General features: G+C 69.1%; 45 protein-coding genes and 1 pseudogene. 20 read left to right on the top strand and 26 right to left on the bottom strand.

Annotation, left to right across the window (positions count from 1 at the left end):
- Positions 1-189: 189 nt before the first annotated feature.
- Positions 190-1,365 (top strand): glycoside hydrolase domain-containing protein, encoded by a 1,176-nt coding sequence (locus AB0F44_RS27020; protein WP_357359988.1) that lies wholly within the window; start codon positions 190-192, stop codon positions 1,363-1,365.
- Between the two features lie 11 nt (positions 1,366-1,376).
- Here AB0F44_RS27020 and purQ read toward each other — a convergent pair whose 3' ends face one another.
- Together purQ and purS are read right to left on the bottom strand one after the other, a co-directional pair.
- Entirely contained in the window at positions 1,377-2,045 is a 669-nt protein-coding gene (purQ, locus tag AB0F44_RS27015; RefSeq protein ID WP_357359986.1) for a phosphoribosylformylglycinamidine synthase subunit PurQ, read from the bottom strand.
- Positions 2,042-2,305, bottom strand: coding sequence for a phosphoribosylformylglycinamidine synthase subunit PurS (gene purS, locus AB0F44_RS27010; RefSeq protein WP_357359984.1), 264 nt, complete (start codon positions 2,303-2,305; stop codon positions 2,042-2,044). The genes purQ and purS overlap by 4 nt, the downstream gene beginning before the upstream one ends.
- 80 nt (positions 2,306-2,385) lie before the next feature.
- Here purS and AB0F44_RS27005 point away from each other — a divergent pair, with 80 nt between their 5' ends.
- Positions 2,386-3,627: an MFS transporter gene (locus AB0F44_RS27005; RefSeq protein WP_357359982.1), complete on the top strand. Its 1,242-nt coding sequence runs from the start codon at positions 2,386-2,388 to the stop codon at positions 3,625-3,627.
- On the opposite strand, the gene AB0F44_RS27000 is transcribed toward AB0F44_RS27005, so the two are convergent.
- On the bottom strand, positions 3,607-4,161 hold the full coding sequence (locus tag AB0F44_RS27000) for a hypothetical protein (protein ID WP_357359980.1): 555 nt from the start codon (positions 4,159-4,161) through the stop codon (positions 3,607-3,609). The genes AB0F44_RS27005 and AB0F44_RS27000 overlap by 21 nt on opposite strands.
- A 105-nt stretch (positions 4,162-4,266) precedes the next feature.
- Here AB0F44_RS27000 and AB0F44_RS26995 point away from each other — a divergent pair, with 105 nt between their 5' ends.
- Positions 4,267-5,205, top strand: coding sequence for an NADP-dependent oxidoreductase (locus AB0F44_RS26995; protein ID WP_357359978.1), 939 nt, complete (start codon positions 4,267-4,269; stop codon positions 5,203-5,205).
- A gap of 40 nt (positions 5,206-5,245) precedes the next feature.
- On the opposite strand, the gene AB0F44_RS26990 is transcribed toward AB0F44_RS26995, so the two are convergent.
- The 3 genes from AB0F44_RS26990 to AB0F44_RS26980 form a co-directional block, all read right to left on the bottom strand.
- The gene (locus AB0F44_RS26990; RefSeq protein WP_357359976.1) at positions 5,246-6,220 is read right to left on the bottom strand and encodes a hypothetical protein; all 975 of its coding nucleotides are present in this window, start codon (positions 6,218-6,220) and stop codon (positions 5,246-5,248) included.
- A gap of 102 nt (positions 6,221-6,322) precedes the next feature.
- Positions 6,323-7,885 (bottom strand): long-chain fatty acid--CoA ligase, encoded by a 1,563-nt coding sequence (locus tag AB0F44_RS26985; protein WP_357359974.1) that lies wholly within the window; start codon positions 7,883-7,885, stop codon positions 6,323-6,325.
- 117 nt (positions 7,886-8,002) lie between these two features.
- Complete coding sequence (locus AB0F44_RS26980; RefSeq protein ID WP_357359972.1) at positions 8,003-8,911, bottom strand: phosphoribosylaminoimidazolesuccinocarboxamide synthase; 909 nt, start codon at positions 8,909-8,911, stop codon at positions 8,003-8,005.
- Positions 8,912-8,994: 83 nt separating this feature from the next.
- Here AB0F44_RS26980 and AB0F44_RS26975 point away from each other — a divergent pair, with 83 nt between their 5' ends.
- Complete coding sequence (locus AB0F44_RS26975; RefSeq protein WP_357359970.1) at positions 8,995-9,981, top strand: sulfotransferase; 987 nt, start codon at positions 8,995-8,997, stop codon at positions 9,979-9,981.
- Here the strand turns inward: AB0F44_RS26975 and AB0F44_RS26970 are convergent.
- Entirely contained in the window at positions 9,965-10,861 is an 897-nt protein-coding gene (locus tag AB0F44_RS26970) for a hypothetical protein (RefSeq protein ID WP_357359968.1), read from the bottom strand. The two genes, AB0F44_RS26975 and AB0F44_RS26970, sit on opposite strands and share 17 nt — an antisense overlap.
- 78 nt (positions 10,862-10,939) lie before the next feature.
- Between AB0F44_RS26970 and AB0F44_RS26965 the strand changes: the two genes are divergently transcribed.
- Together AB0F44_RS26965 and AB0F44_RS26960 are read left to right on the top strand one after the other, a co-directional pair.
- A complete protein-coding gene (locus AB0F44_RS26965) occupies positions 10,940-11,536 on the top strand; it encodes a hypothetical protein (RefSeq protein WP_357359966.1) in 597 nt (198 codons plus the stop codon).
- On the top strand, positions 11,536-12,135 hold the full coding sequence (locus AB0F44_RS26960; RefSeq protein ID WP_357359964.1) for a nucleoside deaminase: 600 nt from the start codon (positions 11,536-11,538) through the stop codon (positions 12,133-12,135). The genes AB0F44_RS26965 and AB0F44_RS26960 overlap by 1 nt, the downstream gene beginning before the upstream one ends.
- An 11-nt stretch (positions 12,136-12,146) precedes the next feature.
- Here AB0F44_RS26960 and AB0F44_RS26955 read toward each other — a convergent pair whose 3' ends face one another.
- Positions 12,147-13,358 (bottom strand): MFS transporter, encoded by a 1,212-nt coding sequence (locus AB0F44_RS26955; RefSeq protein ID WP_357359963.1) that lies wholly within the window; start codon positions 13,356-13,358, stop codon positions 12,147-12,149.
- Positions 13,359-13,443: 85 nt separating this feature from the next.
- Here AB0F44_RS26955 and AB0F44_RS26950 point away from each other — a divergent pair, with 85 nt between their 5' ends.
- A complete protein-coding gene (locus AB0F44_RS26950; protein WP_357359961.1) occupies positions 13,444-13,776 on the top strand; it encodes a transcriptional regulator in 333 nt (110 codons plus the stop codon).
- Here AB0F44_RS26950 and AB0F44_RS26945 read toward each other — a convergent pair.
- The gene (locus AB0F44_RS26945; RefSeq protein WP_357359960.1) at positions 13,773-14,351 is read right to left on the bottom strand and encodes an antibiotic biosynthesis monooxygenase; all 579 of its coding nucleotides are present in this window, start codon (positions 14,349-14,351) and stop codon (positions 13,773-13,775) included. The genes AB0F44_RS26950 and AB0F44_RS26945 overlap by 4 nt on opposite strands.
- 58 nt (positions 14,352-14,409) lie before the next feature.
- Here AB0F44_RS26945 and AB0F44_RS26940 point away from each other — a divergent pair, with 58 nt between their 5' ends.
- On the top strand, positions 14,410-14,727 hold the full coding sequence (locus tag AB0F44_RS26940; protein ID WP_160026672.1) for an antibiotic biosynthesis monooxygenase: 318 nt from the start codon (positions 14,410-14,412) through the stop codon (positions 14,725-14,727).
- Here AB0F44_RS26940 and AB0F44_RS26935 read toward each other — a convergent pair.
- The 3 genes from AB0F44_RS26935 to purB are packed head-to-tail and all read right to left on the bottom strand — an operon-like array spanning position 14,714 to position 17,493.
- Positions 14,714-15,613, bottom strand: coding sequence for an oxygenase MpaB family protein (locus AB0F44_RS26935; protein ID WP_357359958.1), 900 nt, complete (start codon positions 15,611-15,613; stop codon positions 14,714-14,716). The genes AB0F44_RS26940 and AB0F44_RS26935 overlap by 14 nt on opposite strands.
- 39 nt (positions 15,614-15,652) lie before the next feature.
- Positions 15,653-16,042: an NUDIX domain-containing protein gene (locus AB0F44_RS26930; RefSeq protein ID WP_357359995.1), complete on the bottom strand. Its 390-nt coding sequence runs from the start codon at positions 16,040-16,042 to the stop codon at positions 15,653-15,655.
- Between the two features lie 20 nt (positions 16,043-16,062).
- On the bottom strand, positions 16,063-17,493 hold the full coding sequence (gene purB / locus AB0F44_RS26925; RefSeq protein WP_357359993.1) for an adenylosuccinate lyase: 1,431 nt from the start codon (positions 17,491-17,493) through the stop codon (positions 16,063-16,065).
- Between the two features lie 39 nt (positions 17,494-17,532).
- Between purB and AB0F44_RS26920 the strand changes: the two genes are divergently transcribed.
- The 3 genes from AB0F44_RS26920 to AB0F44_RS26910 are packed head-to-tail and all read left to right on the top strand — an operon-like array spanning position 17,533 to position 20,374.
- Entirely contained in the window at positions 17,533-18,747 is a 1,215-nt protein-coding gene (locus tag AB0F44_RS26920) for a DUF4032 domain-containing protein (protein ID WP_357359956.1), read from the top strand.
- A 25-nt stretch (positions 18,748-18,772) separates the two neighbouring features.
- On the top strand, positions 18,773-20,059 hold the full coding sequence (purD, locus tag AB0F44_RS26915; RefSeq protein WP_357359954.1) for a phosphoribosylamine--glycine ligase: 1,287 nt from the start codon (positions 18,773-18,775) through the stop codon (positions 20,057-20,059).
- A 36-nt stretch (positions 20,060-20,095) separates the two neighbouring features.
- Positions 20,096-20,374, top strand: a complete 279-nt coding sequence (locus tag AB0F44_RS26910) for a hypothetical protein (RefSeq protein ID WP_357359952.1) — start codon at positions 20,096-20,098, stop codon at positions 20,372-20,374.
- Positions 20,375-20,417: 43 nt separating this feature from the next.
- Here AB0F44_RS26910 and AB0F44_RS26905 read toward each other — a convergent pair whose 3' ends face one another.
- The 4 genes from AB0F44_RS26905 to AB0F44_RS26890 form a co-directional block, all read right to left on the bottom strand.
- A complete protein-coding gene (locus AB0F44_RS26905; RefSeq protein ID WP_350661202.1) occupies positions 20,418-21,701 on the bottom strand; it encodes an adenylosuccinate synthase in 1,284 nt (427 codons plus the stop codon).
- 171 nt (positions 21,702-21,872) lie between these two features.
- Positions 21,873-22,853 (bottom strand): helix-turn-helix transcriptional regulator, encoded by a 981-nt coding sequence (locus tag AB0F44_RS26900; RefSeq protein ID WP_357359950.1) that lies wholly within the window; start codon positions 22,851-22,853, stop codon positions 21,873-21,875.
- A gap of 135 nt (positions 22,854-22,988) precedes the next feature.
- Positions 22,989-24,470 (bottom strand): lysine--tRNA ligase, encoded by a 1,482-nt coding sequence (gene lysS, locus AB0F44_RS26895; protein WP_357359992.1) that lies wholly within the window; start codon positions 24,468-24,470, stop codon positions 22,989-22,991.
- A gap of 240 nt (positions 24,471-24,710) precedes the next feature.
- Positions 24,711-25,124, bottom strand: coding sequence for a DUF3151 domain-containing protein (locus tag AB0F44_RS26890; protein ID WP_350844192.1), 414 nt, complete (start codon positions 25,122-25,124; stop codon positions 24,711-24,713).
- A gap of 86 nt (positions 25,125-25,210) precedes the next feature.
- Between AB0F44_RS26890 and AB0F44_RS26885 the strand changes: the two genes are divergently transcribed.
- Positions 25,211-26,689, top strand: a complete 1,479-nt coding sequence (locus tag AB0F44_RS26885; RefSeq protein ID WP_357359948.1) for a DHA2 family efflux MFS transporter permease subunit — start codon at positions 25,211-25,213, stop codon at positions 26,687-26,689.
- On the opposite strand, the gene AB0F44_RS26880 is transcribed toward AB0F44_RS26885, so the two are convergent.
- The 4 genes from AB0F44_RS26880 to fbaA form a co-directional block, all read right to left on the bottom strand.
- Positions 26,681-27,328 (bottom strand): cache domain-containing protein, encoded by a 648-nt coding sequence (locus AB0F44_RS26880; RefSeq protein WP_357359946.1) that lies wholly within the window; start codon positions 27,326-27,328, stop codon positions 26,681-26,683. The genes AB0F44_RS26885 and AB0F44_RS26880 overlap by 9 nt on opposite strands.
- A gap of 8 nt (positions 27,329-27,336) precedes the next feature.
- Positions 27,337-28,059 (bottom strand): GntR family transcriptional regulator, encoded by a 723-nt coding sequence (locus AB0F44_RS26875; RefSeq protein ID WP_350661264.1) that lies wholly within the window; start codon positions 28,057-28,059, stop codon positions 27,337-27,339.
- A gap of 559 nt (positions 28,060-28,618) precedes the next feature.
- Positions 28,619-30,340, bottom strand: coding sequence for a fibronectin type III domain-containing protein (locus AB0F44_RS26870; protein WP_357359944.1), 1,722 nt, complete (start codon positions 30,338-30,340; stop codon positions 28,619-28,621).
- Between the two features lie 264 nt (positions 30,341-30,604).
- Positions 30,605-31,696 carry a class II fructose-bisphosphate aldolase gene (gene fbaA / locus AB0F44_RS26865; RefSeq protein ID WP_357359943.1) on the bottom strand — a complete coding sequence of 364 codons (1,092 nt, stop codon included), beginning with the start codon at positions 31,694-31,696 and terminating at the stop codon, positions 30,605-30,607.
- A gap of 93 nt (positions 31,697-31,789) precedes the next feature.
- On the opposite strand from fbaA, the gene AB0F44_RS26860 reads away from it, so the two are divergent.
- From AB0F44_RS26860 to AB0F44_RS26845, 4 genes are all read left to right on the top strand, one after another.
- Entirely contained in the window at positions 31,790-32,950 is a 1,161-nt protein-coding gene (locus AB0F44_RS26860; protein WP_357359941.1) for a hypothetical protein, read from the top strand.
- Positions 32,947-33,438 (top strand): SigE family RNA polymerase sigma factor, encoded by a 492-nt coding sequence (locus AB0F44_RS26855; protein WP_357359939.1) that lies wholly within the window; start codon positions 32,947-32,949, stop codon positions 33,436-33,438. Before AB0F44_RS26860 ends, AB0F44_RS26855 begins: the two co-directional genes overlap by 4 nt.
- A 69-nt stretch (positions 33,439-33,507) precedes the next feature.
- On the top strand, positions 33,508-34,071 hold the full coding sequence (locus AB0F44_RS26850; RefSeq protein WP_357359937.1) for a dihydrofolate reductase family protein: 564 nt from the start codon (positions 33,508-33,510) through the stop codon (positions 34,069-34,071).
- 207 nt (positions 34,072-34,278) lie between these two features.
- On the top strand, positions 34,279-35,055 hold the full coding sequence (locus tag AB0F44_RS26845) for a septum formation family protein (protein WP_357359935.1): 777 nt from the start codon (positions 34,279-34,281) through the stop codon (positions 35,053-35,055).
- 67 nt (positions 35,056-35,122) lie between these two features.
- On the opposite strand, the gene AB0F44_RS26840 is transcribed toward AB0F44_RS26845, so the two are convergent.
- The gene (locus AB0F44_RS26840) at positions 35,123-35,761 is read right to left on the bottom strand and encodes a TrmH family RNA methyltransferase (RefSeq protein ID WP_357359989.1); all 639 of its coding nucleotides are present in this window, start codon (positions 35,759-35,761) and stop codon (positions 35,123-35,125) included.
- A gap of 155 nt (positions 35,762-35,916) precedes the next feature.
- Here AB0F44_RS26840 and AB0F44_RS26835 point away from each other — a divergent pair, with 155 nt between their 5' ends.
- Complete coding sequence (locus tag AB0F44_RS26835; RefSeq protein WP_357359933.1) at positions 35,917-36,648, top strand: VTT domain-containing protein; 732 nt, start codon at positions 35,917-35,919, stop codon at positions 36,646-36,648.
- On the opposite strand, the gene AB0F44_RS26830 is transcribed toward AB0F44_RS26835, so the two are convergent.
- Positions 36,645-37,811: an aminotransferase class I/II-fold pyridoxal phosphate-dependent enzyme gene (locus tag AB0F44_RS26830; protein ID WP_357359931.1), complete on the bottom strand. Its 1,167-nt coding sequence runs from the start codon at positions 37,809-37,811 to the stop codon at positions 36,645-36,647. The genes AB0F44_RS26835 and AB0F44_RS26830 overlap by 4 nt on opposite strands.
- A gap of 19 nt (positions 37,812-37,830) precedes the next feature.
- Here AB0F44_RS26830 and pyrE point away from each other — a divergent pair, with 19 nt between their 5' ends.
- Both pyrE and AB0F44_RS26820 read left to right on the top strand, forming a co-directional pair.
- Positions 37,831-38,367 (top strand): orotate phosphoribosyltransferase, encoded by a 537-nt coding sequence (pyrE, locus tag AB0F44_RS26825; protein ID WP_350715851.1) that lies wholly within the window; start codon positions 37,831-37,833, stop codon positions 38,365-38,367.
- Between the two features lie 44 nt (positions 38,368-38,411).
- Complete coding sequence (locus AB0F44_RS26820; protein ID WP_350661231.1) at positions 38,412-39,086, top strand: DedA family protein; 675 nt, start codon at positions 38,412-38,414, stop codon at positions 39,084-39,086.
- A gap of 21 nt (positions 39,087-39,107) precedes the next feature.
- Here AB0F44_RS26820 and AB0F44_RS26815 read toward each other — a convergent pair whose 3' ends face one another.
- From AB0F44_RS26815 to AB0F44_RS26800, 4 genes are all read right to left on the bottom strand, one after another.
- A complete protein-coding gene (locus tag AB0F44_RS26815; protein WP_357359929.1) occupies positions 39,108-42,137 on the bottom strand; it encodes a family 16 glycoside hydrolase in 3,030 nt (1,009 codons plus the stop codon).
- Positions 42,138-42,259: 122 nt separating this feature from the next.
- Positions 42,260-42,925 carry a hypothetical protein gene (locus AB0F44_RS26810; RefSeq protein WP_357359927.1) on the bottom strand — a complete coding sequence of 222 codons (666 nt, stop codon included), beginning with the start codon at positions 42,923-42,925 and terminating at the stop codon, positions 42,260-42,262.
- Between the two features lie 62 nt (positions 42,926-42,987).
- Positions 42,988-44,055, bottom strand: a complete 1,068-nt coding sequence (locus AB0F44_RS26805; RefSeq protein ID WP_357359925.1) for a hypothetical protein — start codon at positions 44,053-44,055, stop codon at positions 42,988-42,990.
- Positions 44,056-44,114: 59 nt separating this feature from the next.
- Complete coding sequence (locus AB0F44_RS26800; protein WP_357359923.1) at positions 44,115-44,660, bottom strand: AAA family ATPase; 546 nt, start codon at positions 44,658-44,660, stop codon at positions 44,115-44,117.
- Positions 44,661-45,214: 554 nt separating this feature from the next.
- On the opposite strand from AB0F44_RS26800, the pseudogene AB0F44_RS26795 reads away from it, so the two are divergent.
- Positions 45,215-45,325 (top strand): annotated as a pseudogene (locus AB0F44_RS26795) (histone-like nucleoid-structuring protein Lsr2); the annotation flags it as partial.
- Between the last annotated feature and the right edge of the window lie 94 nt (positions 45,326-45,419).

Below are 45,419 nucleotides of genomic sequence, written 5' to 3'. Positions count from 1 at the left end.
CCGATCGCCTAGTGGAATAGTTGACCGACCGTCTATGTTCCATCGCCATGAGCACACGAAAGGTCGCCGTCATCACCGGCGCTTCTCAAGGAATCTTCGGCCAGCCCCGCGACGGCTGCCAACCCGGTCACCCCGGGCAATTTCACCGGCTTCGGCTTCGACCAGTGCCAGGCACCGTCACAGACCGCGATGGACCAGTGGTGGAAGGCCTCGAACTTCACCGGCGTCGGCATCTACATCTCCGGCAGGTCACGTGCCTGCCGCACCCAGACGCACCTCTCGGCAACCTGGGTGCGCAACCAGCAGGCGCGTGGCTGGCGGCTGCTGCCGATCACGCTCGGCCCGCAGGCGTCGTGCAACCCGCGCTACCCGCGCTATGGCGACGACCCGCGGATCAATCCCGACCCGGCCGACGGTTATGCGGCGGCGAGGCGCCAGGCGATCAACGAGGCCAACACGGCGGTCACCGCGGCCAAGGGCTACGGGATCGCGGCCGGCAGCACGATGTTCTACGACCTCGAGGCCTTCGATCTCGCCAACCGAGCCTGCCGCGAGTCGGCGATGTGGTTCATCTCCGCGTGGAGCTACCGGATCAAGGTGCTCGGCTACCGCTCGGCGATGTACTCCAGCGCGGCGTCGGGGATCAAGGCGATCTACGACGTCTGGCGAGCCCAGCCGAGCGGGTTCACCTACCCCGCCGATCTGTGGATCGCCGACTGGGACGGCCGCGCGAACACCTCGACGACGTACATCCCGGACACGGTGTGGAGCGACCACGATCGCGTCAAGCAGTATCGCGGCGGCCACGACGAGACCCACGGTGGCGTCACGATCAACATCGACTCCGACTATCTCGACGTCGGCCGCGGCTCCTACGCCCCGGCGGTGATCCGGTGCGGTGGCGTACGCGTCGACTTCGACTACTACCCCGACCTCAAGCCGGCGACGACGACCTACACACCACCGGCGGCGTACGTGAAGGCGCTCAAGTGCATGCTCAGCACCCGCGGCACCTTCGACGGCGTGATGAGCGGGACGTACGGCTCCGGGCTACGGGCCGCGGTCCACGACTGGCAGCGCACGCACGGGTTGGCGGTGCGCGACCTGTGGACCAGGGGCGCCTGGAAGACCCTGTGGGCCGCCAACCGGCACCCGATCCTGAAGCGCGGCTCCGCCGGCGACCAGGTCCGCGACCTCCAGCGCGCCCTCAACTCCACCACCCGCACCGAGGAGCGGGTCAAGGTCACCGGGGTGCTCGACTGGACAACCCACGTCGGCCTGGTCGCCTATCAGCGGCGGCTCGGGCGTACGACCAACGGCATGGCGACGGCCATCACCTGGTACGACCTCGCCCACGCGCGCTGAGAGGCGAGAGGTCAGGCGAAGGCCTTCTCAGCCAGTGAGGTGAAGAAGCCGAGTCCGTCCGTGCCGGAGCCGGTAAGCGTCTCCACGGCGTGCTCGGGATGGGGCATCAGGCCGACGACGTTGCCGGCCTCGTTGGTGATGCCGGCGATGTCGTTGACCGATCCGTTGGGGTTCACGTCGAGGTAGCGCGCGACGACGCGGCCCTCGCCCTCGAGCCGCTTGATGGTGTCGGCGTCGGCGACATACTGCCCCTCGCCGTTCTTCAGCGGGACCACGATCTCCTGGTTCTGGGTGAACGCGGAGGTCCAGGCGGTCGAGGTGTTCTCGATGCGCAGTTTCTGGTCGCGGCAGATGAACTTGAGGTGGTCGTTGCGCAGCAGGCCGCCGGGCAGCAGGTGGGACTCGACGAGCATCTGGAAGCCGTTGCAGATGCCGAGCACCGGCAGGCCCTTCTGGGCGCCCTCGATGACCTCGGTCATGATCGGCGCGAAGCGGGAGATGGCACCGCAGCGCAGGTAGTCGCCGTAGGAGAAGCCGCCCGGCAGGATCACCGCGTCGACGCCCTGCAGGTCGTGGTCGCCGTGCCACAGCGCGACGGCCTCGTTGCCGCCGACACGGACGGCGCGCTGCGCGTCGACGTCGTCGAGCGTGCCCGGGAAGGTGATGACGCCGATCTTCACAGGGCCTTCTCCTGGGCTGGCTCTTCCACGCGCACGACGTAGTTCTCGATCACCGTGTTGGCCAGGAAGGTCTCGGCCAGCTTCTCGATCTGGGCGAGCGCGTCGTCGGTGACCTCGGGGATCTCCAGCTCGAACCGCTTGCCCTGACGGACCTCGGTGACCCCGGTGAACCCGAGCCGCGGCAGGGCGCCGAGTACGGCTTTCCCCTGCGGGTCGAGAATCTCGGGCTTGGGCATGACGTCGACGACAACGCGAGGCATGGCTGCAGTCTAGGTGGGCCATACGCCGCTCACCTAAACCGTTGGCACCCTGCCCGAGCCAGTCTTTACGATCGCTCCTCGTGCGCCATCTGCTGATCGACATCACCCCGCTGCGTACGTCTCCCGCTTTCCGGCGCTTCTTCATCGGGCGGGCGGTGTCGGGGCTCGGTGGACAGATCTCGGTGGTCGCGGTGATGTACCAGGTCTGGGAGGCGACCCACAGCCCGTTCTGGTCCGGCAGCGTCGCGCTCGCGCAGCTCGTCCCGATGCTCACGATCGGGCTCTGGGGCGGCGCCGTGGCGGACCGCGCGGACCGGCGCTCGATCCTGCTGATCACCAACCTCACCCAGCTCGTGCTGGCGCTGCTGCTGATGGCGCAGGCACTCTGGCTGGGCACCTCGCCGTCCTCGCTCGGACTCGTCCTCATGCTGGTAGCGCTCATGGCCGCCGCCGGCGCGGTCGCCGCCCCTGCCGGCATGGGCGTGATCCCTCGCCTGCTCACCACCGACCAGGTCGCCGCCGGGCTCGCCCTCAACCGGCTCAGCTTCCAGGGATCGATGCTCCTCGGCCCGGCGCTGGGCGGGCTGATCATCGGCTACGCCGGTCTCGAGATCGCGTACGCCGTCGATGCGGCCTCCTTCGCCGCCGGATTCCTCGGGGTCGTCGGCCTCCCGGCTCTCGCGCCTGCGACCCGGACGAGCGGCGGCGGAGTGCTCGAGGGCCTGCGCTTCGCGGCCACCCAGCCGGTCGTACGCGGCGTGCTCCTCGTCGACCTGGCGGCCACCGTCCTGGCCATGCCGGTCAGCCTGTTTCCGCTGGTCAACGAGACCCGGTTCGGCGGCGACCCACGCACCCTCGGGCTGTTCCTGACCGCGATCGCCGTCGGCGGCGTAGCGGCCTCTCTCTTCTCCGGTTCGTTCACCAGACGCAGCCGGCCCGGCGTGATCACGATCGGCGCCGCTGCCGTATGGGGCGCCAGCCTCGGCGCCGTCGGGCTGGTCACCTCACCCTGGCTGTGCCTCGCCCTGCTCGCCGTCGCCGGGGCGGCCGACTCGGTCAGCGTGGTCACCCGCGGCACCCTGATCCAGCTCGCCGTGCCCGACGACCTGCGCGGCCGGACCGCCGCGATCGAGATGATCGTCGGCGCCGGTGGGCCGGAGGTCGGCAACCTTCGCGGCGGCGCCGTCGCCCAGCTCACCTCAGGCTCGTTCGCCCTGGTCAGCGGCGGCATCACCTGCCTGCTCGCCCTGGCCGCCGTCGGCGCGACCTCCCGACCGATGCTCGCCTTCCGGACCGGCGAACTAACGCTTGAGCGCCCGTAACAGCTGAGTCACCGCTTGCTGTGCGAGCAGCCGCGATCCTCCCCCGGCGACCAGAGCCTGCACGATCTCGTAGTGAGTCGTCAGCTCGGTCGGGCGGGCGTCGGGCCGCAGAAGACCGGCACCCGAAGCCTGCAGGAAGGCCTTCTCGGCAACGGCGATCACGCGGGCACGCCATCGTGTGGCCACCTCGACCTGCTCGCCGGTGGAGACGCAACGGGCATCGGCCTGGGCATTGGCGAGGATCCGCAGGATGGTCCCCAATCGATCCAGCGGATCCTGGATCCGTTCGGCCTTGACGATCTCCGTCCACAGCAACGCGGCGCTGCGGTCGGCCACGGCCTGTTCCATCTGCCGCCGGTCGCCTAGGTGACGTTTCACCGTCGCCGCACCGAGCCCGACCCCTGTGGCGACACGAGGGATGGTCACTCGCTCGCCCAGCAGCGCGAGTCGGCGGGCCTCCTCGATGACGATGGCCCGGTTGCGGCGCGCGTCGACGCGCCTGATCTGACCTGGCTCGCGCCCGGACTGGCTCACTTCGCTCCTATCGGGAGTCGCCGCCGAAGGATCTCCCGTTCTCCGGATGCAACCACTCCCGCAGCGGGATCCTTCCCGGTGCCTATCGCCTCGAAAGGCAACACCATGCGTACCGTCCGATTTCATAGCTACGGCGGGCCTGACGTGCTCGTCGTCGACGATGTCCCCATCATCGACCCGGCCCCGGGACAGGTCCTTGTCCACGTAGCAGCGGCAGGGGTCGCTGGCGGAGAACCGGCCATCCGCGCCGGGCGTTATCGCCTCGTCATGCGCCGACCGCTTCCTTCGGGGACCGGGGTCGACTTCTCCGGTACGGTCGCGCAGATCGGTGCCGGCGTGGACCACGTCACGGTCGGTGAACACGTCTGGGGAGTCATGCCCCACGGCACCTTCGGGGCGGCCGCCGAGCAGCTGATCGTGCCGGTCGAGCGGTTGACGCGAGCGCCGTCGAGCATCGACCTCGTCGATGCCGCAGCACTGCCGGCGGCGGGCACGACCGCCCTTCGCGCGCTCGAGGGCGTGCAGCCAGGTGCGGCACTCCTGGTCCGCGGGGCCGCGGGAGGTGTCGGCAACGTCGTCCTGCAGCTTGCCAGCGCGCGGGGCGCCCACGTCACAACTCTTGCGAACGCGCGCGATGCCGACTGGCTCCGCACCTTGGGCGCGGACGAAACGGTGGACTACCGGACGACGAGAATTCGGGACCTGCCTCGGTTCGACAGGATCATCGACCTCGTCGGGACCGAGCTTCCGACGTTGCGGCGCCGGTTGCGGGCCGGCGGCACTCTCGTGGCTTTGGCCCTCGATGCGAGCAAACCACTACGGACGCTCGCGACGATCCTCGGCGGGAGGTACGGGTCCAGACGGATCGTGGCATTCAGCAACAACCCGTCAACCGACGATCTGAGACGCCTCACCCGGCAGGTGGACGCAGGCCACCTGCAACCGGTCGTGGCGGGCCGACGCCCACTCGAGGGCGCGGCTGACGCGCACCGCGACCTCGAGCGCGGCGGAGTGCGCGGGAGAATCCTCCTCATCCCGGCCTGACTCGAAGATCGCAGTCACCGAGTGACTGCGATCTTCGAGCTCATGGAGCAGAGTCCGCCGGGCACGCCGAGCAGGGCGCCACCTCGCCTGACCAGCCACCACGCCTGAGCAGCTCGCCGATGCGAGCAGCCGTCCGGCACGGGTCGCCGAGCACCTGGCCATAGGTCAGCCGAACGGTCCGAAGGTTGCGGGCGACGGTGGCGTCCAGGTCGCGAGCATGGTCGGCATCCCGGGCGGCAGCGCTGCCATGGAATGCGCGGCCGTCGAGCTCCACTACCAGGCCGTACGCCGCATAGATGACGTCCCGCTCGACGGTGGCCCCCGCGATCGAGTCGGCGACCTGTCGCTCGCCTGCGGGCAGGCCATGGGCGCGCTCGACGCGGCGGAGGTACTCGCGTTCGAGCACCGAGCACGCGCCGTCGTTGAGATCCTCGAGCAGTTCACCGAGGAGGCGCCGGTCGCGCATCCGAGGGCGACGGCGCAACGCTTCGACCAGTGCGGCGGCCCGCACGGCCTTGGCCTGGACGAGGTCGGCGAGCAGTGCGAACGCCTGGTTGACACCACCCGCCTCCGCGGCCGCGTCGATGGCTGCTTCCGCGAGGAGCTGCCGGGGCGGGTAGGCGGACCAGTCGACGTATCCGTCGAATCGTGCGCGACGGCGAACGATCACGCCGGCCGGCGCGCTGATCGTTCGGCTCATCGGGATCATCACCTCGATCGGCGCACGCTCCTGCGCCTTCGGCAGCGCCGACCTCCCGCTCAGTGCCGCCGGCCAGCACGCCAGCACCGCCGCCCACGCACGCTGACCCCAGGTAGGAATGCCGGTATGACCGACGTAGACCCCCGGATGGATCGCGGTGAGCTCACGGTTTCGTACGAGGCGCCGGATGTCGTGGTCCTGCGCATGCAGGTCACGCAGCTGTCGCCGCGAGATGACACCGCCCTGGATCTCGTCACGCAGTCGCACCATGCCGTCATGGTCGAACGGCTGCTTCGCGTCCCCCGAGTGCTCCACGAAACCGTTCTACCCCAGATCAGGCCCTCGTAAACTCGAAGATCGCAGCCACCGGGTGACTGCGATCTTCGAGCTACGGCTGCTGTCGGCGTACGGAATGTCCTACTTGAGCTCGCGCTTGAGGATCTTGCCGGTGGCGGTCATGGGGAGGGCGTCGACGATCTCGACGATGCGCGGGTACTTGTAGGCCGCCATCTGCTCCTTGCTCCAGGCGACGATCTCCTCGGAGGTCGCGGAGGCGCCGGGCTTGAGCACGAGGACCGCCTTGATCTCCTCACCGTGGGAGTCGTGCGGGACGCCGATCACGGCGGCCAGGGAGACGGCCGGGTGGGTGAGCAGGACCTCTTCGATCTCGCGCGGGTAGACGTTGAAGCCGCCGCGGATGATGAGCTCCTTGGCGCGGTCGACGATGTAGTACCAGCCGTCCTCGTCGCGCTTGGCGAGGTCGCCCGACCGGAACCAGCCCTCCGAGGTGAGCACCTCGGAGGTGGCCTCGGGGCGGTTGTAGTAGCCCTTGAAGATGTTGTGGCCCTTGATCGCGATCTCGCCGATCGCGTCGGGGGTCCACTCGATGTCGTCCCACGACGCCGGGTCGATCAGGCGCATCTCGACACCGGGGATCGGGACGCCGATCGAGCCCGGACGCACCGGCTGGCCGTAGAGCGAGAACGACGCCACCGGGGAGGTCTCGGAGAGGCCGTAGCCCTCGAGGATGGTGACCCCGAAGCGCTTCTCGAACTCCTTGTGGATCTCGACCGGGAGGGCCGAGCCACCGGCGGCGGCGACACGCAGGTTCTTGGCGAGGGTGTCCACGTCGGTGTCCTCGGCGAGGGCACCGAGCAGGCCCCAGTACATCGTCGGCACACCGGCGAAGAACGTGACGCTCTCCTTGAGCATCGTCGCCAGCGCGGCCGCGGCGTCGAAGCGCGGCAGCAGCACGACGGTGCCACCGAAGGCGATCGCGCCGTTCTGCACCACGGTCTGGCCGAAGGCGTGGAAGAGGGGCAGCACGGCGAGGTAGGTGTCGGGCCGCTCGGCCGAGGCACCGAAGAGGTCCGCGCCGGCCAGCGCGTTGTCGCGCATGTTGCGGTGACGCAGCTCGGCGCCCTTGGGCTGCCCGGTGGTGCCGGAGGTGTAGAGGATGACCGCGGTGTCGTCCTCGTCGGTGGCCACGGTGTCGAAGGTCGGCGGCTGGGTCCCGATGCCCTGGCCGAGCGTGGTCACGCCCTCGATCGGCGACACGGCGGTCGGGTCGGCGGTGATCAGGAAGAGGTTCTCGACCCCGGCCTCCTGCGCACCGGCGTGCGCCTCGGCGCCGATGGCGAGCTCCGGCGTGCCCTCGAAGGCGAAGAGCGCCTTCGCGTCGGAGTCCTTGAGGTGGTAGGCCACCTCGCGCCCCTTGAGCAGCACGTTGAGCGGCACGACGGTGGCGCCGGCCTTGAGGATGCCGAAGTAGACCATCGTGAAGTAGGGCAGGTTCGGGCTCATCAGGGCGACCCGGTCGCCCGCACCGATGCCCTTGCTCGCCAGCAGGTTCGCGACCTGGTTGGCGGCACCGTTGATCTGGGCGTAGTTCAGACGGATGTCTCCCAGCACGATCGCTGTGCGCTCGGGATAGTTCGCCGCGGAGTCTTCGAGCAGCGAAGCGAGGTTGTACGTGGACACATGGCCTCCAGTGGTGTGCGTGTTACGCGTCACAACCTACCCGTGCGTAGCTTCCCGCGGAACACGGTCTCGGTTTTTACTGCGACACGTGTCCCTGAAACTTTGCCCGGAGTTCGATCAGAAGCGGTGGCCGGTGAGCTTCTCGTACGCCTCGACGTACTTCGCCCGCGTGCGCGCGACGATCTCCTCGGGCAGCTCCGGTGGCGGACCACCGGCGGCGCGGTCCCAGCCGGAGTCGGGCGAGAGCAGCCAGCGCCGGATCACGTCCTTGTCGAAGCTGGGGATCGCGGCGCCGGGGTGCCACTGGCTCGCGTCCCAGTAGCGGGAGGAATCCGGGGTGAGCACCTCGTCGGCGAGAACGATGGTGCGGATGCCCAGGTCGTCCTGGCGTACGCCGAACTCGAACTTCGTGTCGGCCAGGATGAGGCCGCAGCCGCGGGCGATCTCGTCGGCGCGCTGGTAGACCGCCAGGGTGAGCCGGCGGACCGCGGCGGCGTCGTCCTCGCCGATCAGCTTGGAGATGTATTCGTAGTTGACGTTCTCGTCGTGGTCGCCGAGCTCTGCCTTCGTGGCCGGGGTGAAGATCGGCGGGGTGAGCCGGGAGCCGTCGACCAGGCCGGCCGGGAGCCGGATGCCGCAGACCTCGCCGGTGGCGTCGTACTCACGCAGGCCCGAGCCGGTCAAGTAGCCGCGCGCGACACACTCGACGGGCAGCATGTGGAGCTTCTGCGCGACCACCGCCCGACCGGCCACCGACTCCGGGACGTCGGTCGAGAGCACATGGGTCGGCACCAGGTCCTCGAACTGCTCGAACCACCACAGCGACAGCCGGGTGAGGATCTCGCCCTTGTCCGGGATGACCGTGTCGAAGACGTGGTCGAAAGCCGAGATGCGGTCGCTGGCGACCATCAGGAGCTGGCCGGCGTACGGACCTTCCTCCAGCTCGTAGAGGTCGCGCACCTTGCCGGAGTGGAGGTGCTTCGCGCCCGGGATCGCCGGCGCCGGCGGGATGTTGAGTTCAGCCACGGGATCAGCCTAAGAGATAGTGCCCCCGAACCGTTTCTCGCTTAAGTAGACTGTTTCGAGCGATTTAAGCGGAAGGGCCGCCCATGGAGCGACGACCACAGCCAGACTTCTTGATCATCGGGGCACCGAAGGCCGGGACCACGGCACTGCACTCGGCACTGGCGAGGCACCCGCAGGTGTTCGCCACGACACCGAAGGAGCCGAAGTACTGGCTCTGCGACGACGCTCCGCCGCCGCACTGGCGCGGCCCCGGCGACAAGCACTCCCAGCAGGAGTGGGTCTGGCGGCGTACGGACTACGACCGGCTCTTCGCCGCCGCCCCCGAGCACGCGATCAGGGGCGAGAGCACGCCGTTCTACCTCTACTCCACCAGCGCCCAGCGGCGGATCGCCCAGGAGCTGCCGGACGTGAAGCTGATCGCCCTCGTGCGCGACCCGATCGACCGCGCCTACTCCAACTGGATGCACCTGTGGTGCGACGGCCTGGAGCCCGTCGCTGACTTCCCCACGGCGTTCCGGCTCCAGGACCGGCGCGCCCACGACGGCTGGGCGCCGTTCTGGCGCTACCGCGAGCTCGGGCTCTACGGCCAGCAGCTCGACCACCTCTACGGATTGGTCGGCGAGGACCGCGTGCTGGTGGTGCGCTACCGCGACATCGTCGACGAGCCCGCCATGACGGTCGATCGCGCCTGCCGCTTCCTCGGCATCGAGCAGGGCCATGTCGGCCACATCCCGAAAGACAACAGCAGGACGTACGTCGAACCCGGCTGGCGCCCGAAGGTGGTCGGGCCTGTGGTCAGGGGCGGTGCCTGGCTCGCCCAGTTCGTGCCGCCGGAGGTCTGGCGCAAGAGCTATCCGCCGTTGCTGCGCCAGCTCGCGGGACCGGGCGACCACCACCGGCCGCGGCTGACCCCGGAGCAGCGCGAGCAGCTCCTGCCCGCCTTCGCCGAGGACATCGAGCTGCTCACCAAGGTGAGCGGCCAGGACTTCTCCGACTGGCTCTCCACCTCGAGCCGGGGATCGTTCCAGGAGCGCGCGAGACTCGCGGAGAACCTCAGCGAACCAGCGTGACCAGGTCGTGGGCGCCGTCCTCACGGGCGGCCTCCACGTAGTAGCGGATCCGGCCGTCGGGCAGCGGCACCGCGCTGGCGTAGCGGAAGGCGCCGTCGGAGTGAGGGCTGGTGACCGGTGCCGCGTCAGGGTCGGCGACCAGACGGGTGCCGTCCCAGCGGGCGACGCCGGTGGTCTCGTACCAGTTGGACTCGGCGTCGGCGCGGCCGTCGTAGAGGACGACGAGCGGGTCGTGGGAGACGACCGTGGTGACCCGGGCCCCGCGGGCGTCCCAGCGGCCCGGCCGTCCGGCGAGGACCTCACCGTCGTCGTGCCACTCCAGGCCGTCGGTGGAGGTGAGGTAGCGGGTCGTCATCCGGTCCTCGTGGCCCGGCTCGGTGAGCGGGTGGCAGCACAGCCACATCTGCCAGGTCTGGGTCACCGGGTCGATCGCGATCACCGGGTCCTTGACCGCGACGGCGTCACTGCCGGGGTGGACGACCTGGCGGTGGCCGTCCGGGAGCCCCTCGACGGTGTCGGCGGTGAGGCTGTCGACCCACCAGTGCTTGGAGTCCCAGGTGGCGCAGGAGAGGTAGAGCCGCCAGCCGCCCTCGGGCAGTGGCACCAGCACCGGCCGCTCCAGCGACTCGCAGCCGAACTGGTCGCGATGGACCTCGGTCACCGTCTCGAACCGCACCCCGTCGGTCGACCGGGCGACGCTGACCGTCACCCCGCGCCCGTCCGAGAGCGGCCGCCGGTTGCGCCAGGTCAGCCAGAAGACCCCGTCGACCAGGACCGCGCTCGAGGCGCCGGCCCAGTTGCCCGGGCCCTCGCCGGGCGCCGGGATCACGAGCTCGGCACCGTCGTAGGACGGGAGGGACGGAAGCAAACCGGTGGTCATGGAGGCATCTTAGTCAAGTCACTCACTCGACTAAATATCCGCCGCGCGGCGACGCGCGTTGTGGCATGGTTTCGAGCCATGGCCGAGACAGCTGATCAGATCTATGCCCGCGTCCAGGCCGGCGGTGACCTGCCCGCACCGAGCGTGACCGAGTGGGACGTCTTCCCGTGGGTCGTACGCGACGGCGAGATCGCCCCCAAGCCGCTCGCTCCCCCGGCTCCCGAGGAGCCCCGCAGCGGCGAGGGCGGGGTGGACTGCAACCTGTGCGGCACCGACCTGCCGGGCGTGATCTGGCAGGACGAGAGCTGGCGGGTGAAGCACCTGGAGCAGTCCGGGCTGCCGCTGGTGCTGATCCTCGAGCCGCTCGAGCACTACGACCTGCCCGACCTCGACGAGCATCAGGCGGCCGAGTTCGGGATCCTCACCGTGCGGCTCGCCAGGATCGTGGAGAGCCTGCCCAACATCGCCCGCTGCCACGCGATGCGGATCGGCGACGGTGCCGAGCACCTGCACATGTGGTTCCTGGCCCGCCCGAAGGACCTGCTCTCCGTACGCGGCAGCTTCTCGCCCGACTGGGACGACATCCTCCCGCCCGGCCCCGAGGAGATCTGGCGCGCCGACCTCGCCGAGGTCGCCCGCAAGCTCGCCACCCACGGCGGCGAGGCGCTGGTCTGATGGATCTGACCGACGAGGCAGACGTACGCCGTCTGCTGGACGTGATCGAGCAGGAGATCGTCCCGCTGACCCGTGCCGGCGTGGCCGCGGGCAACAAGATCTTCGGCGCCGCGATCGTGCGCCGCGCGGACCTGTCGACGGTGGTCGCCGAGACCAACAACGAGACCGAGAACCCGCTGTGGCACGGGGAGATCCATGCCATCAAGCGCTTCTTCGAGCTGCCGACCGAGGACCGGCCGGCGCCCGCCGATTGCCTGCTGCTGGCGACCCACGAGCCGTGCTCGCTGTGCCTGTCAGGGATCGCCTGGTCAGGGTTCCCCGAGTTCGCCTATCTCTTCAGCCACCAGGACTCGGCCGACTCCTTCGCGATCCCCTACGACCTGGCGATCCTGAAGGGCGTCTACGCCGTCCCGGACCCCGACCGCGACGAGGTCGCCCCGGGGCGCGACCTCTACAACCGCGCCAACGCCTACTTCGTGAGCACCGGGCTCGCCCCGCTCGCCGACCCCGAGCAGCTCGCCCGGATCACCCGAACCTACGACGAGCTCTCGGCGACGTACCAGGAGAGGAAGGGTGGCGGCGCGATCGCCCACCCCTGACCAGGGCCTGTTCAGTCGCCGCTGCGCCAGCGCAGCAGGCCGGCCATGGCGGAGAGCACCGCGACGGCGGCGCCGTAGACGTACGTCGTGGTCGTGAGGCCGATCTGCGGCGTCAGCAGCCCGGCGATGACGGCCGGGATGCCGAAGGCCAGATAGGACACGATGAAGATCACCGCGAAGACCTCCGCCCGCTCGTGGGCCGGGAGGAGCGGCATGATCGAGCGCAGGATGCCGAAGAAGGCGGTCCCGAAGCCGGAGCCGACGACGACCACCGCGACGAGGTACGCCGCCGCCGAGCCGGTCGGGAGGGCGAGCAGGCTCAGCACCGTGCCGCCGGCCAGCGCGGCCGTGCCGTAGAGCGTCGTCGCCCGGGCCGAGCGGTTCCGGAAGACGTACGCAGCCACCGCACCGGATCCGGCGAGGGCACCGATCGCCAGCCCCTGGAGGACGTGGCTGGTGGCGCCCAGCTCGGTGCGTACGATCGCGGCGCCGAGGGAGAGGAACAGCCCACCGGTCGCCCAGCCCGCGAAGATCGCCGGGGCGCTGCGGGCGAGCAGACCCCGGATGGCCGGCGGCACGGCGATCCGCGGACGCAGCGAGGCGAGCAGTCCCTCGTGACGGGGCGCGGTCTCCGGGACCAGCCACACGCCGGCTGCGAGCAGGAGGGAGAGCACGACGAGGGCGTCGAAGACGATGAGCTGCGCGTCCGCCGCCACCTGCAGGACCACGCCGGCGACGATGGCGCCGATCGCCAGTCCGACCATCGGAGCAACGGCGTTGACGACCGCCGCGGAGCCCGGCCGCGAGGGCCGCTCGAAGTCTGCGATGGCGGCCGACAGGGTCGAGAGCAGCAGACCGCTCGCGACCCCCTGCAGGATCCGCGCCCCGAAGAGGATGGCGGCGGTGTCGGCGCCCTGGAAGAGCGCGAAGCTTGCGGCCAGCAGGAGGAATCCGACGGTCACCACCGGGCGCCGGCCGACGTGATCGGAGACCGAGCCGAAGACGAGCAGCGTGGCCAGCAGCGCGACCGCGTATACGGCGAAGACAGCCGTCATCACCCAGGGCTCGAGCCCGAGGCCCACCTGGAGATCGGGATAGAAGGGCGAGGGCGCACTGGCCCCGGCCATCATCAGCACGACCGCCACTAGGGCCACGCCCGCGCCGAGTCGCCGCCCGGCGACGGCGTCCGTCGTCGTCGTCGCGCTCACCGTTTCTACCGACATCACCACTCCATCCATCGTTCGAATTATTTCGAACCTTTTATGGAGAGTACGTGCCTTCCGCTGACTGTGCAACTATTATCGAACCATGAGTTCTTCCCCAGACCTTCCGCATCCTGATCGGTCGGAGCTCTCACTGACGACCGTGCTCTTCGCGCTCAGTGACCCCGAGCGCCTCGCGATCGCTCGTCAGCTGGTCGACGGGCCTCTCGACATGGCGGAGTGCCACCTGAGCAATCCGGACGTGCCGAAGTCGACGAAGTCGCACCTGATGAAGGTGCTGCGGACGGCGGGCGTGGTCCGCAATGAGGCCAATGGCCGCGCCCGGCGCCTCTCGCTGCGCCGCGAGGATCTCGACGCGCGGTTCCCCGGGCTCCTCGACGCGGTGCTCTCCGCGGAGGACGCCAGCCCGAAGTCTTAGCCTCGGCGCCAGGGTGCCGGTCGGCCGTGCAGGAACCACTCCATGTTGCGGGTGATCCACGGCAGCCCGAAGTACGTCATGAACGGCAGGGTCACGACCATCACGCCCAGCACCTTCAGCGGCAGCGCCCAGTCCACGACGAGCGGCCCGAGCAGCCAGTTGGCGAGCAGGCTGACCGGGTAGAACATCAGGAAGATCGTGATCGTCTGCTTCCACCGCGGCGGGGCGGTCGCAACCCCGGAGACCTGCTCGACGTCGTAGGTGCTCGGCGGGTCGAACCAGCCCTCGATGCCGGTACGCCGCTCGATCCGAGTCTCCTCCACGAACGGCTCGCCCGCGCCCAGCCACCAGCCGCGCTGGCGGCTGTTGTCCCAGCTGCCCAGGGTCTCGTGAGAGTCGAAGCGGTAGAGCAGGTGCCACTGGTCGGAGTCCGGCGCCGGCCGCACCCAGCCCGCTCCGAGGAACCCCGGGAACTCGCTGGCCAGCCGGATCCCCGCCTGCATCCAGGCGACCATCTCGTCGCGGCGCTCCACGGAGACTCGACGGGCGATGGTCACGGTTACCGGCTCGGACATGCCGTCCATCGTCGCAGGCACGTACGCCGCCTCCCCAGCCCTCGCATAGGTTTGCGGCATGTCTGTGGTGAAGATCAATGCAATCCAGGTTCCGGCCGAGGCGGGCGCGGAGCTCGAGAAGCGGTTCGCGGCGCGGGCCGGGGCCGTCGAGAAGTCGCCGGGGTTCCTCGGCTTCCAACTGCTGCGGCCGGTTGCCGGCGACGACCGCTACTTCGTCGTCACCCACTGGGACTCCGAGGAGTCCTTCGCGGCCTGGCGCGACGGGGATGCCCGAGCCGCGCACGCGACCCCGCCGGGCGAGGCGCCGCGCAAGCCGGTCGCCACCGGCGCCGACCTGCTCGAGTTCGAGGTCGTGCTGGACGTCAAGCCGGCCTGACGTCAGAGACGCCGGGGATGCTGACGCCTCCTCGGCGCACCAGCGACTGCTCACCCTGCTGGACGAACTTGTAGAAGTGCTCGCTCCGCCCGCGCAGCAACGGCGTGGGTCCGAGGAGCGAGAGGCGGCCGTGGGCGAGGCGGCTGGCGGTGCGTACGGCCCGCCATCTCCTCTCGGCGGCGGCCGACCACGGGATGCCGTAGTGCTCGCGGACGAGCGCCGGGAGACTGCCCTGGACAACGGTCCGGAGGGTCTCGGAGGTCGGCGGCCCGCCGGGGAGGTGGTAGCCGGTCGTGCCAGCGATGTGGCGGCCGACCAGGCGGGCCTCGTCCACGAGATACGGCTCGTCCGAGGTGAGCCAGGCGTCGAAGCAGCGGCGGAAGTCGGGGTAGGACGCCGGCGCGGCCGAGGCTGGCATGCCGAAGAGACCGGCCCAGGTCACGAAGTCGTCGAAGAGTTCCTCGCGCTCGTCCGGGCGGAGGGGTCGGACCAGGGCGTCGTACATGAACTCGACCGAGTCGAGCGCGAACGCCGCCGTCCACCACATCAGCCCGGGGTCGGCGGCGGAGTACGGCGAGCCCTCGGGATGCGCGGGACCGCCGGAGACCTCCATCGTCCCCTCGACGGGAACGTGCCGCTTCGCCGTGAAGGCGAGCGCCCGGTCGGCCTCCTCCTTGGTGCCGAGGAAGACCGTCTCCATCAGCCGGGCGGTCAGCGCGAGCCGCGTGTAGGGCGTCGCCCGGTGCACCGTGTGCTGCGCGGTGCCGACGAAGAGCCGTGGGTGCAGGCCGCCGATCACCAGGGCCCGCTGACCCCAGCTCAGCCCGACGACCCGCTGACGCATGGCGCGTACGACCATCGAGTCTGCGGCGAAGTACCCGGACATACCGCCAGTCTGCCACCGCGCCGCGGCTGCCGCGACGGTTCAGGCGGGCTCGAGGGCGGGGACGACGTATTCCCTGGTCAGCGGGGCGAAGTCGGCTCCGTCGGTGATCTCGGCCAGGCTCGCCCAGCGCAGCTCCGCGATCTCGGCAGCGGCGTCCGGGGTGACCTCACCGGCCCAGGTGAAGACCGTCGAGCGCACCAGGTGACCCGGCTCGTTGGCGGCGTCGGCCTCGAACTCACCGAGCAGCGCCAGGTCTTCGACCCGAAGCCGTACGCCGAGCTCCTCCGCCACCTCGCGGACGGCCGCTTCCGCGGCCGACTCCCCCGGCTCCAGCTTTCCGCCGGGGAGCATGAACTTCGCGGTGCCGTTCTTGCGGACGGTCAGCATCTGCCCGTCAGCGTCGCGGAAGACGACGGCCGCGACGGTGATGACCGGCCCGACGTTCGGACTCAGAGGATCTCTCCCGGCACGTAGGCGGCGGCCTCCGGGTGGCGGGCGGTGACGGCCTCCACGCGGCGTACGACCTCCTGGACCTGCGCGACGGCGGCACCGGTGAACTCGATCGGCTCGGCGACCAGCGATTGGATCTGGTCCTCGGTCAGGCCGAGACGGGAGTCGGCGCCCAGCTTGGCGAAGACGTCGTTCTCGGCCTGGCCCTTGCGCATCGAGAGCGCGGTGCCGACGGCGGCCTCCTTGATCGCCTCGTGGGCCTCCTCGCGGCCGACGCCGTTGCGGACGGCGGCCATCAGGACCTTGGTGGTCGCCAGGAACGGCAGGTAGCGGTCGAGCTCGCGCTGGATCACGGCCGGGAAGGCGCCGAACTCGTCGAGCACGGTCAGGAAGGTCTGGAAGAGGCCGTCGGCGGCGAAGAACGCGTCCGGGAGCGCGACGCGGCGCACGACGGAGTCGGAGACGTCGCCCTCGTTCCACTGGTCACCGGCGAGCTCGGAGAGCATCGAGAGGTAGCCACGCAGCACGACCGAGAGGCCGTTGACCCGCTCGGTGGAGCGCGAGTTCATCTTGTGCGGCATCGCCGAGGAGCCGACCTGGCCCTCCTTGAAGCCCTCGGTGACCAGCTCGTTGCCGGCCATCAGCCGGATCGTGGTCGAGAGGTTGGAGGGGCCGGAGACCAGCTGGACCAGCGCCGAGACGGCGTCGAAGTCGAGGGAGCGCGGGTAGACCTGGCCGACGCTGGTGAAGACGTTCTCGAAGCCGAGGTGGGCCGCGACCCGCTCCTCGAGCGCGGCCAGCTTGTCGGCGTCACCATCGAGCAGGTCGAGCATGTCCTGCGCGGTGCCCATCGGACCCTTGATGCCGCGCAGCGGGTAGCGGGCGATGAGCTCCTCGACGCGCTGGAGCCCGACCAGCATCTCGTCTGCGACGGTCGCGAACCGCTTGCCGAGCGTCGTCGCCTGGGCGGCGACATTGTGCGAACGGCCGGCCATGACGGTGGTCTCGTGCTCGGCCGCGAGCCGCGCCAGGCGGGCCAGCGTCGCGACGGCACGGTCGCGGATCACCTTCAGCGACGAGAGCACCTGGAGCTGCTCGACGTTCTCGGTGAGGTCCCGCGAGGTCATGCCCTTGTGGATGTGCTCGTGGCCGGCCAGCGCGGCGAACTCCTCGATCCGCGCCTTCACATCGTGGCGGGTCACCCGCTCACGGGCGGCGATCGAGTCGAGGTCGACGTCCTCGATGACCTTCTCGTACGCCTCCACGACCCCGTCGGGGACGTCGATGCCGAGATCCTTCTGAGCCTTGAGCACCGCGATCCAGAGCTGACGCTCCAGGACGATCTTGTGCTCGGGACTCCAGATCCCGGCGAGGTCGGCCGCGGCATAGCGGTTGGCGAGAACGTTGGGCACCACAGTCACGGCGGATATTCTCCCATGCTCCATGCCCACCCCCACTAACGTGGCGGTATGGCCCTGCGGATCCTCGCCAGCCGGCCCGATCCGGCGATCTACACCCTGCCCTGGTCCTTCCCCTTGGAGGAGTGGCCGGATGATGTCGTGGTGCCGCTGACCCGCGGGCTGAGTCGCCATGTCGTACGCATCGTGCGGGTGCGCAATAACATCTACGCCGTCAAGGAGACCCAGGCCGACATCGCCCGGCGCGAATACAACATGCTGCGCGAGCTGCAGCGCCTCGGCCTGCCGACCGTGGTCGCGAAGAGCGTCGTCACCGGTCGCACGGACCGCGACGGCAACGAGCTCGGCGCCGCGCTGATGACCGAGCACCTCACCTACTCGCTCCCCTACCGCGCGCTGTTCGAGCGGGGCCTGGCCGCCGACCGGCTCCCCAGCCTGATCGACGCTCTCGTCGTCCTGCTCGTACGCCTCCATCTGGCCGGCTTCTACTGGGGCGACGTGTCCTTGTCGAACGTCCTGTTCGTGCGCGACGCGGCCGGGTTCGCGGCCTACCTGGTCGATGCCGAGACCGGGGAGCTGAAGCCGGAGCTCTCCGACCGGCTGCGGGAGTACGACCTCGACGTCGCCTACCAGAACATCTACGGCGAGCTACTCGACCTGCAGGCGAGCGAGTCCCTGCCGGAGGCCTTCCCGATCGACGCGATCGTCGAGCGGCTGCAGAGCCGCTACGAGGCCCTGTGGCGCGAGCTCACCGAGGAGCAGGTCTTCTCCGCCGAGGAGATGTGGCACATCGAGCAGCGCATCGAGCGCCTCCACGACCTCGGCTTCGACGTCGAGGAGCTCGACATCACCACCAGCGAGGACGGCGACACCGTCGCCCTCCGCCCGCGGGTGGTCGAGCTCGGCCACCACCGCCGCGAGCTGCGTACGCTGACCGGGCTGGACGTCCAGGACGCCCAGGCACGGCGGATCCTCAACGACATCTCCGCCTACCGCGCCACCCGCGAGCTCGGTGACCTGCCGATCGAGGTCGCCGCGAGCCGCTGGCTGCGCGAGATCTACGAGCCCATCGTCGCGATGCGCCCGCCCGGCGCGGCCGCCAAGCTGACCCCGGCGCAGATGTTCCACGAGATCCTCGAGCACCGCTGGGTGCTCTCCCAGTTCGCCGGTGAGTGGGTCAAGCTCATCAACGCCGCCGAGTCCTACTACGAGGACGTCATCCAGCACCGGCCCGACGAGGCCGTCACCCCGCCCGGCGAGGAGTGATCCGAGCTCGTCATAAGGTGGCCACGTGAAGATCCTCGTCGTCGGCACCGGTGGTCGTGAGCACGCGCTCGCTCTGAAGCTCTCCCAGGAAGGGAACGAGGTGTACGCCGCGCCCGGGAACCCGGGGATCGCGGAGTTCGCCACGCTCCGGGACGTGGACATCATGTCCGGTCCCGCGATCGCCTCCCTGGCGGGCGAGCTGGGCGTCGACCTGGTCATCGTCGGGCCCGAGGCACCGCTGGTGGCCGGGGTCGCCGACGCCGTTCGCGAGGCGGGGATCGCGGTCTTCGGACCATCGAAGGCTGCCGCGCAGCTCGAGGGGTCAAAGGCGTTCTCCAAGGACGTGATGTCGGTGGCCGGCGTGCCGACCGCGGGTTCGCGGGTGGCGACCACGCCCGAGGAGGCGGCCGCGGCCGTGGACGAGTTCGGTGCGCCGTACGTGGTCAAGGACGACGCTCTGGCCGCGGGCAAGGGCGTCGTCGTGACGCGTGACCGCGAGGAGGCGCTGGCCCACGCGGCCGCATGCGAGCGGGTCGTCATCGAGGAGTTCCTCGACGGCCCCGAGGTCTCGCTGTTCGCGATCTGCGACGGGACGCGGGCCTACGCGCTGCAGCCGGCACAGGACTTCAAGCGGATCTTCGACGGCGGCAAGGGCGGCAACACCGGCGGGATGGGTGCCTACTCGCCGCTGCCGTGGGCGCAGCCGGACCTGGCCGATGTCGTGCTGGCGACCGTCGTCCAGCCGACCCTGGTCGAGATGGAGAAGCGCGGCGCCCCGTTCGTCGGGTGTCTCTACGTCGGGCTCTCGCTGACTGCCAAGGGCCCCAAGGTGATCGAGTTCAACTGCCGGTTCGGTGATCCCGACATCCAGCCGGTTCTCGCACTGCTGGAGTCCTCCCTCGGCGACCTGCTCCTCGCGGCGGCCACGGGCGCGCTGGACACGGTCGAGGCGCCGACCTTCTCCGACGGTGCCTCGGTGACGGTCGTGCTGGCTTCGGCCGGGTACCCGGAGTCGTCCTCCAAGGGCGACGTCATCACCGGCGCCGGCAACGCCAACTCGATCAACGACGTGGACGTGATCCACGCAGGCACGGCGATCGTGGACGCATCCACCCCCGAGGAACCCGACCACCGCCACCTGGTCACCGCGGGAGGCCGCGTCCTGGCGGTCCGCGCCAAGGGCTACGACATCGACGACGCGCGCTCGCGGGCGTACGCAGCCGCCGACCTCGTCAGCTTCGACGGACTCCAGCGGCGCTCCGACATCGCGGCCGAGCCGCTCGGAGTCGTCGAGGGCGCCTCGCTGCTTTGACCCGAATGGTTTGAGCATCGGCGTACTCTGCCGAACATGACCTGGGTCGTGTTCGGCGTCGCCGTCGTTGTCGTGCTCGGCCTGATCATCGCGGCCTGCAACAAGGCCCTGCGCTCATCGCGCCGTGGCGTCTCCGGCGGGATCGGCGACGGTCTCGGCAACTTCATCGACGTCTTCGACCCGGGCAACGCGCGCGCCGCGCGCGACCTGAAGGAGCAGGACAACATCGGTCACGTGGTCCCCTCGCCCGACGGCGATGACCCGCCGTACGGGGTCGACCTGAAGGCCGGACGCGTCACCATCCGCCGTTCATGAGCTGGCTGAGAGTGGCCGATCGGCCACTCTCAGCCTCACCACCTCAGGTCAGCGAGTTGATGATGACGGTCTCGTCGCGGGCCGGGCCGACGCCGATGACCGACATGGGGGCGCCGGAGATCTCCTCGACGTACTTCACGTAGGCCTGAGCGTTGGCCGGCAGGTCAGCGAACGACCGCGCGCCCGAGATGTCTTCCTTCCAGCCCGGCAGCATCTCGAAGATCGGCTTGGCGTGGTGGAAGTCGGACTGGTTGACGGGCATCTCGTCGTGGCGGACACCGTCGACGTCGTACGCCACGCACACCGGGATCTCCTCGAGTCCGTCGAGCACGTCGAGCTTGGTGAGGACGAAGTCGGTGACGCCGTTGACGCGGGCGGCGTAGCGGGCGATGACCGCGTCGTACCAACCACAGCGACGCGGACGTCCGGTGGTGGTGCCGAACTCGTGGCCGTTGTCGCGCAGGTAGTCACCGGACACGTCGAAGAGCTCGGTCGGGAACGGCCCCTCCCCCACGCGGGTGGTGTAGGCCTTCACGATCGCGACGACCCGGTCGATCCGGGTCGGCGGGATCCCGGAGCCGGTGCAGGCGCCACCCGAGGTGGCGTTGGAGGAGGTCACGAACGGGTAGGTGCCGTGGTCGACGTCGAGCAGGGTCGCCTGGCCGCCCTCGAGCAGCACGGTCTCGCCCCGGTCGAGCGCCTGGTTGAGCAGCAGGCCGGTGTCGCAGACCATCGGCGCGATCCGGTCCGCGTAGGACAGCAGGTCCTCGACGACGGCGTCGACTGTGAAGCCGCGGCGGTTGTAGACCTTCGAGAGCAGCTGGTTCTTCAGCTCCAGGGCGCCCTCGACCTTGCCGCGCAGGATCGACTCGTCGAAGAGGTCCTGGACACGGATGCCGATGCGGTTGACCTTGTCGGCGTAGGTCGGGCCGATCCCGCGGCCGGTGGTGCCGATCTTGCGCGAGCCCAGGAAGCGCTCGGTGACCTTGTCGAGCTGGCGGTTGTAGTCGGCGATGACGTGGGCGCTGGCGGACAGCTTCAGCTTGGAGATGTCGACGCCGCGCGCCTCCAGACCGGTCAGCTCCTCGAAGAGGACCGCGAGGTCGACGACCACGCCGTTGCCGATCACCGGCGTCACGCCGGCGGTCAGGATGCCGCTGGGCAGCAGGTGGAGGGCGTACTTCTCCTTGCCGATGACGACGGTGTGACCCGCGTTGTTGCCGCCGTTGAACTTGACGACGTAGTCGACGTGCTCACCGAGCAGGTCGGTCGCCTTGCCCTTGCCTTCGTCGCCCCATTGGGCACCGATGATCGTGATCGCGGGCATGTGTGTCGCTCCTTCGCTCCGGACGGAGTCCCTCCGCCGTGCGGCGGCTGCTCAACGCACCAATATCTAGTGTGTTCTGGATCCACCTACGCTGGACCCATCTAGAACGCAAAAAACCCTGGCAAGACCAGGGCTCTTGCGACCACACGCTAGCAAATTCACACGCGTACGTCACAGCCAGGCTCGCCGCGCGGCCTCGACACCCGCCTCGAACCGTGAGGTCGCACCGAGCTCCTCGAGCAGCTCGGCGACCCGACGTCGGACCGTACGCAGCGAGACTCCCAGCCTCCGGGCGATCTGCTCGTCCTGGGCTCCGCTGGCCAGCTCGGCGAGCAGCAGGCGGCGCTCGGCGTTCGGCAGGTCCTCGAGCTCGGCCGCCGGGAGGGCGCGGCGCCACAGCTCCTCGAAGTAGCTGGTCACCACCTCGACGATGCCCCGCTGGCGTACGTTGATGATCGGCTGCTCCACCGGGCCGAGCGGGTCCGGGAACATCGCGTGCGTGCTGCCGACCACCATCAGATGGGTGCCCACGCGCGGCAGGATCCGGACCTCCTCACCGATCTCGACCCGCATCCGCAGCACGTCGGGTGAGTGCTTCAGAGCCGCCACCGGGTAGATGCCACGGCACCGGCGACCCGACTTGATCGTGGACTCGATGACCGAGATGAACCGCATCTCCGAGGGATGCACGGTCACCGCCGGACGCAGCCACATCATGTCGCCCGAGGTGGCCGAGACCAGCCGCTCGAAGGTCTCCGGCGTGAACTCGGTCGCGATCACCTCGCCCTCGATCGGGTGCTCCTCGCCGATCGGGGCCGGGAGCCGTGCGGCGGTGCCTGCGACGTACGGGACCGACTGGGAGATCTTGAGCAGGTGGTCGTGGGCGTCCTGGGCCCTGGTCGCCGCCCGCTCCAGCATGTGGGCGACCACCGCCGTCGGGCTGAGCACCGTCAAGGTCTCGCCGATGGAGACGACACCGCTCTCGACCAGCGGCGCGGCCTCCTCCAGCAGCTCCTCCTCGGAGGAGGACAGCGTCGCCGCCACGACCACCAACGGCCACCCGTTGAGCGGGAGGAGGCGACTGTAGAGCTGTGCCGCGCCCGGGTCGAACCCGAGCGCGGTCATCAACGTCTGCGACCGGCCGTTCTCCATACCTGGAACTCTAATGCCAGGTACGGAGGTGGGCCTTGATCAAGGTGTGCAGACGAGCTCTCGCTTCCCTTGCGGAGTTCCGCATGGGAAGCGTGCCTTCGGCTGCATACCTTGACGAAGGAACGAGCTGCCGCGTCAGGCTTCCGGCTTGAGCAGCGGGAAGAGGATCGTTTCGCGGATCCCCGCGCCGGTGAAGAGCATGATCGCCCGGTCCAGGCCGAGCCCGAGGCCACCCATCGGCGGGGCGCCGTACTCCAGCGCCCGCAGGAAGTCCTCGTCGAGCTGCATCGCCTCGGGATCGCCGCCAGCGGCGAGGAGGGACTGGGCGGTGAGCACCTCGCGCTGCACCACCGGGTCGATCAGCTCGGTGAACCCGGTGCCGCGCTCGACGCCGCCGATGATCAGGTCCCAGGCGAGCACCTTGCCCGGCTCCTCGTCGTTGATCCGCGCCAGCGGCTGGGCGATCGCCGGGAAGTCGCACAGGAAGGTCGGCTGGATCAGGTGGGGCTCCACCAGCTCACCGCACAGCTCCATGACGATCTTGTCAGCACCCCAGGCGGGGTCGAGCTCGACGTCGTGCTTGTCGGCGAGCGCCTTCAGCGTGTCGACGTCGGTGTCGGGGGTGACCTCGACGCCGACGGCCTCGGAGACACCCTCGTAGACCGGCAGCCACTTCCACTCGCCGTCGAGGTCGATGACGCCGGCATCCGTCTCGACCTGGCGCGAGCCGACCGCGTCGGCGGCGGCCAGATACATCTGCCGCATCTCCTCGGCGATGGTGAACTGGTCGCCGTAGGCCTGGTAGGCCTCGATCATCGTGAACTCGGGGCTGTGCGTGGAGTCGACGCCCTCGTTGCGGAAGATCCGGCCGATCTCGTAGACCTTGTCGACGCCGCCGACGACGGCCTTCTTGAGGTTGAGCTCGAGCGCGATGCGCAGCGTCATCGGCTGGTCGAAGGCGTTCATGTGGGTGTTGAACGGCCGCGCGTGCGCGCCACCGTGGATGAGCTGCAGGACCGGCGTCTCGACCTCGAGGTAGCCGTCGTCCTCCAGACGGCGGCGGATCGCCTGGGTGATCTTCGCGCGCGTACGCACCATGTCGCGCGCCTCCTGGCGCACGATCAGGTCGGCGTAGCGCTGCCGGACCCGGGCCTCCTCGGAGAGGTCCTTGTGGAGCACCGGCAGCGGCCGCAGCGCCTTGGACGCCATCTCCCAGCTCGAGGCCATGATGGAGAGCTCACCGCGCCGCGAGGAGATCACCCGGCCGGTGACGGCGACGTGGTCACCGAGGTCGACCAGGCTCTTCCACTCCGCGAGCGACTCCTCCCCCACCTCGGCGAGCGAGAGCATCACCTGGAGCCGGGTGCCGATGCCCTCCTGCAGCGTCGCGAACGCGAGCTTGCCGGTGTTGCGGACGAACATGACCCGACCGGCGACGGTGACCACGTCCTGGGTCTCGTCGCCGGCCTCGAGCTTGTCCTCGTAGGCCTCGCGCACCTCGGCGAGCGTGTGGGTGCGGCCGACCCCGATGGCGTACGCCTTCTTGCCCTCGGCCAACAGGCGCTCCCGCTTCTCGCGCCGAACGATGCTCTGCTCATCGAGAGTGGGCTCGTTCAGGTGGGGCTCTGGCGCGTTGGCGGTCTGCTCAGTCACGGGTCAAGGCTAGGCGAAATCGCTGGTCCGACGCGATTCGGAAGGGCCCGGCCAGGAACTGGGTGGATGTTTCGCGCCGTCAGGGTGCGTGCTCGGCAAGGCGCCCCGTCGAAGGCATGCCGGGGCATTCCGAGGCGGGGCAACGCCGCCGAGTGCGTGCCATGGCGGCGCGAAGCGCCGACCAGGTCCTGGGCGGGCCCTGATTCACCCCAGAAGCGTGTCGTACGCCGTGGGGCTGCTGTCGCGCAGGAACTCGCTGCAGCGCTCCCACTCCTCGGTCTCGCCGATCGCCTTGGCCTGCTCGGCGAGGAGGGCGAGGCTGGTCAGGAAGCCACGGTTGGGCTCGTGCTCCCACGGCACCGGGCCGTGGCCCTTCCAGCCGTTGCGGCGCAGCATGTCGAGCGAGCGGTGGTAGCCGACGCGGGCGTAGGCGTAGATGGTCACGTCCTCGGCGCCGGCCTCCTTGGCGGCCGTGGCGAGCGCGGCCCAGGCAGAGGGCGAGGCCGGGTGGCGGCGTACGACCTCGGCGGGGTCGGTGCCGGCGGCCAGCTCGTCGGTCGCGGGGTCGGCGGGAAGGTGGGTCGGCGGCGGTCCGGCCATCAGGTCCTGGTGGGTCATACGCACCATTGTGCCCGCAGCCACCGACCGTCTTTCCCCGGGCAGACGATCAGCGAGATGTCGGCGCGCGGGTGTTGACTGTGGCCATGACCCAGCCCGTGACGCAGACGACCTCAGCGCAGACGACCGAGCACCCGTGGCGGGCGCTGTTCGCGCTGTGCATCGGCTTCTTCATGCTGCTGGTCGACATGACGATCGTGACCGTCGCGACGCCGGACATCATGGCCGAGCTCGACGCGAGCGCCAACGCGGTGCTGTGGGTGACCAGCGCCTACCTGCTGGCCTACGCCGTGCCGGTCCTGATCATGGGCAGGCTCGGTGACCGCTTCGGGCCGAAGTGGGTCTACATCGCCGGCCTGGCCGTCTTCACGGCCTCGTCCCTGTGGTGCGGGCTCGCCGGCAGCATCGAGTCGCTGGTGGCCGCGCGGGCGGTGCAGGGCCTCGGCGCAGCGATGATGACGCCGCAGACGATGGCGACCATCACCCGGATCTTCCCGGCCGCGCGGCGGGGCGCGGCGATGGCACTGTGGGGCGCGACGGCGGGCATCGCGACGCTCGTCGGACCGCTCGCGGGCGGGGCGCTGGTCGCGGTCGGCGGCTGGGAGTGGATCTTCTTCGTCAACGTGCCGATCGGCATCATCGCGATCGTCCTCAACTGGCTGATGGTCCCCGCGCTGGAGACCCACTCGCACGTCTTCGACTGGCTCGGCGTGGCGCTCAGCGGCGTCGGGATGTTCTGTGTGGTCTTCGGCCTGCAGAACGGCGAGCAGCGCGGCTGGGACGCCCTCACCTGGGCGCTCGTCGCCGGCGGCATCGCGATCATGGCGCTCTTCGTCTGGTGGCAGGCTCGCAACCGCAACGAGCCATTGGTGCCGCTGTCCATCTTCACCGACCGCAACTTCTCCGTCTCCAGTCTGGCGATCTCCTGCATGGGCTTCGCAGCGGTCGCCATGGGCTTCCCGCTGATGCTGTACGCCCAGCTCGTCCGCGGCTACACCGCGCTCGAGGCCTCGATGCTGATGGTTCCGATGGCGCTGGTCTCCTTGGTCGCAGCGCCGCTGGTCGGCAGACTGAGCGACCGAGTGCACCCGCGGCTGCTGACGGGCGTCGCCTTCTTCCTCTGCGCCGTCTCGCTCTTCTGGCTCGCGGTGCCGATGACCGTCGACTCCCAGCTGTGGCAGCTGCTGGTGCCGATGGCCGTCTTCGGGCTCGGCTCGGCGGCCGTGTGGGCACCCCTGGCGGCGACCGCCACCCGCAACGTGCCGATGCGGCTGGCCGGCGCGGGTGCCGGCGTCTACAACGCCACCCGCCTGGTCGGATCGGTGATCGGCTCCGCCGCCGTCGCCGTGCTCATCGACCTCCGCCTCAACGCCCACGGCCTCGGCGGATCGCTGGCCGGCGGCCACGAGACCGCGGCGGGCTCCTCGATCCCTCCCGAGGTGGCCTCGAAGTTCGCCGAGGCGATGTCGGAGGTGATGCTGCTGCCGGCGGTCGCGCTGGCGGTCGGCTTCGTGGCGGTGCTCTTCTTCACCACGCCGCGTCACATGGTGAAGCCGTCAGCCTAGAGCGACGGAGAGCGGCAGCCCGCGGCACGGGATCATGTCGCGGGCAGTGGTGAGCGGGGCGCCGGTGGCCAGCTGCGGGTCAGCCGAGACGATCGCCTTGCCATGGCCGTTGACCAGCGTCGCGCCGGCCTCGCGCAGCCCGGGCAGCAGCATCGTCTCGAGCGTCTCGACCAGGGTGTCGGCCCCGGCGACGCCGACCATGCGACCGCCGGCGTAGACCGGCATCGTTGTGGTCATGACGTACTCGTCGGTGCAGACAAAGTCCACGTACGGCCCGACGAGGGTCAGCTCGCCGGTGCGCTCCGGGGAGCGATACCAGGGCTGGCGGGTGTAGTCGATCGCCTCTCCGGTGCCCGGCGCATCGGCCTCACCGAGGAAGTCACGCTCCTCGCCCTGCCACCAGACGAGGTAGAGCCGGCGGTCGCTGAGCACGCCCGGGGCCACGACGAAGCCACCACCGATGAGGTTGGGGTTGCGCAGGAACTCCCGCGAGCCGGGCTCGAGCCGCTCCCGCAGGGATGCGGTGGTGACCGGGCCGGCCTCGAAGAGCGCGGCGACCTCGTCGCGTACGCGCTCGAGCTCGGTCACGATCGGCCCGAAATGCTGCTCGACCTGAGCCACACAGTCGATGGGAGTCATCGTCCTGTTCATCGTCGCACCGCCTCATGGATCTCAGCCAAGCGTTCAAGGGAGTGAGCGACGTGCTCACGTACGCTCTCCCGTGCCCTGACAGCATCTCCTGCTGCGAGGGCTTCGACAAGCTCCTGATGGCGGGTGGCCGTGGCCTCCCGAAAGCCCGGCTCGTTGAGCGGGATCCGGAGCAGCGCGCCGAAGTCGGCCTCCTGGCGCACCACCTCGCGCGTCATCCGGGCCGACTGGGTCAGCGCGGCCACCGACAGGTAGAGCTCGCTGTCGGCGCTGCGCCAGCGGGCGACGTCGCTGACGTTGAGCGGGATCAGCAGGTCGCGCAGGTCCTCGACCTCGTCAGGGTCCGTACGCTCCGCCGCGATCTCCGCACAACCGGTGAGCACCACCAGATAGACCGTCGCCCGGTCACGCAGCTCGACCCGCGACATCGAGGCGAGCCGGTCCTCGACGAGGTCGCCGCTCTCCGGGGCACGTACGAACGAACCACCGCCACGACCCCGGGTCGTCACCACCAGACCTTTGGCGCGCAGTGCGACCAACGCCTCGCGTGCGGTGACCGTCGCGACCCCGAGCATCTGGGCCAGCTCGGGCTCGCTCGGGAGCCGCTCGCCGTGTGCGAGTACGCCGGAGCGGATCGCCTCCGCGAGCCGATTCTCGACGCGGGCAGCCCGGCCTTCGTCGCCGATCGGGGCGAAGATCGCCGCGCGAGCTCGGGAGGTCATCACACGCACACCGAAATCGTAATGTATGGATCTAGATGATTCGGCCCCCAGATCTGTTCGAATCTGTTCGAATGCGCACAGAAACTTCATGAATTTCGTCTTAACCATCTGGATCCATGGGCGTTTCTATGCCTAACCTGTGCGCACGGCTGACGCACACTGGTGTCGGTCACCCAAGATCGTCGGATGTCCAGGGCTTGTGGGGGGCGCTGGGCATCCGACTCCTTGGTTTTCGGCCGTCTGTGCGGATGGATGCCCACCGAGGCGATGTCCTGAGCCTGTCGAAGGGTAACTCGGTGAGTGAGCACTTCCCGCGCGGAACTCCACGATGGATGTGACGGCCGACCGAGTTACCTCGGTGAGCATCAGGCGGGCCTCGCACGCCTCCGGCGACTCCCCCACGCGAAGGTACGTTCCCCACCCTCCGGCGCGTGGGGAACGTGCTCTTGTGTGGGGACCTCTCCGGCACAGTGGGGCACTCGCGCGACGGCACCCAGACAACGACAAGGGCGGGGAGAGCCTCACGGCTCTCCCCGCCCTTGTTGTCGGCGTGTATCGGCTAGAACACCGCGGCCACGGCGCTGGTCAGCGCGTCACCGATGTTGTCCAGCAGGCCACCCTCGTCCTCCTCGGCGGGAGCTTCCTCGGTCGCCTCGTCAGCAGGCTCCTCGGTCGTCGGCCGCGCGGCCGGGGACTCCGACTCGCTCGGCGTCGCCTCCGGCTCGGCCGGCTCCTCAGCAGGAGCCTCAGCGGTGTCCTCGCCGCCCGGGAGGATGTCATCCAGACCCGGCAGCAGCGGCGCGTCCTCCTCGGTCGGCTCCTCGACCGGAGCCTCCACGTCCGGAGCCTTCACGTCCGGGGCGTCGGACGGAACCGGGCTCTCGCCCGGAGCGTCGGACTTGTCCTCGCCCGGGGTGTTCGAGCGGAGCGCGCTGTTGCCCTTGAGCTCCCTGGCCTCGCTGCCGTCGGAGTTCACCGTGAGCCTCCGGCTGGGGGCCGACTCGTTGCCGTCACCGTCGATCGCGGTCACCGTGACCTGGACCGTGTCCCACAGGAGGATGCAGGTCACACGCAACGTGGTCTCGCCGGTGGTCGTGCCGCCGACGCAGATTCCGCCGGTGACGCTGACCCGGTAGTCGATCTCAGCAGCAGGCGTGACGCTGTCCTCATCCGTCGACGGGTTCCACGCGAGGTCGAAGCCCAGCGGGCCCTCGTTGCTCGCGTCGAGACCGGTCGGGACCGTCGGCGCGACCTTCGTGGTCTTACCCGAGACCCCGGCGGAGCGCGCGGACTCGTTGCCGGCACCGTCCACGGCCTGCACGGAGTACGTGTATTCCGTGCCGGCCTTCAGGCCGGTGTCCTCGAAGGAGGTGTCGTTGCCGGACGCGATGAGCTCGCCGTCGCGGTAGAGGTTGTAGGAGACGTCGCCGACGCCGTTCTCGTTGTCCTCGGAATCCGACCAGCTCACGTTGAGCGTGCTGTCGCTCGGGTCGCCCTCTTCAACGGTCAGGTCCGCAGGCACCCCAGGCGCCGTGACGTCCATGACGCAGTCGACCTCGTTGCTGTCCACGGACTCGTTGTCGGCCTTGTCGGTCGCGGTGACCCAGAACGTGTAGGTCTCCCCCGCCCGAAGGTCGTTGAAGGTCGCCGAGGTCCTGTCGGTGTCACCCGGCTCGCCGGCGTTGGGACGCGACGTCACCGAGTAGTGCTTGATCCCGCTCTTGTCCTTCGCCTCGGACCAGTCGATGGTCACGGAGGTGTTGCTGTTCACAACGCAGGGGCTGACCGTGACCGGGTCAGGAGCAGTCTCGTCCTCCGGGTCACCGGGGCCGGGGTCCTCCGGGCCCGGGTCCTCGGGACCGGGGTCCTCCGGGCAGAGCAGGCCGAAGGGGAGCAGGCAGTCGTCCGGCGGGGTCGTCGGCTCACCGTCACCCGGCGGGGTGGTCGGCGGGGCCGGCGGCTGGCACTGGGTCAGGTCCGGGCGGATCTCGCAGATGTCCACACCGGCGCCCGGGGGACGAGTGTCCTCGCAGGCGCTCGGGTCGAGCTCACAAGTGGGCGTGCTGCCCGACGGGACGTTGCCCGCGGGGATGAAGGTCACGCCGGTGTTGGCAGCCGGGACGATGTCGTCGTCGACGACCTCCGGCTCGTCGGAGTCCTTCTCCGAGGGCTTGTCGTCGGGCTCAAGAGTGTCCGGATCACTGGGGAGCGAAGACTCCCCGGTGGTCGGATCCTTCTTCGGCGAGCTCTGTGTATCGCTGTTTACGGTGCACGAGAACAAGACGAGTAGCAGGATCAGAATGATCGCGCCTATGACGATTCCGCCGATTGTGCGGTTTCGCGCAGTGGTTTCCATACCGAGGATGTCCCTCCCAAGATCAACGCCGAAGGGACGGTTCGACCTTGTTACCCGAGGGTCGCCGTCCAGCTAGGGCATTGAATCGCTTTACCAATGACCGGCACAACGACATAAGCCCGAGTTTGCTATGCCGTGTGCCACAACGTTTTCCGAACCGGGACCATTGGCCCATCCCCGGCGTGTCGCTCAGCCGATGGAATTGCCCGCAGAACCGAGATGCTGGGCACCCTCGACGACCCGAGTGGCCATACCGGCCTCAGCGAGCTTGCCCCAGACGCGAGGATCGTACTGCTTCTTGTTTCCGACCTCGCCGTCGACCTTCAGAACGCCCTCGTAGTTTGCGAGCATGTGGCCGGCGACCGCGCGGGTGTAGGCGTACTGGGTGTCGGTGTCGATGTTCATCTTGACCACACCGTAGGAGACCGCCTCGGCGATCTCCTCGGCGCTCGAGCCGGAGCCGCCGTGGAAGACGAGGTCGAACGGCTTGGCACCGGCCGGCAGGCCGAGCTTGGCGACGACCGCGTCCTGCGCGTCACGCAGGATGGAGGGACGGAGCTTGACGTTGCCCGGCTTGTAGACGCCGTGCACGTTGCCGAAGGTGAGCGCGGTCAGGTAGCCCTCGACGCCCAGCGCCTCGGCGGTCGCGATGGCGTCCCCGGGGGTCGAGTAGAGCTTGTCGTCGATCGCTCCGACGATGCCGTCCTCCTCGCCACCGACCACACCGACCTCGATCTCGAGCACGATGTGGGCGGCCTTGGCCTTTGCCAGCAGCTCCTCGGCGATCTGCAGGTTCTCGGCCAGCGGCACCGCGGACCCGTCCCACATGTGGCTCTGAAACAGCGGCGCCTCACCGCGCTGGACGCGCTCGGCGGAGAGCTCGAGGAGGGGACGTACGAAGCCGTCGAGCTTGTCCTTGGGGCAGTGGTCGGTGTGGAGCGCGATGTTGACGTCGTAGGACTTGGCGACCTCGGTCGCGTACGCGGCGAAGGCCACCGAGCCGGTCACCATGTTCTTGACCGTCGGGCCGGAGAGGTATTCCGCGCCGCCCGTGGAGATCTGGATGATGCCGTCCGAGCCGGCCTCCGCGAAGCCGGCCAGTGCCGCGTTGAGCGTCTGCGACGAGGAGACGTTGATCGCGGGGAAGGCGAAACCCTTCTCCTTCGCGGTCGCGAGCATCTCGGCGTACTTCTCGGGGGTGGCGATGGGCATCTGGAGGTTCTCCTTGAGATCCGTTGTCGACCGGTGCGCTGGTGGCCAGCGTAATGCGCCCCTGACCACCCTTTGCCAACGCTCGGAGTTGGATCGATCAAGCAGGACAACCGATCTGCCGCGGGATCCGTATCCAGGGGTGAGACTGAACTTGGAGGAACCATGGACTGGCACGACGCCCTCGACCGGGCGATCCCGCACCCCCCACCCAGACCCGCGGATCCGGCTGGTCTGGTGGCCGCCGGCAAGCGGGCCGTACGCCGCCGGCAGGCCGTCGCCGTAGGCGGGACCGCTCTTCTCGTCGCGGCCGTGATCGGCCTGGGGTCTGCGTACGCACCGTGGCACGACCGGGCGGCACCCACCCCGCCGATCGCGACCCAGTCGGAGGCGGATGAGGCGCTCGACGCCTATCCGACACAGCCGCCGTTGAGCGACGACTCCCCGCTCAGGTACGACTTCGACACGAAGGAGGTCACCTTCCACGACGGCTGGGAGGAGGCCGACCGGATCGGGCGGAAGGAGATCCGCCGACTCATCGGGTCCGACTATTCCCAGCTGTTCCTCGCCGCGACCAATGGTGAGAAGACGATCTACGCGAACTTCATGAACTCGACCGAGATCGCCTACGCCGACGCGGCTCGGACCAACGGGAAGAGCCTCAGCGAGTGGGCCGAGGACGTGGCCGCACACCACGTCAGACCCAGATGGTCGGTCGGTGGGTCGATCCGGGTCGGCGACGGCTGGACGATCACGCGCAAGGTCGACAACCCGCTCGACTATGACCTGCCCTGGGACTCGGAGGCGGCTGTCGCCGAGCGCGAGGGCATGGAGGTGTGGATCCTCTTCAGCGGGGACAAGCCAGAGAGCGGAGGCGGCGGTGAAGGCTACGGGGTGGCGTACGCCGCTCCGGGGCAGACCATCGACGAGTACATCGCTCGCCGGGACAAGGAGATCGAGAGGGACATGGCCGAGGGCACGAGCGGTTACAGCGCGTCCATGTCCGAGGCGATCGAGTTCGGGGCTGGATCGAAGCTCGTCCCGATCAAGGGCGGCGTGGAGATCCTCGAGCAGGTTGCCAATCCTGATCTCGGCGAGAAGTTCGCCCAAGGCGCCACCCGGTCTGCGGCGGCTCGGATCACCATCAAGGGGAAGGAACAGTTCGCCATCGCTCGCGAGAAGGACGGCCTCACCCTCGTCTACACCATCGAGCTGGCGGTCGAGCCTCGGTCCGAGGACCGCGGCACGCGGTCTCTCGAGGACGCCCTGGCCATCGTCAAGGCACGCGAGACCGACGAGATGGGCGGAGGGTCGTTGTTCCGGTGAGCACACGCGATGAGGAATTCTCCGGGTTCGTCGCCGCGCGACGCCCGCACCTGCTGCGAACTGCCTATGCCTTGTGCGGCGACTGGCACCGGGCGGACGACCTGGTGCAGACGTCGCTGCTGAAGCTGTACGCCGCGTGGCGGAAGGTCGAGCGAGGCTCCGAGGAGGCGTACGTCCGGACGATCCTGGTCCGCGCCCACATCGACCAGACCCGGCGGCCGTGGTGGAAGCGGGAACGCTCGGGCGACATCCCAGAGCGGCCCATGCCCGCCGCACGGTTCGAGGAGCGGTCCGAGCTCTTCGCGGCGCTCCAGGCGCTGCCGGAGATGCAGCGCAAGGTGGTCGTCCTGCGCCACTGGCTTCAGCTGTCGGTCGCCGAGACCGCGCGCGAGCTGCGGATCAGCGAGGGCACCGTCAAGAGCCACTCCTCGCGCGGCCTCGCCGCGCTGCGTACCTGTCTGGAGCGGGGGGACGCCTCCCGGAGGTGACCTGACCAGCAGGAGACAGAGCAAGAACGGTCGGGCGGGCATGCCCCTGACGCGCCTAGCGTCAGGGGCATGCCCAAGGTCACCTACTTCACCGCAACGTCGTTGGACGGCTACATCGCCGATGAGAACAGCTCGCTGGACTGGCTCTTCGAGACGCCGCACGGCGACGACGAGAGCTCCTGGGAGCGGCTGATGGCGGAGTCGGCGGCGCTGGTGATGGGCGGCACGACGTACCGCTGGATGATCGACCACGATCCGGAGCTGCTCACCGGGCCGGAGAAGTGGCGGGAGTACTACGACGAGCGCCCGGTGTGGGTGTTCACGCACGCCACCGACCTGCCGGAGGTACAGGGCACACAGCTGCGCTTCGTGCAGGGCGACGTGAATCCCGTCTACGACGAGATCGCGGCCACGGTCGACGGCGGGATCTGGCTCGTCGGCGGTGGGGACCTGGTCGGCCAGTTCGACGACGCCGGCCTGCTCGACGAGGTCGTCGCCGGGATCTGTCCGGTCACCCTCGGCGCCGGGGCGCCACTGCTCCCCCGCCGCATCACCAGCAAGCGGATGCGAGTCATCGACGTCCTGCAGACCGGCGAGCAGGTGCAGATCCGCTACCGGATCGAGAGGCACTGAAAGCCCCCGCTGCCGCCCGGCCCCGAGGCCACGCACCCACGAAAGTGGGGCACATCCGGGCGACCCGGAGTTAACTTTAGCGGGTCGTGTTCTCCTGGGTGACACCGGGTCGTAACCCGGTTACAACCACCCGAATTGACTATGCCCCACTGGGCATCTCGCTGCGAGGATTCAGCGGCCACATCCCACCCATTCGAAAGCACGATCATGTCTCGTCTTCGTGCCGGCGCGCTCGCGCCCGCGCAGAAGCCCATGACGGCCGCCCTCATCCTCGGGCTCGTCATCGGTGTCTTCTCCCTCATCGGACTCACCGCCACCAAGGCCGACGCGGCTGTGCCGCCCAAGCCCACGGTCGGCACCTGCTACAACTACGGCTGGACCGCCTACGGCGCTTGGTCCCAGACCGGCAAGAAGGTCTCGTGCAGCGATGCCCACACCGCGAAGACCATCGCGCTGGGCACCCTCGTCGCCGGTACGACGCGCACCGCGGCGTCCCTCACCCGCGAGGCCAACTACTCCCATATGGTCAAGACCTGCGTCCGCGCACTCCGGGACAAGCTGGGCAGCACCTACTCGAAGCGCAACCAGTCGGCGTACACCACTGCGTTCTTCGTGCCGAACGTCGAGCAGTTCAACGCCGGCCAGCGCTGGTTCCGTTGCGACGTCGTGCTGCCGGGCAAGGACACCCTCAAGAACCTGCCGACCAACCGGGCGAAGTTCCTCGAGGGCGTATCGCTCACCCAGCGGACCCGTGGCTGCATGAGCTCGACGTACGCCGGGCCGTACTCCTGCCTGAGCTCGCACACCTACAAGTCGATCTCCGCCTTCAAGAAGGCCGGCACGACCTACCCGACCACCGCCTCGTTCGAGCGGGCCGTCGGCCTCAACTGCCCGGCCCGGACCAGGGCCTACAGCAAGCCGAGCAAGTACGAGTGGCAGACCGGCGACCACTGGGTCGTCTGCTACGAGCGGAACTCCAACTGATCCACTGATCGGTCACAACGCGTCGATCCCCGGGGTGCGCCCCGGGGATCGACGCGTTTTCAGCGAGTCAGCCGCGCCAAGCCTCGTCGGAACCCAGATCGGCGTGCTGGACGACCCAGGTGTGCATCGCGATCGCCGCGGCGGCGGAGGCGTTGATGGATCGCGTCGAGCCGAACTGGGCGATCGAGAAGGTGCCGTCGACGCTCTCGCGGGCCTGCTCGGAGAGCCCCGGGCCCTCCTGCCCGAACAGGAAGCAGACCGACTTCGGCAGCTCCATGGTCTCCAGGTGGAGTGAGCCGGGCAGGTTGTCGATGCCGAGGAGGCGTACGTCTCGTTCATGGAGGTACGCCGCGAGCGCGGGCACGTCCGGGTGGTGATGGACGTGCTGATAGCGGTCGGTGACCATCGCGCCGCGGCGGTTCCAGCGGCGGTTGCCGACGATGTGCACCTCGGCGGCGAGGAAGGCGTTGGCGGTGCGGACGATGGTGCCGATGTTGAAGTCGTGCTGCCAGTTCTCGATGGCGACGTGGAAGCCGTGGCGGCGCTGATCGAGGTCGGCGACGATCGCCTCGAGCGTCCAGTAGCGGTAGCGATCAACCACGTTGCGGCGGTCGCCGTTGGCCAGCAGCTCAGGATCCCAGTGCTCCCCCTCGGGCCAATCACCTGGCCACGGGCCCAGGCCGACCTCCGGCTGCCCATGGGGCATCGGGTCGTAGGGCGCTCTGGATTCAGACTCGGACGGTCGTGTCTCGTTCATCGACGAGTCAGAATATTCGATAACAATAGTTGTTACCTATGGGTACCGTAGGGCCCGTGACAGGTGCAGGGAATTTTGCGCCGATGATGGCCGGTTTGGAATGGATGAGTCCGGACTTTCTGCTGGCCACTTTCGGCGAGCCGCTCTTCTGGATCAGCCTCATCATCATCTTCATCGAGTGCGGTCTCTTCTTCCCGTTCCTGCCCGGTGACAGTCTGCTGATCGCGCTCGGAATCTTCATCGCGACCGGCAAGATCGACATCTTTCCCGGCCCTCCCGGCGTCGAGATCGTCATCGCGATGCTCTTCTTCGTCGTGGCGGCATTCGCCGGCAACGTGACTGGCTATGAGATCGGCCGCAAGATCGGTCCACGGCTCTATGAACGCGACGGCCGCTTCATCAAAAAGCGGCATTTCGACCAGACCCGTGAGTTCTTCGACAAGCACGGCAACAAGGCGCTGGTGATCGGCCGGTTCATCGCGTTCGTACGCACCTATGTCACCGTCGTCGCCGGGGTCACCCACATGGACCGGCGACGGTTCTACTTCTGGAGCCTCGTCGGCGGCGTGCTGTGGGTCCTCGCGGTGACGTTGTTCGGCTTCTTCGTCGGATCCCGCTGGCCCTGGCTGGCCGACAACATCGACTACCTGGTCCTGCTGCTCTTCGCGCTCGCGTTCCTGCCCGCGATGGTGGAGTGGTGGCGCCGGCGGCGTACGGCCTCGCGGCTGGCCACGGACCTCGACCACGACGGTCACGCCGACCGCGACATCCTCGGGATGGCCGTGCCACCGCGCGCACCGGCCGACGACGACGCGGAGACGCGGGCCGACCGCTAGCGCGTCAGTCGCCCTCGGGCGAGTCGGTCCAGGGCCTCCTCGATCACCTCGCGCTGCTTGGTGAAGGTCCACCTGACCAGGTGCTTCCCGGCGTCGCTGTCGTAGAACCCCTGCAGCGGGATGGCCACGACGCCGGCCCGCTCGGGCAGCGCCCGGCAGAACTCGAGCCCGTCGCTCCAGCCGAGCCCGCTGATGTCGGTGACGGCGAAGTAGGTGCCCTCCGGAATCGTCACGTCCAGGCCGATCTCCTTCAGCCCGTCACAGAGGAGGTCGCGCCGCCCCTGCAGGTCGAGGGCGAGCTCCTTGGGCCAGTGGTCGAGATGCTCGAGCGCGTACGCAGCGGCCGGCTGCAGCGGGGCACCGGAGGTGAACGTCAGCCACTGCTTGGCGCCCAGCAGCGCCTGGACCAGGTGCTCGGGGCCGGTCGCCCAGCCCACCTTCCAGCCGGTGAAGGAGTAGGACTTGCCGATGCTCGACAGCGTCAGGGTGCGCTCGCGCATCCCGGGGAGCGTGGCGATCGGAATGTGCTCCACGCCGTCGAACGTGAGGTGTTCGTAGACCTCGTCGGAGACCACCGTCAGGTCGTGCTCGATCGCGAAGGCGGCGACCGTCTCGAGCTCGTCGCGGGTGAGCACCGTGCCGGTCGGGTTGTGCGGAGAGTTGAGCAGGAGCACGTTCGTCTTCGAGGAGACGGCCGCCTCGAGCGCCTCGCGGGGCAGTCTCCCGCCCGACGCGGACGCGTCCAGGCTCAACGTCACAGGGCGGCGTACGCCTCCTGCGAACTGCACCATGGCCGGGTAGCTGTCGTAGTAGGGCTCGACGAGGATCACCTCGTCGCCCGGGTCGACCAGGGCGAGGATCGCCGCCGCGATGCCCTCGGTGGCGCCGGTGGTCACCGCGACCTCGCGCGCCGGGTCGAAGGTGAGGCCGTAGTGGCGTTCCTGGTGGGCAGCGACCGCCTCGCGCAGCGCCGGGATGCCCGGGCCGGGGGCGTACTGGTTCCGTCCGCCCTCCAACGCAGCGACGGCTTCCTTGATGATCTCGTCGGGGCCGTCCACGTCGGGGAAGCCCTGGCCGAGGTTGACCGCGCCCGTGGCGGCGGCCAGGGCGGACATCTCGGAGAAGATCGTCGGCGGGATGCCGTGGAGTCGTCGCGCAGTCATACGACTTAGGCTAGGGGCCGTGACCACGGACCAGACCCTTGCTGCCGACATCGACGCCACCTGCCGCCTGCACGGGGAGTTCACGCTCCGCTCGGGGCAGGTCAGCGACACGTACTTCGACAAGTACCTCTTCGAGGCGAACCCGGCTCTGCTGGACCGCGTCGCAGCACGGATGGTCGAGCTGCTCCCGGAGGGGACCGAGCTGCTCGGCGGCCTCGAGCTCGGCGGCATCCCGATCGTGACCATGGTGTCGGCCAAGACTGGCATCCCGGCGATCTTCATCCGGAAGAAGGCCAAGGAGTACGGCACCGCCAAGCTCGCCGAGGGTCCGTCCTTCGAGGGCAAGCGCGTGACCCTGATCGAGGACGTGATCACCTCCGGTGGTGCCGTACGCGACGCGGTCAACGCGCTCCGTCCGCTTGGTGCGGTCGTGGACACTGTGGTGTGTGCGATCGACCGGTCGCCCGAACCCGGTGAGTCCCTGCGTGATGTCGAGCTGGAGATCCGGTCGGTGCTGACCCGGGCCGATCTGGACGCGGTCAACGCGGCCTCATAGGCTTCGGGCCGCCTGGCCCACCCACATACTTCGAAGAGAGCATCATGATCCTCACCGCCACCCAGCCCGAGGAGCTCACCGGCGTCGCCGGCTGGGCGGTCGACCTGATGGACAAGCTCGGCCCGGTGGGTGCGGGGCTCGGCATCGCGCTGGAGAACCTCTTCCCGCCGCTGCCCTCGGAGATCATCCTGCCGCTGGCCGGGTTCACCGCCGCGCAGGGCCGGTTCACGATCGCCGAGGCGCTGATCTGGACCACGCTGGGCTCGGTCGTCGGTGCGCTCGTGCTCTACCTGATCGGTGCCGCCATCGGCCGTGAGCGGGTCTACTGGATCGGCGAGAAGCTGCCGCTGGTCAAGACCTCCGACCTGGAGAAGACCGAGGCGTTCTTCGAGAAGTACGGCGCCTGGACGGTCTTCTTCGGCCGCTTCATCCCGATCTTCCGGTCGCTGATCTCGGTGCCCGCCGGGGTCACCCGGATGCCGATCTGGAAGTTCCTGCTCCTCACGACCGTCGGCTCGGCGATCTGGAACACCATCTTCGTCGTCGCCGGCTACCAGCTGGGCGACAACTGGGAGAAGGTCGAGCCGATCGTCGGCCGCTTCCAGAACGTCGTCATCGTGGTCGTGGCAGTCGCCGTCGTGGCTTGGATCGGCCTGCGCATCTACAAGATCGTCCGCGGATCCGACAACGGGGCCAAGGACGACTCGCTCGTCTCCTGACCCCGCTGCCGGGATCGCGCGTCAGTCGGTGAGCTCCTTCATCTGGACGTTGCGGTAGTAGACGGTCTCGCCACCACCGTGGTTCTGCATGCCGATGAAGCCGGCCAGGTCGCGGGCGGGATCGGTGCTGGTGAAGTCGTTCACCAGCTTCCCGTTGAGGAAGATCTTGACGGTCGAGCCCTCAACTCGGATGTCGTAGGAGTTCCACGAACCGACCGGCTTGAGAGCGGCAGCGACGGCCTCCGGATCGGCTCCCTGGAACGTGTAGATGGCGCCGGTGGTGCGATCCGGGGCGTCGCTGGCGTCGATCTGGACCTCGTAGCCCTGATTGACCGCGACCCACGGGTCATTGCCGGGGTTCGGGAAGCCGATGAAGACGCCGCCGTTGTCATCGCGGACCAGCTTCCAGTCCAGCTTCAGGCTGTACTCGCTGAACTCCTGCTCGGCGTACCACAGCAGGCCCAGGCCGTTGGTCGTACGCAGCGAGCAGTCGTCCTGCCGGCCGAACGAGCCCGGTCCGGCCATCCGCCACGAGGCCAGTGAGCTCAGGGTCCCGTCGAAGAGCGACTTGTAGCCCGGGGCGGGTCGCTGCGGCGTACAGATGTCCTCGCCGCCGCCGATCTTGAGGGCATCGAGGTTGACGTTCCCCTCGTCGCCCTGCTCGTAGCTCACGGTGATCCGGTTGACCCCGGCCTTCAGCCTCATCGACCGGGTCGCAGTGCCCCAGGTCTGCCAGTCGCCGGTGGACTCCAGCGCCCACGGCTCGACCTCGGTGCCGTTGAGGTGGACCGAGACCCGCTTGGTACCGGGCGCCGGGTCGGGGCCGTTGGCGTAGCGCAGCCGGACCGGGTACGTCCCGGCGCGAGCGACCTGCGCGTCGAAGGTGACCGAGGCGCCGACGTTGCCGAAGCCGTCCACGAAGCCGGAGCCGGAGTAGCCGTTGTGCTCGACCGCGACGTTGGCGCTGCCGCGCAGGGTCGCCTGCTCAGCCTCGAGGTAGTTGCGATCGGCCGGCGAGACGTACCCCGGGATCTCGTTGAGGGTGTACCAGGCCTCGGTGTTCCACAGCTCCTCACCGCCCACGCCGGTGAACGGCCGCGGCGAGCGCAGGTGCACGACCCGGCCCTCCTCCAGGCCATCGACGGTGAGCGTCACCTTGGTGCGATCGGCAGACACCTCCGCACCGGAGACGAACAGCGGTCGCTCGTCGACCTTCGGACCGCCGTACGTCGGGCGCGGCGCGTAGCGCCAGTGGGTCATCCGGAACGCGGCGTTGGGATCAGTGGCGATCTTGTCGACCGTCTCCTGGGACAGCGCCTGGGTGTAGCGGATCTCGAAGCCGTTCTGGGTGGCGCGCATCTGGTGCATGTCGAACGCCTTGCCGTCTGCGGGGCTCATCCGCTGCAGTCCGTAGCGGAGCTTGCCCGGCTCGCTCCAGTTGCCCGCCTCGCCGATGCCGCCGACGTAGATCGATCCGTCGGGACCGAGCAGGGTGCGGTTCACCCCCGCCTCTAGGCCTGCGGAGTAGCGGAAGACGGCACCCTGGTACTCGCCCTCGACCTTCTCCAGGAAGCCGCGCTGCAGGCCGCCGTAGGTGACGTCGCCGAAGATCATCTGACCGGCGTACGCACCCTTCTCCAGCATCATGGGACTGCTCGGGGAGTTGCCGATCTCGCCCTGCGGCACCCACAGCGCCGGGCCGGTGACCGGCTTGTCGTCGAACGGGCCGGACGGGTTCGTGTAGTGGTTGAAGAACCTCCCCGGCTTGACGTGCACCAGCTTGGAGCTGGGCAGCCAGGCGCCCTGGTTGTCCATCACGAAGAGGTCGCCGTCGGGTCCGCGCATCATCCCGTTGGGCGTACGCAGCCCGCCGGCAAGGTAGGTGACCTCACCGGTGTTGCGGTCGATCTTCAGCGTGGTGCCGCGATTGCGTGCCGGCTGCGGGTCGGTGGTCGCGCCGCCGAAGTTGATGGCGACGGACAGGTTCACGTAGAAGCTCTCCTCGTCGTGGAGGAGGCCGAAGGCGAACTCGTGGAAGTTCTCGCCGAAGGGCCACTCCGCGACCTTCCGGTGCTGGTCGTAGAAGCCGTCCCCGTCGGGGTCGGTCAGCTCGGTGAGCTGGTCGCGCTCGGAGACGAAGATCGACTCGTCGATGACGGCGACGCCCATCGGGTTGAACAGGTCGGTCGCGACCTTCTCGACCGTGACGTCCTCGGGCCCGGTGGCGGTGCGGGGGTTGCTGAGCAGGAAGATCTCGCCCGGCTCGGGGTCCTCCACCCAGCCCGACGGGCTCACCGACCCGGAGGTCACCACGGCGAGCCGGCCGTCCGCCGCCCAGTCCAGCGCGGCCACCATCGGCTCGAAGCCCTCCGGCCGCAGGTCGGTCAGGTCGTACGCCGGGTGGACGCTGTCCAGCTGCATGCCGTCACCGGCGGAGTCGCTCTGTCCCTCGCAGTACTTCGTGCCTGGCGCGGTCACCCGCACCACTCCTGCCTCGGTGCTCAGGACCTCGGTCGGCACCAATGAGAAGTCAGCGGCGCCCGGCGGGCGCCACTGCAGGCGCAGCACCTCGCCGCCGCCGTCCTCGAAGTGCTCCACGCGCAGGTCGTGGTAGCCCTCGCTCAGGGTGACGCTGCCGTCCTTGGGGGTCTCCCCGTGGAGGCCGTCGTGGTCGATGACCTCTTCGCCGTCGATGACCAGTCGGGAGCCGTCGTCGCTGATCAGCCGGAAGTCGTAGGACCCGGCGGTAGCGATGTTCAGGTTGGCCAGGGCGTGGGAGATGAATCGGTCGGCGAGGCCGAAGTCGGCCGGAGAGTCGTAGTCGATGAGCGAGGTGAGCTTGTCGACGTTGGGCGTCTGGCCTGCGCGCAGCGTGCACAGCTGGTCGATGGGCCGAGCCATGTCGTAGGTGCGCAGCGTGACGCCGGGCTCCTGCGGTGGTAGCTCCGCCTCTTCAGCGGCGGTGGCCGGGCCGCTGCCGAGGAGCGCGGCCACGACCGACAGGCCGACGAGTGAGCCGAGCACGGCCCTGGACGGGGGAATACGGGTCATCGGGGCCTCCACGAGGGGGATGTGACGAGTGCCACATCAGAAGGTAGAGGCGCCGATGAACTTCGTCAAGAAGTTTTGGAACTTTCGCAAGTCAGTTTGAAATGTCCTGACTTGGCTGGTCGTCAGAACTGCTGGTGGGTCGGCGGTCCCGCGCCCGGCATCGGCGGCTGCCAGGGGTCGACGGGCTTCCGCCGGGCGAACCAGTTGCCTGCCCTGCCGACGTACAGCATCAGCAGCGCGGCGATGATCAGCGCGGGATAGAGCACCACGAAGAGCGAGAGCAGTGCGGCGATCGAGCCGACCACGGTGAGCAGGATTCGGGCCACCTTGGAACGGAACAGCACCATGATCCCGAGCGGGATCGCGACCAGGCTGAGCACGCCACAGACGGCGAACCAGATGATCATCGCCATCGTCACGCCCTTGTCCGTGGACGCGGGGTCGTTGTAGTCGGCGATCCCCGCGGGCACCATGAACACCGAGATCAGCAGGGCGATCACCGACCCCACGATCGTCATGACCGACGCCGCGACCACCGTCCCCGGGCGGGTGTCGGGATCGGGCGGCGGATAGTGAGGGCGAAGGTACGCCGGGGGCTGCTGACCCATCGCGTACTGGCCGTAGGCCGGGGGCGCCTGGCCCCATCCCTGGGGCTGCTGCGGCTGCGTCGGCTGCGGGGCGACGTACGGCTGGGGCGGGGCGTACGGCGTCGGGGGCGGCGGCTCCTGCCCCTGGAACGGCGGCTCGCCGCCGTAGGGGTTGTCGAAGGAGCCGTACTGATCTGACATGTCGCGGAGCCTATCCGGCCCGCACGGTCAGGCGCTCTGCTTTACTTCCGCGGGCCTCCGCTTCAGCCACGGAACCAGGCCGCGACCTCGGGCCGCAGCAGGAACGAGAAGGTCGCGACCGCGGCGCCGAAGAGGACCACCGCCGGCGGGAAGGCGAGTGCGAAGAGGAGCAGCGAGAGCGCCGAGATGCCGGCGGAGATCATCAGCGCGACCCGGGCCCAGGAATGGCGGCGGATCGCGAAGGCGGCGAACACTCCGGCGGCGACGCACACGAGGGCTACCAGCACGGCCATGATCCAGGCCGAGGCGACGATGACGTCGGTGGTGTAGAGCCCCGCCACCTCCCGCATGTTCGGGTCGTTCGCCGCCTGCTTGCGCACCTGGTCGAGGATCAGGTCGGGATTGGCGGTCGCCGTCACCGCCGAGGCGAGCATCATCAGCGCGGTGAACCCGGAGCCGATCCAGGTGAGCACGGCCGCCGCCATCACGGCGCCCGGCCGGCGCTTCGGCGCGACCTTGGCGGGCTGGGCGATCGCACCGGTCCACGGCGGCGGCTGCTGCTGCGAGAGCCGAGCCGGACCGGCGGTCGAGTCTGTGGCTGAGGGCGAATCCGTCGAAGCGATCGGGGCCGCCGGCGGAGCCGGCGCGACGTACGACTCCTGGTCGGGGTCGCCGCTGTCGAGCGCCTCCCGCTTGGTCGGCGAGACGCCGTCGAACCAGTCGCGGGTGGGCGACATCCACAGGAGTACGACTGCCACCGCGGACAGCGTGGACCAGAACCCTCCGCCGAACATCCCGGCGAAGAAGAGCGGCGCCGCGATGACCGTGAGCGCGAGCCGGGCCTGCTTGTTGCGCTGCAGCACATGCCAGCCGAGGATCACCGCCGCGGCCGCCATGGCACCGGTGACCAGCGCCATCACGTGCATGAGGTCGAGGATGTTGTCGAGGCCGATCCCGGAGCCGGCCAGCGGCGGCTCGGCCAGCACCTCCTCCACCCGCTCCCGGGTGTCCAGGCTGCGCAGCCCGGAGATCTGGTCCCAGGCCGTCACCACTGTGAGCAATGAGCCGAGCACGATGAGCCACCCGGCGAGGGTGGCCTGACCGGGGCGGGGAAGCTTCGTTTCAGACATGTCGGGAATCATTTTCTCATCCCTGCCAACCCCGCGCGCCGCGAGGGCGACGTACGTGCCTAATCGGCGCGGAGGCGGTCGAAGGCTTTGGGCCCGGTGAGAGCGGGAAGAGCCTCGGCGATCTCCTTCGCGCACGCGGCCGGGGTCGCCGTGGTGGAGTCGACGCGGATGTCGTACGCGTGCGAGTAGACCAGGGTCTGCGACCGGGCGAGACCGGCTGGACGGTCGCCGCGGGCGGCCTCCCGGCGTTCGAGCTCCTCCGGCGAGCACCAGACCTCGACGAGCGTGACGTCGTAGCCGTCGAGCACCTCGAGCAGATCCTCGAGCCGCCAGATCTCGCTCAGCGGGTAGTCCATGATCACGTCGTTGCCGACCGAGGCCAGGGCCGCGACCGTGCGGTGATAGCCCAGCCGTGTCCGCCGCAGCATCTCGGCGATCCCCGCATCGTCGAGCTCCCACGTATGGACCGTCGACCGCATCCCGCTGATCCCGTCGACCGGCACCAGGAACCACGGGTCCTCGAGCAGCGGCAGCAGCTCCTGCCCGATGCTGCTCTTCCCCGAGCTCGACGCCCCGTTGAGCAGGATGATCCGACCCTTGCGCACGCGAGGAGACTACTGCCGAAGCGTCACGTACGTCGGCCGAGTGGGCACCTAAGTTCCGCTGTGGCGCGCGGTCATGGACCACCGCGTGCTGGCCCACTATGGCGGGGATATCACACTGGTCAACGCCAAACCACGGAGCCGACGTCACCGGGTGACCGTAGGGCCCGCCGGGGCGGCCGCCACCTGGCGCGAACGCCCGGACCGGACAGGTGCCGGCAGCGCTGGGTCATGACGTCCGGCGCGAAGGAAGCTGCGCGCGAGCCCGAGCGGCCCGAGAACGACGGTGGCGACGGCCTGCCGGAGTCGGGTAGGCGCAGTAAGCGGAGCCCGAGGATGCCTTCGGCTGGGCCTCGCGAAACCGCAGTACAGCCCGAACCGTGGGGGCGAGCCACCGTTGGTGGAGCCGATCTCCTCCGGGGCTGACCGGGGTCTTGGTGTACGCCGCGGTGCGAGAAGGGCCCCGGCGCTCCAGGCGGCGCAACAGATCTGTTATCTACTGGCTACGATTGTTTTTTCGCCTGTACGCGTTCGGTAACCGTGAAGGGATTATCTCTATGGCACGCAAGGTCGTCGTGACCCTGGTCGATGACTACGACGGCAAGTCTCAGGCCGAGGAAACGGTGTCATTCGCCGTGGATGGCGCGGCCTACGAGATGGACTTGTCTCGAGGAGTACCGAACCCTCGACCGCGACCTCCTCAAAACGGCGACCGCTGACATCGTTCTTGCCGCCAACGCCCGTCGCCCGGTCAACACGACC

Source organism: Nocardioides sp. NPDC023903 (genome assembly GCF_040639295.1).
Classification (GTDB): Bacteria; Actinomycetota; Actinomycetes; order Propionibacteriales; family Nocardioidaceae; genus Nocardioides.
This window is presented reverse-complemented; position numbering and strand designations above follow the sequence as displayed.

Excerpts from the sequence above, each read along its gene's own strand:
- AB0F44_RS27020 (WP_357359988.1), top strand. The coding sequence starts at position 190 with ATGGACCAGTGGTGGAAGGCCTCGAACTTCACCGGCGTCGGCATCTAC.
- purS (WP_357359984.1), bottom strand. The coding sequence starts at position 2,305 with ATGCCTCGCGTTGTCGTCGACGTCATGCCCAAGCCCGAGATTCTCGAC.
- AB0F44_RS26995 (WP_357359978.1), top strand. The coding sequence starts at position 4,267 with ATGCGTACCGTCCGATTTCATAGCTACGGCGGGCCTGACGTGCTCGTC.
- AB0F44_RS26975 (WP_357359970.1), top strand. The coding sequence starts at position 8,995 with ATGGAGCGACGACCACAGCCAGACTTCTTGATCATCGGGGCACCGAAG.
- AB0F44_RS26970 (WP_357359968.1), bottom strand. The coding sequence starts at position 10,861 with ATGACCACCGGTTTGCTTCCGTCCCTCCCGTCCTACGACGGTGCCGAG.
- AB0F44_RS26965 (WP_357359966.1), top strand. The coding sequence starts at position 10,940 with ATGGCCGAGACAGCTGATCAGATCTATGCCCGCGTCCAGGCCGGCGGT.
- AB0F44_RS26960 (WP_357359964.1), top strand. The coding sequence starts at position 11,536 with ATGGATCTGACCGACGAGGCAGACGTACGCCGTCTGCTGGACGTGATC.
- AB0F44_RS26955 (WP_357359963.1), bottom strand. The coding sequence starts at position 13,358 with ATGTCGGTAGAAACGGTGAGCGCGACGACGACGACGGACGCCGTCGCC.
- AB0F44_RS26950 (WP_357359961.1), top strand. The coding sequence starts at position 13,444 with ATGAGTTCTTCCCCAGACCTTCCGCATCCTGATCGGTCGGAGCTCTCA.
- AB0F44_RS26945 (WP_357359960.1), bottom strand. The coding sequence starts at position 14,351 with ATGTCCGAGCCGGTAACCGTGACCATCGCCCGTCGAGTCTCCGTGGAG.
- AB0F44_RS26940 (WP_160026672.1), top strand. The coding sequence starts at position 14,410 with ATGTCTGTGGTGAAGATCAATGCAATCCAGGTTCCGGCCGAGGCGGGC.
- AB0F44_RS26935 (WP_357359958.1), bottom strand. The coding sequence starts at position 15,613 with ATGTCCGGGTACTTCGCCGCAGACTCGATGGTCGTACGCGCCATGCGT.
- AB0F44_RS26920 (WP_357359956.1), top strand. The coding sequence starts at position 17,533 with ATGGCCCTGCGGATCCTCGCCAGCCGGCCCGATCCGGCGATCTACACC.
- AB0F44_RS26910 (WP_357359952.1), top strand. The coding sequence starts at position 20,096 with ATGACCTGGGTCGTGTTCGGCGTCGCCGTCGTTGTCGTGCTCGGCCTG.
- AB0F44_RS26905 (WP_350661202.1), bottom strand. The coding sequence starts at position 21,701 with ATGCCCGCGATCACGATCATCGGTGCCCAATGGGGCGACGAAGGCAAG.
- AB0F44_RS26900 (WP_357359950.1), bottom strand. The coding sequence starts at position 22,853 with ATGGAGAACGGCCGGTCGCAGACGTTGATGACCGCGCTCGGGTTCGAC.
- AB0F44_RS26890 (WP_350844192.1), bottom strand. The coding sequence starts at position 25,124 with ATGACCCACCAGGACCTGATGGCCGGACCGCCGCCGACCCACCTTCCC.
- AB0F44_RS26885 (WP_357359948.1), top strand. The coding sequence starts at position 25,211 with ATGACCCAGCCCGTGACGCAGACGACCTCAGCGCAGACGACCGAGCAC.
- AB0F44_RS26880 (WP_357359946.1), bottom strand. The coding sequence starts at position 27,328 with ATGACTCCCATCGACTGTGTGGCTCAGGTCGAGCAGCATTTCGGGCCG.
- AB0F44_RS26875 (WP_350661264.1), bottom strand. The coding sequence starts at position 28,059 with ATGACCTCCCGAGCTCGCGCGGCGATCTTCGCCCCGATCGGCGACGAA.
- AB0F44_RS26860 (WP_357359941.1), top strand. The coding sequence starts at position 31,790 with ATGGACTGGCACGACGCCCTCGACCGGGCGATCCCGCACCCCCCACCC.
- AB0F44_RS26850 (WP_357359937.1), top strand. The coding sequence starts at position 33,508 with ATGCCCAAGGTCACCTACTTCACCGCAACGTCGTTGGACGGCTACATC.
- AB0F44_RS26845 (WP_357359935.1), top strand. The coding sequence starts at position 34,279 with ATGTCTCGTCTTCGTGCCGGCGCGCTCGCGCCCGCGCAGAAGCCCATG.
- AB0F44_RS26840 (WP_357359989.1), bottom strand. The coding sequence starts at position 35,761 with ATGCCCCATGGGCAGCCGGAGGTCGGCCTGGGCCCGTGGCCAGGTGAT.
- AB0F44_RS26835 (WP_357359933.1), top strand. The coding sequence starts at position 35,917 with ATGAGTCCGGACTTTCTGCTGGCCACTTTCGGCGAGCCGCTCTTCTGG.
- AB0F44_RS26830 (WP_357359931.1), bottom strand. The coding sequence starts at position 37,811 with ATGACTGCGCGACGACTCCACGGCATCCCGCCGACGATCTTCTCCGAG.
- AB0F44_RS26820 (WP_350661231.1), top strand. The coding sequence starts at position 38,412 with ATGATCCTCACCGCCACCCAGCCCGAGGAGCTCACCGGCGTCGCCGGC.
- AB0F44_RS26815 (WP_357359929.1), bottom strand. The coding sequence starts at position 42,137 with ATGACCCGTATTCCCCCGTCCAGGGCCGTGCTCGGCTCACTCGTCGGC.
- AB0F44_RS26810 (WP_357359927.1), bottom strand. The coding sequence starts at position 42,925 with ATGTCAGATCAGTACGGCTCCTTCGACAACCCCTACGGCGGCGAGCCG.
- AB0F44_RS26805 (WP_357359925.1), bottom strand. The coding sequence starts at position 44,055 with ATGTCTGAAACGAAGCTTCCCCGCCCCGGTCAGGCCACCCTCGCCGGG.